The organism is Nocardiopsis sp. FR4 (genome assembly GCF_009830945.1).
Taxonomy (GTDB): domain Bacteria; phylum Actinomycetota; class Actinomycetes; order Streptosporangiales; family Streptosporangiaceae; genus Nocardiopsis.
Map to the genome: position 1 here is coordinate 1 of NZ_ML776456.1, position 54,246 is coordinate 54,246.

The 54,246-nt window shown below is 72.9% G+C and carries 61 protein-coding genes; 27 read left to right on the top strand and 34 right to left on the bottom strand.

Annotation, left to right across the window (positions count from 1 at the left end):
- The 9 genes from FYW95_RS03630 to FYW95_RS03670 all read left to right on the top strand — a co-directional run.
- The coding region (locus tag FYW95_RS03630) for a biotin/lipoyl-containing protein (RefSeq protein ID WP_159943636.1) at positions 1-144 on the top strand (144 nt) is incomplete at its 5' end.
- An 818-nt stretch (positions 145-962) separates the two neighbouring features.
- Positions 963-2,210 (top strand): beta-ketoacyl-[acyl-carrier-protein] synthase family protein, encoded by a 1,248-nt coding sequence (locus FYW95_RS03635; RefSeq protein ID WP_160049992.1) that lies wholly within the window; start codon positions 963-965, stop codon positions 2,208-2,210.
- A 9-nt stretch (positions 2,211-2,219) separates the two neighbouring features.
- The gene (locus tag FYW95_RS03640) at positions 2,220-3,431 is read left to right on the top strand and encodes a beta-ketoacyl synthase N-terminal-like domain-containing protein (RefSeq protein ID WP_159943633.1); all 1,212 of its coding nucleotides are present in this window, start codon (positions 2,220-2,222) and stop codon (positions 3,429-3,431) included.
- A gap of 123 nt (positions 3,432-3,554) precedes the next feature.
- On the top strand, positions 3,555-3,812 hold the full coding sequence (locus FYW95_RS03645) for an acyl carrier protein (RefSeq protein ID WP_159943631.1): 258 nt from the start codon (positions 3,555-3,557) through the stop codon (positions 3,810-3,812).
- A 5-nt stretch (positions 3,813-3,817) separates the two neighbouring features.
- Positions 3,818-4,285, top strand: a complete 468-nt coding sequence (locus FYW95_RS03650; RefSeq protein WP_159943630.1) for an SRPBCC family protein — start codon at positions 3,818-3,820, stop codon at positions 4,283-4,285.
- Positions 4,286-4,575: 290 nt separating this feature from the next.
- Positions 4,576-5,052: a hypothetical protein gene (locus FYW95_RS03655; RefSeq protein WP_236572053.1), complete on the top strand. Its 477-nt coding sequence runs from the start codon at positions 4,576-4,578 to the stop codon at positions 5,050-5,052.
- Positions 5,053-5,172: 120 nt separating this feature from the next.
- A complete protein-coding gene (locus FYW95_RS03660) occupies positions 5,173-5,820 on the top strand; it encodes a DUF305 domain-containing protein (RefSeq protein ID WP_159943628.1) in 648 nt (215 codons plus the stop codon).
- Positions 5,810-6,751, top strand: a complete 942-nt coding sequence (locus FYW95_RS03665) for a F510_1955 family glycosylhydrolase (RefSeq protein ID WP_236567892.1) — start codon at positions 5,810-5,812, stop codon at positions 6,749-6,751. The genes FYW95_RS03660 and FYW95_RS03665 overlap by 11 nt, the downstream gene beginning before the upstream one ends.
- A gap of 151 nt (positions 6,752-6,902) precedes the next feature.
- Positions 6,903-7,307: a four-helix bundle copper-binding protein gene (locus tag FYW95_RS03670; protein WP_159943626.1), complete on the top strand. Its 405-nt coding sequence runs from the start codon at positions 6,903-6,905 to the stop codon at positions 7,305-7,307.
- Between the two features lie 49 nt (positions 7,308-7,356).
- Here the strand turns inward: FYW95_RS03670 and FYW95_RS03675 are convergent, their stop codons facing one another.
- Positions 7,357-8,349: a hypothetical protein gene (locus FYW95_RS03675; RefSeq protein WP_159943625.1), complete on the bottom strand. Its 993-nt coding sequence runs from the start codon at positions 8,347-8,349 to the stop codon at positions 7,357-7,359.
- 421 nt (positions 8,350-8,770) lie between these two features.
- Between FYW95_RS03675 and FYW95_RS03680 the strand changes: the two genes are divergently transcribed.
- The gene (locus FYW95_RS03680) at positions 8,771-9,319 is read left to right on the top strand and encodes a GNAT family N-acetyltransferase (RefSeq protein ID WP_159943624.1); all 549 of its coding nucleotides are present in this window, start codon (positions 8,771-8,773) and stop codon (positions 9,317-9,319) included.
- A gap of 78 nt (positions 9,320-9,397) precedes the next feature.
- Positions 9,398-9,889 carry an FBP domain-containing protein gene (locus tag FYW95_RS03685; protein WP_159943623.1) on the top strand — a complete coding sequence of 164 codons (492 nt, stop codon included), beginning with the start codon at positions 9,398-9,400 and terminating at the stop codon, positions 9,887-9,889.
- An 80-nt stretch (positions 9,890-9,969) separates the two neighbouring features.
- Here FYW95_RS03685 and FYW95_RS03690 read toward each other — a convergent pair whose 3' ends face one another.
- The 16 genes from FYW95_RS03690 to FYW95_RS03765 form a co-directional block, all read right to left on the bottom strand.
- Positions 9,970-10,164, bottom strand: coding sequence for a DUF1918 domain-containing protein (locus tag FYW95_RS03690; RefSeq protein ID WP_159943622.1), 195 nt, complete (start codon positions 10,162-10,164; stop codon positions 9,970-9,972).
- A gap of 106 nt (positions 10,165-10,270) precedes the next feature.
- The gene (accC, locus tag FYW95_RS03695) at positions 10,271-11,617 is read right to left on the bottom strand and encodes an acetyl-CoA carboxylase biotin carboxylase subunit (RefSeq protein ID WP_159943621.1); all 1,347 of its coding nucleotides are present in this window, start codon (positions 11,615-11,617) and stop codon (positions 10,271-10,273) included.
- A gap of 2 nt (positions 11,618-11,619) precedes the next feature.
- Positions 11,620-12,192 carry an acetyl-CoA carboxylase biotin carboxyl carrier protein gene (locus tag FYW95_RS27975; protein WP_201294662.1) on the bottom strand — a complete coding sequence of 191 codons (573 nt, stop codon included), beginning with the start codon at positions 12,190-12,192 and terminating at the stop codon, positions 11,620-11,622.
- Entirely contained in the window at positions 12,189-13,874 is a 1,686-nt protein-coding gene (locus FYW95_RS03705; RefSeq protein WP_159943620.1) for an acetyl-CoA carboxylase carboxyltransferase subunit alpha, read from the bottom strand. Before FYW95_RS03705 ends, FYW95_RS27975 begins: the two co-directional genes overlap by 4 nt.
- A gap of 132 nt (positions 13,875-14,006) precedes the next feature.
- Positions 14,007-14,729, bottom strand: a complete 723-nt coding sequence (locus FYW95_RS03710; protein ID WP_159943619.1) for a 2-hydroxychromene-2-carboxylate isomerase — start codon at positions 14,727-14,729, stop codon at positions 14,007-14,009.
- Positions 14,726-15,874 (bottom strand): beta-ketoacyl synthase N-terminal-like domain-containing protein, encoded by a 1,149-nt coding sequence (locus FYW95_RS03715; RefSeq protein WP_159943618.1) that lies wholly within the window; start codon positions 15,872-15,874, stop codon positions 14,726-14,728. The genes FYW95_RS03710 and FYW95_RS03715 overlap by 4 nt, the downstream gene beginning before the upstream one ends.
- Positions 15,871-17,076 (bottom strand): beta-ketoacyl-[acyl-carrier-protein] synthase family protein, encoded by a 1,206-nt coding sequence (locus FYW95_RS03720; RefSeq protein ID WP_159943617.1) that lies wholly within the window; start codon positions 17,074-17,076, stop codon positions 15,871-15,873. Before FYW95_RS03720 ends, FYW95_RS03715 begins: the two co-directional genes overlap by 4 nt.
- Positions 17,076-17,333 (bottom strand): acyl carrier protein, encoded by a 258-nt coding sequence (locus FYW95_RS03725; RefSeq protein WP_159943616.1) that lies wholly within the window; start codon positions 17,331-17,333, stop codon positions 17,076-17,078. The genes FYW95_RS03720 and FYW95_RS03725 overlap by 1 nt, the downstream gene beginning before the upstream one ends.
- Before the next feature lie 74 nt (positions 17,334-17,407).
- Positions 17,408-18,148 (bottom strand): 3-oxoacyl-[acyl-carrier-protein] reductase, encoded by a 741-nt coding sequence (gene fabG / locus FYW95_RS03730; RefSeq protein ID WP_159943615.1) that lies wholly within the window; start codon positions 18,146-18,148, stop codon positions 17,408-17,410.
- 109 nt (positions 18,149-18,257) lie between these two features.
- The gene (locus FYW95_RS03735; protein WP_160049994.1) at positions 18,258-19,724 is read right to left on the bottom strand and encodes an MFS transporter; all 1,467 of its coding nucleotides are present in this window, start codon (positions 19,722-19,724) and stop codon (positions 18,258-18,260) included.
- On the bottom strand, positions 19,721-20,533 hold the full coding sequence (locus tag FYW95_RS03740; RefSeq protein WP_159943613.1) for a thioesterase II family protein: 813 nt from the start codon (positions 20,531-20,533) through the stop codon (positions 19,721-19,723). The genes FYW95_RS03735 and FYW95_RS03740 overlap by 4 nt, the downstream gene beginning before the upstream one ends.
- Positions 20,530-20,970 (bottom strand): MaoC/PaaZ C-terminal domain-containing protein, encoded by a 441-nt coding sequence (locus FYW95_RS03745; protein ID WP_159943612.1) that lies wholly within the window; start codon positions 20,968-20,970, stop codon positions 20,530-20,532. The genes FYW95_RS03740 and FYW95_RS03745 overlap by 4 nt, the downstream gene beginning before the upstream one ends.
- Positions 20,967-21,371, bottom strand: a complete 405-nt coding sequence (locus FYW95_RS03750) for an FAS1-like dehydratase domain-containing protein (protein WP_159943611.1) — start codon at positions 21,369-21,371, stop codon at positions 20,967-20,969. The genes FYW95_RS03745 and FYW95_RS03750 overlap by 4 nt, the downstream gene beginning before the upstream one ends.
- Entirely contained in the window at positions 21,368-22,510 is a 1,143-nt protein-coding gene (locus tag FYW95_RS27545; protein WP_201294664.1) for a beta-ketoacyl synthase N-terminal-like domain-containing protein, read from the bottom strand. The genes FYW95_RS03750 and FYW95_RS27545 overlap by 4 nt, the downstream gene beginning before the upstream one ends.
- Positions 22,507-23,724 (bottom strand): beta-ketoacyl-[acyl-carrier-protein] synthase family protein, encoded by a 1,218-nt coding sequence (locus FYW95_RS03760; RefSeq protein WP_159943610.1) that lies wholly within the window; start codon positions 23,722-23,724, stop codon positions 22,507-22,509. Before FYW95_RS03760 ends, FYW95_RS27545 begins: the two co-directional genes overlap by 4 nt.
- Entirely contained in the window at positions 23,717-23,992 is a 276-nt protein-coding gene (locus FYW95_RS03765; protein ID WP_201294666.1) for an acyl carrier protein, read from the bottom strand. Before FYW95_RS03765 ends, FYW95_RS03760 begins: the two co-directional genes overlap by 8 nt.
- Before the next feature lie 232 nt (positions 23,993-24,224).
- On the opposite strand from FYW95_RS03765, the gene FYW95_RS03770 reads away from it, so the two are divergent.
- The 8 genes from FYW95_RS03770 (at position 24,225) to FYW95_RS03805 (ending at position 32,471) form a co-directional block, all read left to right on the top strand.
- Complete coding sequence (locus FYW95_RS03770) at positions 24,225-25,217, top strand: AfsA-related hotdog domain-containing protein (RefSeq protein ID WP_159943609.1); 993 nt, start codon at positions 24,225-24,227, stop codon at positions 25,215-25,217.
- Complete coding sequence (locus tag FYW95_RS03775; protein ID WP_159943608.1) at positions 25,214-25,876, top strand: HAD family hydrolase; 663 nt, start codon at positions 25,214-25,216, stop codon at positions 25,874-25,876. Before FYW95_RS03770 ends, FYW95_RS03775 begins: the two co-directional genes overlap by 4 nt.
- On the top strand, positions 25,873-26,574 hold the full coding sequence (fabG, locus tag FYW95_RS03780) for a 3-oxoacyl-ACP reductase FabG (protein ID WP_159943606.1): 702 nt from the start codon (positions 25,873-25,875) through the stop codon (positions 26,572-26,574). The genes FYW95_RS03775 and fabG (FYW95_RS03780) overlap by 4 nt, the downstream gene beginning before the upstream one ends.
- A gap of 58 nt (positions 26,575-26,632) precedes the next feature.
- Positions 26,633-27,091 (top strand): ester cyclase, encoded by a 459-nt coding sequence (locus FYW95_RS03785; RefSeq protein ID WP_236567891.1) that lies wholly within the window; start codon positions 26,633-26,635, stop codon positions 27,089-27,091.
- A 70-nt stretch (positions 27,092-27,161) separates the two neighbouring features.
- Positions 27,162-28,151: an ACP S-malonyltransferase gene (locus tag FYW95_RS03790; RefSeq protein ID WP_201294668.1), complete on the top strand. Its 990-nt coding sequence runs from the start codon at positions 27,162-27,164 to the stop codon at positions 28,149-28,151.
- A 59-nt stretch (positions 28,152-28,210) separates the two neighbouring features.
- Positions 28,211-30,400, top strand: a complete 2,190-nt coding sequence (locus FYW95_RS03795; protein ID WP_160049995.1) for an MMPL family transporter — start codon at positions 28,211-28,213, stop codon at positions 30,398-30,400.
- Positions 30,397-31,254: a hypothetical protein gene (locus tag FYW95_RS03800; protein ID WP_160049996.1), complete on the top strand. Its 858-nt coding sequence runs from the start codon at positions 30,397-30,399 to the stop codon at positions 31,252-31,254. The genes FYW95_RS03795 and FYW95_RS03800 overlap by 4 nt, the downstream gene beginning before the upstream one ends.
- A gap of 23 nt (positions 31,255-31,277) precedes the next feature.
- Positions 31,278-32,471 carry a lactonase family protein gene (locus FYW95_RS03805; protein WP_159943603.1) on the top strand — a complete coding sequence of 398 codons (1,194 nt, stop codon included), beginning with the start codon at positions 31,278-31,280 and terminating at the stop codon, positions 32,469-32,471.
- Here the strand turns inward: FYW95_RS03805 and FYW95_RS03810 are convergent.
- The 6 genes from FYW95_RS03810 to FYW95_RS03835 form a co-directional block, all read right to left on the bottom strand.
- Entirely contained in the window at positions 32,460-33,116 is a 657-nt protein-coding gene (locus FYW95_RS03810) for a MerR family transcriptional regulator (protein ID WP_159943602.1), read from the bottom strand. The genes FYW95_RS03805 and FYW95_RS03810 overlap by 12 nt on opposite strands.
- A 214-nt stretch (positions 33,117-33,330) precedes the next feature.
- Positions 33,331-34,083, bottom strand: coding sequence for an AfsR/SARP family transcriptional regulator (locus FYW95_RS03815; protein ID WP_159943601.1), 753 nt, complete (start codon positions 34,081-34,083; stop codon positions 33,331-33,333).
- A 162-nt stretch (positions 34,084-34,245) separates the two neighbouring features.
- Positions 34,246-34,890: a response regulator transcription factor gene (locus FYW95_RS03820; RefSeq protein WP_159943600.1), complete on the bottom strand. Its 645-nt coding sequence runs from the start codon at positions 34,888-34,890 to the stop codon at positions 34,246-34,248.
- A complete protein-coding gene (locus FYW95_RS03825) occupies positions 34,887-35,765 on the bottom strand; it encodes a sensor histidine kinase (protein ID WP_159943599.1) in 879 nt (292 codons plus the stop codon). The genes FYW95_RS03820 and FYW95_RS03825 overlap by 4 nt, the downstream gene beginning before the upstream one ends.
- Positions 35,766-36,584: 819 nt before the next feature.
- Complete coding sequence (locus FYW95_RS03830) at positions 36,585-38,198, bottom strand: nucleotidyl transferase AbiEii/AbiGii toxin family protein (RefSeq protein ID WP_160049997.1); 1,614 nt, start codon at positions 38,196-38,198, stop codon at positions 36,585-36,587.
- Positions 38,199-38,261: 63 nt separating this feature from the next.
- Complete coding sequence (locus FYW95_RS03835) at positions 38,262-38,846, bottom strand: TetR/AcrR family transcriptional regulator (RefSeq protein ID WP_159943596.1); 585 nt, start codon at positions 38,844-38,846, stop codon at positions 38,262-38,264.
- A 43-nt stretch (positions 38,847-38,889) separates the two neighbouring features.
- Between FYW95_RS03835 and FYW95_RS03840 the strand changes: the two genes are divergently transcribed.
- Positions 38,890-39,819, top strand: a complete 930-nt coding sequence (locus FYW95_RS03840; RefSeq protein WP_236572046.1) for an oxidoreductase — start codon at positions 38,890-38,892, stop codon at positions 39,817-39,819.
- Positions 39,820-39,851: 32 nt separating this feature from the next.
- Here FYW95_RS03840 and FYW95_RS03845 read toward each other — a convergent pair whose 3' ends face one another.
- The 5 genes from FYW95_RS03845 to FYW95_RS03865 form a co-directional block, all read right to left on the bottom strand.
- Entirely contained in the window at positions 39,852-42,395 is a 2,544-nt protein-coding gene (locus tag FYW95_RS03845) for a penicillin acylase family protein (RefSeq protein ID WP_236572048.1), read from the bottom strand.
- Positions 42,396-42,560: 165 nt separating this feature from the next.
- The gene (locus FYW95_RS03850) at positions 42,561-43,055 is read right to left on the bottom strand and encodes an ATP-binding protein (protein ID WP_159943594.1); all 495 of its coding nucleotides are present in this window, start codon (positions 43,053-43,055) and stop codon (positions 42,561-42,563) included.
- A 5-nt stretch (positions 43,056-43,060) separates the two neighbouring features.
- On the bottom strand, positions 43,061-43,462 hold the full coding sequence (locus tag FYW95_RS03855; protein ID WP_236567888.1) for a hypothetical protein: 402 nt from the start codon (positions 43,460-43,462) through the stop codon (positions 43,061-43,063).
- A gap of 95 nt (positions 43,463-43,557) precedes the next feature.
- Complete coding sequence (locus FYW95_RS03860; RefSeq protein WP_159943593.1) at positions 43,558-43,809, bottom strand: hypothetical protein; 252 nt, start codon at positions 43,807-43,809, stop codon at positions 43,558-43,560.
- Positions 43,810-43,819: 10 nt separating this feature from the next.
- Complete coding sequence (locus tag FYW95_RS03865) at positions 43,820-44,341, bottom strand: ATP-binding protein (protein ID WP_370463236.1); 522 nt, start codon at positions 44,339-44,341, stop codon at positions 43,820-43,822.
- A gap of 230 nt (positions 44,342-44,571) precedes the next feature.
- Here FYW95_RS03865 and FYW95_RS03870 point away from each other — a divergent pair, with 230 nt between their 5' ends.
- The 4 genes from FYW95_RS03870 to FYW95_RS27980 are packed head-to-tail and all read left to right on the top strand — an operon-like array spanning position 44,572 to position 46,086.
- Positions 44,572-45,390 carry a helix-turn-helix domain-containing protein gene (locus FYW95_RS03870; protein ID WP_159943591.1) on the top strand — a complete coding sequence of 273 codons (819 nt, stop codon included), beginning with the start codon at positions 44,572-44,574 and terminating at the stop codon, positions 45,388-45,390.
- Positions 45,387-45,596: a DUF397 domain-containing protein gene (locus tag FYW95_RS03875; RefSeq protein ID WP_159943590.1), complete on the top strand. Its 210-nt coding sequence runs from the start codon at positions 45,387-45,389 to the stop codon at positions 45,594-45,596. The genes FYW95_RS03870 and FYW95_RS03875 overlap by 4 nt, the downstream gene beginning before the upstream one ends.
- A 56-nt stretch (positions 45,597-45,652) precedes the next feature.
- A complete protein-coding gene (locus FYW95_RS03880) occupies positions 45,653-45,982 on the top strand; it encodes a DUF397 domain-containing protein (protein ID WP_159943589.1) in 330 nt (109 codons plus the stop codon).
- On the top strand, positions 45,967-46,086 hold the full coding sequence (locus tag FYW95_RS27980) for a hypothetical protein (RefSeq protein WP_370463237.1): 120 nt from the start codon (positions 45,967-45,969) through the stop codon (positions 46,084-46,086). Before FYW95_RS03880 ends, FYW95_RS27980 begins: the two co-directional genes overlap by 16 nt.
- A 106-nt stretch (positions 46,087-46,192) precedes the next feature.
- Here the strand turns inward: FYW95_RS27980 and FYW95_RS03890 are convergent, their stop codons facing one another.
- The gene (locus tag FYW95_RS03890; protein ID WP_159943587.1) at positions 46,193-47,227 is read right to left on the bottom strand and encodes an SRA domain-containing endonuclease; all 1,035 of its coding nucleotides are present in this window, start codon (positions 47,225-47,227) and stop codon (positions 46,193-46,195) included.
- Between the two features lie 310 nt (positions 47,228-47,537).
- Between FYW95_RS03890 and FYW95_RS03895 the strand changes: the two genes are divergently transcribed.
- Positions 47,538-47,816, top strand: coding sequence for a DUF1540 domain-containing protein (locus FYW95_RS03895; protein ID WP_236567887.1), 279 nt, complete (start codon positions 47,538-47,540; stop codon positions 47,814-47,816).
- 73 nt (positions 47,817-47,889) lie between these two features.
- Here the strand turns inward: FYW95_RS03895 and FYW95_RS03900 are convergent, their stop codons facing one another.
- Entirely contained in the window at positions 47,890-48,423 is a 534-nt protein-coding gene (locus tag FYW95_RS03900) for a hypothetical protein (protein ID WP_159943585.1), read from the bottom strand.
- Positions 48,424-48,719: 296 nt separating this feature from the next.
- On the opposite strand from FYW95_RS03900, the gene FYW95_RS03905 reads away from it, so the two are divergent.
- On the top strand, positions 48,720-49,292 hold the full coding sequence (locus FYW95_RS03905) for a hypothetical protein (RefSeq protein WP_236567886.1): 573 nt from the start codon (positions 48,720-48,722) through the stop codon (positions 49,290-49,292).
- A 58-nt stretch (positions 49,293-49,350) separates the two neighbouring features.
- Here FYW95_RS03905 and FYW95_RS03910 read toward each other — a convergent pair whose 3' ends face one another.
- The 3 genes from FYW95_RS03910 to FYW95_RS03920 all read right to left on the bottom strand — a co-directional run bounded on the left by FYW95_RS03910 (position 49,351) and on the right by FYW95_RS03920 (position 52,857).
- Entirely contained in the window at positions 49,351-50,385 is a 1,035-nt protein-coding gene (locus tag FYW95_RS03910) for a nitronate monooxygenase (protein WP_160049999.1), read from the bottom strand.
- Positions 50,386-50,553: 168 nt separating this feature from the next.
- Positions 50,554-51,771 (bottom strand): MFS transporter, encoded by a 1,218-nt coding sequence (locus tag FYW95_RS03915; protein WP_160050000.1) that lies wholly within the window; start codon positions 51,769-51,771, stop codon positions 50,554-50,556.
- Positions 51,772-51,969: 198 nt separating this feature from the next.
- Positions 51,970-52,857, bottom strand: a complete 888-nt coding sequence (locus FYW95_RS03920; RefSeq protein WP_236572050.1) for a LysR family transcriptional regulator — start codon at positions 52,855-52,857, stop codon at positions 51,970-51,972.
- Between the two features lie 213 nt (positions 52,858-53,070).
- Between FYW95_RS03920 and FYW95_RS03925 the strand changes: the two genes are divergently transcribed.
- Positions 53,071-53,829, top strand: a complete 759-nt coding sequence (locus FYW95_RS03925) for an SDR family NAD(P)-dependent oxidoreductase (RefSeq protein WP_159943581.1) — start codon at positions 53,071-53,073, stop codon at positions 53,827-53,829.
- Between the two features lie 78 nt (positions 53,830-53,907).
- Here FYW95_RS03925 and FYW95_RS27550 read toward each other — a convergent pair whose 3' ends face one another.
- Positions 53,908-54,081, bottom strand: a complete 174-nt coding sequence (locus FYW95_RS27550; protein WP_201294670.1) for a hypothetical protein — start codon at positions 54,079-54,081, stop codon at positions 53,908-53,910.
- Between the last annotated feature and the right edge of the window lie 165 nt (positions 54,082-54,246).

The following is a 54,246-nucleotide window of genomic DNA, read 5'->3' on the forward strand; positions in this document are numbered from 1 at the left end:
GTCGTGATCGAGGCGATGAAGATGGAGCAGCCGCTGAACGCGCACAAGGCCGGGACGGTGACCGGGCTGAAGATCGCCGCGGGCGAGACCGTGGGCAACGGCGCGGTGGTCTGCGAGATCAAGGACGTGCCAGCACCGGGGTGACCCGTTCCGGCACCTGGCCCGTGGTGGAAGGCACGGGTCGGGTGCCGGCCGGGGACGGGGTCCGATGCGCCGACGGAGCAAGCCCCGGCCCGCGTGGTGCGAGCCCAGGAGTCCGCGCCTCTCGCAGTACCTCAGGGACCGGCGGTCGGCGCCAACTGAGGGGTGCGCCCGCCGGCCCCGCGGCTCCCACGACGAACAGCGGCGCGGACGTAGAGGTAGCGGTGGAACACCAGCCCGCCGTCCGCGGCGGGAGGGCGCCGGGGACACAGCGCGGGACCCCGGGGGCCAAGTCCGGGAGTCCGACGGCCGCGACCGTACCCGCTCCGGCGATGAGGGGGAAGGTGGCGCGCCACCCCGTCGCTCCACCCGGCCGGGCACCGGTCGGTACCCCGGTGACCAACGCGGCCGTCATGCCCGCCGTGGCGGTGCACCGGGGAAATCTCTCCAGGGCCACGGTCCGAGGCCGGGGTGGCCGTGGCGAACAGGGCCGCGAAGAGGAGGAGAAGCCAGGGCGGCGTCGTGCGGTTCACGTGATTTCCTCGGGGGAACGGCGGTTCCGGGTCGGTGTGACGGTAGGTGGTGACACCGGTGTCAGGTGCACGTTCCGCGGGCGCGGGGCGCGGAAGCTGGGGGCCAAGTGCACCGCGGCGGGCGATTCCATCGTGGGGTTGTTAGCTTTACGTGATACACACGCTACCGAGCGTGAGGCCGCGTCGCGTTCAACTCATCCCTTGGAGCACACCTAGGAAGAACCCCATGACCCTGCCCTGCCCTACCGTCGCGACTACCGCCACAGCAGCAGTGGCCGGGGAGGCATCGTGAGACGTGAGGCCGTCGTCACCGGTGTCGGAGTGGTGGCCCCCGGAGCGGTCGGAGCGGCCGCGTTCTGGGAGATGCTCACCGCCGGACGCACCGCCACCCGCCACATCACCCTTTTCGACGCCACCGGATTCCGCTCCCGAATCGCCGCCGAGATCGACTTCGACCCCGCCGCGCACGGGTTGGACGACGAGCGCATGGACAGGTACGTGCAGTTCGCCGCCGTCGCCGCGACCGAGGCGCTGGCCGACGCCGAACCTCCCCTGGAGGAGATCTCCCCCTGGCGCTTGGGCGTCAGCATGGGGACGGCCGTGGGGGGCACCACGCGCCTGGAGAAGGACTACGTGGCGATGAGCCGGGGCGGAGCCGACTGGGTGGTCGACCGCTCGGCCGCCTCGCCGCACCTGTACCGGGCTCTGACGCCCAGCGTCCTGTCCGGGGAGATCGCCGAACTGGTCGGCGCGCGCGGTCCGGTGCGGACGGTCTCCACCGGGTGCACCTCGGGACTGGACGCGGTCGGTTACGCCGCCCAGGCCATTGAGGACGACCTCGCGGACGTGGTCGTCGCGGGCGCCGCCGAGTCCCCGATCTCGCCCATCGCCATGGCCTGCTTCGACGCCATCAAGGCCACCACGGACCGCAACGACGATCCCGCGCACGCGTCCCGGCCCTTCGACCGCGACCGCAACGGCTTCGTCATGGGGGAGGGGGCGGCGGTCCTGGTGCTGGAGGAGGCGGGCGCCGCCCGCCGCCGGGGCGCGCGGATCCGCTGCCGGGTCGCGGGCTTCGCCAACCACGGCAACGCCTACCACATGACCGGCCTGCGCCGCGAGGGCACCGAGATGGCCCGGGCCATCACGACCGCGCTGGACCAGGCGCGGCGCCCGGCCTCGGCGGTGGACTACGTCAACGCCCACGGGTCGGGCACCGTGCAGAACGACCGGCACGAGACCGACGCCGTCAAGCGCGCCCTGGGCGACCACGCGCGGCGGGTGCCCATGTCCTCGATCAAGTCGTCCGTGGGGCACTCCCTGGGGGCCATCGGCTCGATCGAGCTGGCCGCCTGCGTGATGGCCATGGACACCGGGGTCGTACCGCCGACCGCGAACCTGAGCACACCCGACCCCGAGTGCGACCTGGACTACGTGCCGGTGACCGCGCGCGAGCATCGCACGGACGTGGTGCTCTCCGTGGGCAGCGGCTTCGGCGGGTTCCAGTCGGCTGTCGTCCTGGACCGGGGAGAGTGAGGAACGGCCATGGCCATGGTGATCACGGGACTCGGCACGGTCTCACCCGCGGGGGTGGGCACCGAGGACTACTGGACCGCGCTGTGTGAGGGACGCACCCTCATCGCGCCGATCCCCGACTTCGACACGAGCGGCTTCCACGTGCGCCTGGGCGGCAAGGTCCCCGGGTTCGACCCGAACGCGCACCTGGAGGGCCGCTACGTCGTCCAGACCGACGCGTTCACCTGGTTCGCGATGACCGCCGCCGACGAGGCCCTGCGGGACTCGGGCGCGGCCGCCGACGGCGACCCCTACGCGACCGGCGTCCTCATCTGCAGCTGCGCGGGGGGCGTCGAGTTCGGGCAGCGCGAGATCGCGGCCCTGTGGGCCAGCGGTCCGGGTTATGTGGGCCCGTACCAGTCCATCGCCTGGTTCTACGCCGCGAGCACCGGCCAGGTGTCGATCCGCAACGGCCTCAAGGGCATGTGCGGGGTGCTGGTCACCGACGAGCCGGGGATGCTCGACGCCCTCGGACAGAGCGAGCGGGCCCTGCGGCGCGGAACCTCCGCGATGCTGGTCGGCGGGAGCGAGGCACCGATCGGGTCGCCGTTCTCCCTGGCCTGCCAGGAGGGGGCCGGCCTGCTCAGCGGGGACGACGACCCCCGTTCGGCCTACGTGCCCTTCACCGAGCGGGCCCACGGCTACGTCCCCGCCGAGGGGGCGGCCGTCGCGGTCGTGGAGGAGGAGGCCGCCGCGCGGGCGCGGGGGGCCCGGGTCCGGGCCGTCGTCGCGGGCCAGGCCAGCACTTTCGGAGGGGTCGGCGCGTTCGACCCGGGCGGTGCCGGACTCCTGCACGCGGCACGGCAGGCCATGGAGCGCGCGGGTGTCGGACCGGAGGACGTGGACGTGGTCTTCGCCGACGCCGTGGGCGTGCCCAAGGCCGACGCCGACGAGGCCGCGGTGCTGCGGCAGCTGTTCCCCCGGGGGGTCGCGGTCACCGCGCCCAAGACCGGGTTCGGCCGCGCCTACGCCGGGGCCGGGGCGCTGGACGTGGCCGCCGCCGTGCTGAGCCTGGAACACCAGCTCGTGCCGCCCACACCCCACGTCGACGACGCGCTCCTCGGCCTGGACCTGGTCGTCCGTGTCCCGCGGGCCGCCCGCCTGCGCACCGCGCTCGTCCTGTCGCGCGGCCTGGGCGGGACCAACTCCGCCGTCGTCCTCACCCTGCCTGAGCACTCCTGACCGTCCCCGCTCCGGCCGCCGCCCCCGGGGCGGTGGTTCCACAGCCGCGGGCGCACGAGCGCGCGCCCGGCACCAGAGCCCTGTTCCGAGCACGTACGAGAGCACGACCATTCGAGGAGATCCATGCCCGACAGCCATATCGCGATCGAGGAGTTGGTGGAACTCATGTCCACCCGCGCCGGGATCAGAACCGACGCCGCCACGGCGGCCGCGAGCACCTTCGAGGACCTGGGGGTCGACTCCCTCGGTGTCATGGGCATCGTGGCGGAGCTGGAGCGCCGCGTCGGCCGCAAGCTCGGCGCGGAGGCCGAGGCGGCGCCCTCCCCGAGCGCACTGGTGACCGTCGTCAACGAGGGCGGCCCCGCCGCCGAAAGGGTGTGAACCGCATGGGACACATGGAGCACAGCGTCGTCATCGACGCCCCCTACGAGCTGGTCTGGGAGCGGACCAACGACGTGGCCTCCTGGCCGGAGCTGTTCAGCCGGCACTCCTCGGTGGAGATCCTGCACCAGGAGGGGAACACCACGCGCTTCCGGGTGGTCAAGCAGGACGACCAGGGCCGTGTGTGGAGCTGGGTGTCCGAGCGCACCGTGGACCCGGCGGAGGGCAAGGCGTGGTCCCACCGGGGCCAGCTGGAGGGCTTCGAGTACGTGAAGATCCACTGGGACTTCGAGGCGGTGCCGGAGGGCACCCGCCTGACCTGGAGCCACCACTTCGTCCTCAAGCCGGACGCGCCCTTCACCGAGGAGCAGGTGGTCGCCAAGTACCAGCGCGACCTGCCGATCGAGATGGAGGAGATCAAGAACAAGATCGAGGAGATCGCCCGGGAGCAGATGGAGGAGGCCATCGGCTGAGCGCGCCGGGGTCGACCCGTCGTGGTCGGCCCCGACCCGGGGGCGGGACGGTCAGGGACGCCCGGCCTCCCCTCCCCCGGGGCAGTGGCCCGAGAGGGTGACGCGCAGGCGCAGGCACAGGCCCCACACGCGGCGGAGGGCATGGTGCCTTTATACCCCCTGGGAGTAGTGTTGAGGGGCCCGTCGGCCCGCCTTCTCCGGCCGGTGAACGCCGGGGGCGATCCTCGGCGTCCTACGGGAGGCCCCTGGTCATCCCGTGCGACCCGGGGTCTAGGCTGGTGACCGTGAGCATGGTGACACGTGAGCGCGCGGTGCGCCCCGGCCCGGCCTGGGTGCGCTTGTTGCTGCTGGTGTCGCTGCTGTTCGGTGTGGCCGCCATGCACACGTTGGGCCATCCCGCCACGGGCGCGCACGAGAGCGCGCCCGCCGATCCGGTGTCCTCCTTCGTCCTCTCCGTGGCCGCCTCCGCCCAGACCGACCCGAGAACGCACCACGGGTCGCTCTCCCCGGTGCACGCCGTCCCGCTGGCCGCCGTGGACGCGGGTCCGGCCGCCTCCATCGACCCCCACGGTCCGGCCACGGACGCCACCTCGGTGTGCCTGGCGATCGTCGGTATGGCCACCGCCCTGCTCGGGCTCACCGCGGCGGTCCTCCTTCCCTGGCCCGGCCTCCGGCCCCGGCCGCCCGCGTTCCCGCGGCGGTCGGTGACGCGGGTCGCGACGCCCTCGCCCCCCTCCCTGGCGCAACTGCAGGTGCTGAGGGTGTAGAGGCCCTCCCGGGCACACGCGTGGCCGCGGTGCGTCCCGCGGTGTCCGGACCCGCTCCCCGTTCACCACGCCGTGGCGCCACGCGCCATGCGCGGACAACGCCATGAGGAAGTACCGAGGATGACCGTTTACACCCGTACGCGCGCGTTCCCACTGGTCCCGGCCGCCCTGGCCGCGGCCCTTCTGCTCAGCTCCTGCGGGACGGAGGGGGAGGAGACCCCCGCCGCCGCGCCCACGGAGCAGCAGACCGCCGAGGGGCAGGAGGCCGCCGAGTTCAACGACGCCGACATCATGTTCGCCCAGATGATGATCCCTCACCACGAGCAGGCCGTGGAGATGTCCAGGCTCGCTCCGGAGCGGGCGGGCGGCGAGGTCGGGGACCTCGCCGCCGGGATCGAGGCCGCGCAGGCACCCGAGATCGAACAGCTCAGGCAGATGCTGGCCGCCTGGGGTGAGGAGCCCGAGGTCGGGATGGGCCACGAGGACACGGCCGGGATGATGTCCGAGGAGCGGATGGCCCAACTCGAACAGGCCGAGGGCGGGGAGTTCGACACGCCGTTCCTGGAGATGATGATCGACCACCACGAGGGCGCCGTCGCGATGGCCCGGGACGAGCTGGACAACGGTGTCAGCCCCGAGGCCGTCGAGCTCGCCCGGAACGTCGTCGACACCCAGGAGGCCGAGATCGAGCGGATGCGCGAACTGCTCGGCGAGGACGCCGGGGACGACGACGGGACGGACGGAAAGCGGGACCACGATGACCACTGAGCACCTCTCCCCGCGGCCGCGTCCCGCGCCGACGCCTCGGGGCGGCGGGCGCCCCGGTCGCGCCCGCACGGGAGCCGTCCTGCTCTGCGCGGCGGCGGCCCTGGCCCTGGTCACCGGTTGCGGGGCCGGCGGCGCGGACGGCTCCCACGGTTCCCGAACCCCGGCGGCGGACGGCGTCGTCCTGCCCGCGGAGGCCGCCCACGTCCACGGCGTGGCGGCCGACCCCGGGACCGGCGAGGTCCTCGTGGCCACCCACGACGGCCTGTTCCGCCTCCCCGCCCCCGAGGAGGGGACGGGAGAGGGCGCCGAACCGGAGAAGGTGGGCCCGACGATCGACCTGATGGGCTTCTCCGTCACCGACACCGGCCGCCTGCTGGCCAGCGGCCACCCCGGCCCCGGCACCGACCTGCCCAACCCGGTCGGACTGATCGAGTCCCTCGACGGCGGGGCGAGCTGGAGCCCGCTCTCCCGGGAGGGCGAGTCGGACTTCCACTCCCTGGCGGTCGGAGGGGAACGGGTGGTCGGCTTCGACGGCCGCCTGCTCGCCACCGAGAACGGCACGGACTGGGAGGAACTGGACCCGTCCGTCGAGCCGCTCTCCCTGGCGGTCTCCGACGACGGAGCCACCGTGGTCGCCACGACCGGGCAGGGGCTGCGGCGCTCGACCGACGGCGGAGCCAGCTTCGCCCCCGTGGCGGACGCCCCGCCGCTGGTGCTGGTGGCCTGGGCGGCCGGGACCGACTCCCTCTACGGCCTGACCTCGGGCGGGGAGGTGCACCGCAGTGAGGACGCGGGGGTGGCCTGGGCGCGGACCGGTGCGGTCGGGGGCGAGCCGCAGGCCCTGCACGCCGACGCCGACCAGCTGGTCGTGGTCGCCGACCACCGCGTCAGCCGCTCCACCGACGCGGGCGCCACCTTCCGCGGGTGGTGAGGCGGTCCTTCCACGCGGGGTCGCACCCGGCGGGTGCGACCCCGTCCCCCCGTGTGTTTGGTTCCGTCCCCGGTGGTTAGGGGGAGTGCGCGGCGGTGGCCGCCACCGGTCGCCCCCGCGTCCGTACGTCGACGACGAAGGGGAGAGAACCATGAGTGTGGCGGGGCAGATGCTGGAGACCTATCCCATGGACCTGGGCGGTGTGGACCGCGACAAGATGCGGGCCTGCATCGAGGCGTGCTTCGAGTGCGCGCAGGCCTGTACCGCGTGCGCGGACGCCTGTCTGAGCGAGGACATGGTCGCGGAGCTGGTCAAGTGCGTGCGCACCAACCTCGACTGCGCCGACCAGTGCGAGGCGACCGGGCGGGTGCTCTCGCGGCACACGGGCTACGACGCCAACATGACCCGGGCCGTGCTGGAGGCCTGCGCGCAGACCTGCAAGACCTGCGCCGACGAGTGCGGCGCGCACGCCTCCCAGCACGAGCACTGCCGGGTGTGCGCCGAGGCGTGCCGGCGCTGTGAGCAGGCCTGCCGGGAGCTGATCGACTCGCTGTGACGCCGCCCCCGGAGGAGACGCGCGCGCCCCCTCCGGGGCCCGCCACCGTTCAGTGGGAGTGGTCGGCCTCCCCCTCGGCCCCGCCGCCGTCCCCGTCCCCGTCCCCGGACCCGGCCTCGTTCCCGCGCTCGGCTCCGGCGTCCGCGCCGACGCTCACGGTGAACTCCGCGGTGCGCACCCTCCCCTCGTGCCGGAAGTCCAGGAAGAGCCGGTAGTCGCCCGGGGAGGGCGCCTCGGCCTGGAACACGATCCGCGGCCCGGGCTCGGCCGCGCCGTCGCCCGGCCGCTCCCCGGGGTGGACGTGCAGGTAGGCCAGGTCGCCCTCGCGCAGGGCCACGAGGTGGCCGTAGGCGTCGAGGTGGGGCTCCAGGTCGGTGACCGGTTCCCCGTCCCTGCTGACGGTGAACGCCAGTTCACCCGTGCTTCCGGGCACCAGCTCGCCGTCGAGTTCGACGGTGTACCCGCCGGTCTCCGTGCCGGGCGCGGGCGTGGGCAGCGGGCTCGGCGCGTACTCCCCGGCCACGGCGAGGTCGGTGCCGAGGGTGAGCCCCCGGCCGAGGTCCTCGGGCACGAAGTCGGCGAAGACGCGGTAGGCGCCGGGGCCGTCCAGTTCCACCGGGAGGCTCCAGGTGCCGCCGTCGTCCGTCTCCGGGTGCAGGTGCTGGTAGCCGGTCATGTCGCGGCCGACGAGGATCAGGTGCATCCGCTCGCCGTGGGACTCCGCGAACGCGGTGACGGGGTCGCCATCGGCACCGAGCACGCGGAAGGACAGCTCCGCCTCCGTGCCCGGTTCGGCGGGGGCTCCGAGCAGGTCGAGGGTGTAGCCGTCCTGGGAGACCTGCAACCCGCCGGGGATCCCCCCTCCGGTGGAGGGGGCCTCCGCGCCGGGGGACCCGTCCGCCTCCGCCGAGGGGTCGGCGGCGGTGACGGCGGTGACGGCCGTGGGCAGCAGGGGGCCGACCAGGGTGCCCGCCCCCAGCGCGCCGCCGAAGGCCACCGCGAGCCCCAGTCCGTAGAGCCCGAGCTTGCCGGGAACGTTCATCGTCAGCCCTTCGTCTCGTGTCCGGCCCGGAGCGGTCGCGGGGAGGGCCGGTGGATGGTCCGCGGACGCGGTCGGCGGGGACCCGTGCCGTCCGGCGTCCTGAGAATACCCTACCCCAGGAGGGTATAAGGGAGGCGTCGGTCACCGGGGCCGGAGGCCCGCATGCCCGCGAGGGGAGGCCGCGGCCGCGGGCCGCCCGGCGAGAACCCGGTCCGCGCCGGCACCTCCGCCTGACCGCCGTCCGCCTTCCCGCGCGCGTCCGTTCCGGGGACCGGCCCCCGGTCGGGGTACCGTACCCGCGGGACCCCTCCGCGCGAGGAACACCGCCCCGGGGGTCCGTGCCCCGTTCCGGGCGCCGGACCGGACCCGGAACCGTCCCGGCCGCCGCCCCGAGCCCCCGACCGTCCGGAGCCCCCGTGACATGATCCGTTTCCCCCGTCCTCCCGACCCTCCCGGCACGCGTGTCACGGAGAGGCTGATCCTGAGGCCGATCGGCCCCGAGTACGCCGACGTCCTGTGGCGCCTGCACCGCGACCCCGGCATCGCGCGGTGGTACGGCGGCAGGTGGACCCGGGGGGAGGCGTGGCAGAGCGCCGTGCACATGCGGCGCGCCTGGACCGAGGAGGGCGTGCACAAGTGGCTCGCCCACGACCGGCGGTCCGGTGAGCTGGTGGGGCGCGGCGGGCTGTCCTACGCGGAGGTGGACGGCGCCCGGCGCCTGGAGGTCGGCTGGGCGGTCCGGGAGCGCTTCTGGGGGCTCGGCTACGCCAGCGAGATCGGACGCGCCGGGCTGGACCTGGCCTTCGACGGGCTCGGCGCCGAGGAGGTGGCCTCCTTCACCGAGACCCACAACCTCCGCTCGCGCGCGGTCATGGAACGGCTCGGCTTCCGCTACGCGCGCCGGATCCGCCATCGGGGGGAGCCCTTCGCGCTCTACCTGCTGGCCCGGGCCGACCGGCCGACGGTATGAGTCCGACAGCGCACCGCCGAGCGGTCCGCGCACGTTAATGCGTTGCCCTCCTGGTCAACCGCCGCTAGCGTCCCCTCCATGAGAGCTGTGACCGAAAAGGAGATCCGCGCGTCGTTCGTCAACTGCTCGCGGGGGGAGGCCAAGCGGCTCTCCCTGCCGCGGGACCTGGACCAGCGCCCGTGGGAGGACCTGGACTTCCTCGGCTGGCGCGACCACACCGCGCAGGAGCGCGCCTACCTCGTCGTCGAACGCGGGGACGGACTCGTGGGCGTCGCGCTGCGCCTGACCACCGCCCGCGTCGGGCTGCGCCGGAACATGTGCTCGGTGTGCCTGACCACCCACCCCGGGCGGGGCGTGGCCCTGATGGCCGCGCCCAAGGCGCGCGGGAAGGGGCGCGACGAGGGCACGGTGGGGCTGTACCTGTGCGCGGACTTCGCGTGCTCGCTGTACATCCGGGGGAAGAAGGAGCCCGAACCCGGCGGCCGGTTCGCGGAGGCGCTGACCATGGAGGAACAGATCAGCCGCGCCTCGGCCAACCTGGGCGGGTTCCTGGACCGGGTGTCGGCCTGACGCGCGGCCGCCCGGAGCCTTTCCCGGGCCGCCCACCCCCGGGGAGGCGCCGATCCGCGACGCCTCCGCCGGCCACGCCGTCAGTCCACCGGGTGCCTGGGCTCCACCACCGTGTTCGGCCCCGGGTAGATGAGCCGCTCCCGCCCGTCCGGGAACCGCACCACGTACGGCGGGCCGCCGTCGGGTCCCCGCACCTCCACGATCTCCGCGGTGTGGCTGCCCTGGTCGCTGGTGACCCCGTGCGTGTGCACGTAGTCGCCGATGGACGCTCGCATGTTCTCCCCCGATCCGGCCGGCCGTGCGCGCCGGCCACGAACGTGGTCTACCCGTGCCGCCGACCAGGTGAAACGGGTGTGCCCCGGCGGTTCCTGGGCGCGGGCCTCACACGGTGTGGCGGGTGAGGAAGTCCGTGGTGGCGGCTCCCGCCCGGAACTCCCCGTGGTCGACCAGCCTCCGGTGGAACCCCAGCGTGGTCCGTGTCCCCGGCCCCTCGATCCGGAACTCCTCCAGGGCCCGCCGCAGCCGGTTCAGGGCCGCGTCGCGGTCCTCGCCCCACACGATGACCTTGGCGATCATCGAGTCGTAGTAGGGCGGCACCGTGCTGCCCGGTACGCAGTGCGTGTCCACCCGTACCCAGGGTCCCCCCGGCGGCTCGAACCGGTCCAGCCTGCCTGGGGCGGGCGCGAAGTCGCGCTCGGGGTCCTCGGCGTTGATCCGGCACTCGATCGCGTGCCCGCGCAACCGCACCTGCTCGCCGGAGAACGACAGGGGGGCGCCCGCCGCCACCCGGATCTGCTCGGCCACCAGGTCGATCTGCGTCACCATCTCGGTCACCGGGTGCTCCACCTGGATGCGCGTGTTCATCTCCATGAACCAGTGGCGGCCCTCGGGGTCCAGCAGGAACTCCATCGTTCCCACGCCCCGGTACCCCACCGCCTCGCAGGCGCGCACGGCGTCCTTGCCGATGCGCTCGCGCAGGTCGGCGCCGACCACCGGGGAGGGCGACTCCTCCACCAGCTTCTGGTTGCGCCGCTGCACCGAGCAGTCGCGCTCGCCGAGGTGGACGGTGTTGCCGTGGTCGTCGGCCACCACCTGGACCTCGATGTGCCGTGCTCCCTCCAGGTACCGTTCCAGGTACACCGACGGGTCGCGGAAGAGCGCCTGCGCGTTGGCGCGGGTGGTGCGCAGCGCCCGGGGCAGGTCGGCGGGGTCCCGGACGACGGTGATGCCGCGGCCGCCGCCGCCCGCGACCGCCTTGAGGACGACCGGGTAGCCGATCCGGTCGGCGACCTCGGCGGCCTCCTCGGCGGAGACGACGGGTTCGACCGTGCCGGGCAGCAGCGGCAGTCCCACCTCGGCCATGATCCGCCGGGCGCTGGACTTGTCGCCGAGCGCCGCCATCACGTCGGGCGGCGGGCCGATGAAGGCCAGGCCCTCCTCCGCGCAGATCCGCGCGAAGTCGGGGTCCTCCGACAGGAACCCGTAGCCGGGGTGGACGGCGTCGGCACCGGTCATGAGGGCCGCGCCGATGATGTTGGGGATGTTGAGGTAGCTCCGGCCGGGGGCCTCGGGCCCGATGCACACCGCCTCGTCGGCGGCGCGTACGGCGGCGGAGTCGGCGTCGGCCCGGGAGTACACCGCGACCGAGCGCACCCCCAGCTCACGGCAGGCGCGCACCACGCGCAGGGCGATCTCGCCCCGGTTGGCGACCAGGATCTTCTCGAACACGGTCACTCCTCACCCAGCTCGAAGAGCACGGCGTCGAACTCGACCATCGCGGCGTCCTCGGCCACGACGCGGGTCACCACGCCGTCCCGGTCGGCCACGATCGGGTTCATGAGCTTCATCGCCTCGACGATGGCGAGCTGCTGTCCCTCCGACACCCGGTCGCCCACGGCGACGAACGGCGCCGCGCCGGGCTCGGGGGCCAGGTAGACGGTGCCCACCAGCGGTGCACGCACGGTGTGCGCGGGGGCGGCGCCCGCGGTGTCCCCGTCGGGAGCGGCGGGAACGGCGGGAACAGCCGGTGCCCCCGGCGCCGCGGCCGCGACGGTGCCCACCGTCGGCGCGGGCACCGCCGGGGCCTCCTCGGGCGAGCTCCAGTCGACCTCCACCACGTTGGCCCCGGCGCGCAGGCTCACCCTGCGCACGGGGCGTCCCATGCCCGCGATCAGGCGCTCGGCCTCCTCCCGCAGCTCGCCGAGGGACAACTGCGGGTGCGGGAGCGCCGGGTCGGGCGGCAGCATCGAAGTGAACGTGTGGCCGTTGCTGGCGGTGCTGTTGTGGTCGGTGGCCGATGTCATCGCGTTTCCTCCGTGGGGCTTCCGAAACGTGCGAAACGTGCGTGTCGCTGGGCGAGGAGCTCCTCGGGCCCGCTGCGTCCGAGGTCGCTGAGAGCGGCGCGCAGGGCGGAGCCCACGGCGTCGGCGGCGGCCACCCGGTCGGTGTGGGCGCCTCCGGCCGGTTCGGGGACGACGCCGTCCACGATGCCGAGCCGCAGCAGTTCGGGGGCGCTGATCCGCAGCTGCTCGGCGGCGCGCGCGGACTCGGCGGCGGAGCCGAACAGGATGGTGGAGCAGCCCTCGGGGCTGATCACCGAGTAGAAGGCGTTCTCCAGGGCCAGGACCCGGTTGCCGACCCCGAGGGCGAGGGCGCCCCCGCTGCCGCCCTCGCCGGTCACGACGGTCACCGTGGGCACCGTCAGCCTCGACATCCGCAGGATGCACTCGGCGATGGCCGCGCCCTGGCCCCGCTCCTCCGCCTCGACGCCGGGGTAGGCGCCGGGGGTGTCCACGAAGGCCACCACGGGCATCCGGTGCCGCTCGGCGTGCTCCATCAGCCGGCGGGCCTTGTGGTAGCCGGAGGGCTGGGGCATACCGAAGTTGCGCCGGACGAGTTCGGCGGTGTCGTGTCCCTTCTGGTGGCCGAGGACCACGACCGGGCGGCCGTCCAGGGAGGCCACCCCCGCGACGACGGCCGGGTCGTCGCCGCTGACCCGGTCGCCGTGCAGCTCCACGAAGTCCTCGAACACCAGGCCGCAGTAGTCCAGGGTGGTGGGCCGCCCGATGTCGCGGGCCAGCGCCACGATCTCCGCCGGGGAGCGCTCCGCCTCCCCGGTGCTCAGAGGCGCCCCGGCGCCCCCGTCGGCGCCCGGCGCGGCACCGTTTCCCGCCGAGCGGTCGGTGTGCAGTGCCAGGATCCGGGTCAGTGTCGGGCGCAGCTCGTGGCGGGGGACCACCAGGTCCAGCAGACCGTTGTCCCGCAGGAACTCGGCGGTCTGGAACCCCGGGGGGAGCTCCTGGCGGATGGTCTGCCGGATCACCTGGGGGCCCGCGAAGCCCACCCGGGCCCCGGGCTCGGCGATCACCACGTCACCCAGCACGGAGAAGGAGGCCGTGGCACCGCCGTAGGTGGGGTCGGTGTTGACGTTGACGCTCAGGACGCCGTGCTCGCGCAGCCGCCCCAGCTCCTGCGCGGTCTTGGCCAGCTGCATCAGGGACAGGGTGCCCTCCTGCATCCGGGCGCCGCCGGAGGCGGACACCAGAACCAGCGGGGTGCGGGTGTCGACCGCGTGGCGGGCGGCGCGGGCGATCAGCTCACCGGTGGTGCCGCCCACGCTGCCGCCCATGAAGGCGAAGTCCAGGCAGGCCGTCACCACGGGGAACCCGCCGATCGTCCCGGTGCCCCACACGGCGGCCTCCCCGCGGCCGGTGGCCGCCCGCGCGGAGGCGAGTCGTTCCGGGTAGGGCTTGCGGTCGGTGAAGCCCAGCGGGTCGCCCGCCGTCAGCCCGGTGTCGCGCGGCTCGAAGCCGCCCTCGTCCAGCAGGGACGCCAGCCGCTCGGTGACGCCCAGCCGCAGGTGGTGCGAGCACTCCGGGCACACACCCAGGTCGCGGTGCAGTCTGGGCAGGTACAGGTAGCAGCCGCACCCGGGGCACAGGGCCCAGCGGGTCTCCTCGTCGGGTGCCGTCTGTGTGGTGGTCAAGGCCGGTCCTTTCCGTCTCGGTTCCGCCGCGGGTGGGCGTCTGGTGTGATGGGAGGGGACCCGCTCCCGGTGGTCCCGCCCCTGGTGGCGCCGTCGGCGGTCGGGGGCGCCGCTGGGAGCAGGACCACCGCGCTAGCCGCAGCCGCCCGCCGTGTCCGTGTCCAGCCCGGGCAGGGGGGAGGCAGGGGAACCGTCCGCCCCCACGGGCACCCGGGCCAGCGAGGGCCGGGCCTCCTCCTCGGCCCGCTCCAGCCCGAGCGCGTCGGTGAACGCCTCCAGCCGGTCCAGCCCCCAGAAGCGGTGGCGGCCCACCCGGAAGTACGGCACCCCGAACACGTCGTCCTGGTACAGGTCGTGCAGCGCCCGCAGCCCCTCCTCGCGCAGGTCGGGGTCGCTGGCCGCCGCCGCTGCCGTCGCGCCGTCCAGCCCCACCGAGGCGGCCAGGTCCCGGACCACCGCGGGGTCGCAGACGTTCTCGCCGCGCTCCCAGCGCGCCTCGGTGACCGCCCGGTAGAACTCCCGGGCCCGGCCCTCGCGGCGCGCGTGGAGCCACGCCAGGTGCGGGACCTCCCACCACGGGTCCACGTCCACGGGCCAGGACATCGTGTACCCGAACGAGGCCGCCAGGCGCTTGGTGTCGTAGAGGATGTACAGGTGCTTGGCCTTGCTCATCGGCGTGTAGAGGAACTCGCCGCCCCCGGCCCGCAGCCGCCCGAGCAGGTCCTCGTCCGGCTCCCAGAAGGGGCGGTACTCGACCTGGTCCACCGCCTCGGGGTACAGCTCCTCCAGCCTGCGCAGCGCCATCCACGAGAAGGGGCTGCGGAACGCGAAGTACAGTCTCGGCGGCTTCCTCACGGCGAACCCTCCCCCGCCGGCGCGGTCGTCGCGGTCGGTCCGGGCATGTGGCGGCCCCGCACGACCGCCGCTCCGGCGGCGCCGTCCGCGGAGACCGAGGTCAGCACGGACACCCGTCCGTGCAGGCCGGGGTCGGAGCGGTAGCGGGCGAGCAGGGCGGCCAGCTGGAAGGGGCCGGAGGCGCTGTTGCACTCGCCGACCAGCGGCTTGACCCGCACCCGGACGGGACCCCCGCCCAGTGCGGCGCGCACGCCCTCGTCCTCGGCGGTGTCGATCCCGGCGATCCCGTGCTCGCCGGTGGCGACACCCCACACCCCGTCGGCGTCCACACCCGCCAGGCGCAGGGCCCGGGTGACGGCCGACTCCAGGGTGCGCGCGGTGTCCTCGGGCGCGCCGGAGCCGAACGCCGAGGCGAGTACCTCCGCCTCCGGCAGGCGCCCCTGGGCGCGCACCCGCTCGGCGTCCTCCACCACGAACACCGCCGAACCCTCTCCCAGCGGCACGTCGTACCCGTGGGTCAGCGCCCGGTGGCCCCACGCCATGTGGGGACTGAACTCCTCGACCGCGCCCGCCAGCAGCACGTCCGAGTGGCCCCCGGCGATGAGGTGCGCCCCGTAGCGCAGTACGTTGAGCCCGGACATCTGGCCGCCCGCGACGGTGGCGTTCACCCCGCGCAGCCCGTGCCAGATGGCGCTGCGCCCGGCGGGGCAGTTGATCGTCGCGCTGGGGAACATGACCGGGTTGACCAGGTAGGGCCGCTCCTGCACGAGCGTGTCCCGGCTGAACTCGCTGGTGGTGCGGACGCTGCCCGCCGTCGTGCCCAGCACGACGCCCACCCGGCCGTCGGCCGCCACGTCGGCGTCGGTGGCCTCCAGGGCCAGCTTGGTCGCCACCAGCGCCAGAGCGGTGCTGCGGTCCAGGTGGCGGGTCCCCTTGCGTCCCAGGTGGTCGCTGGCCCGGAAACCGGGGATGGCGTGCGCCCGGTCGGAGGGCAGCGGGGCGTCGAACATCCCGCTGACGTCCGCGCCGCCGCCGCGCCCCTCGCGCACCGCCTCGGTGAACCCGTCCGCTCCCGTCCCGATCGGCGAGACCGCCGACCAGCCGGTGATCGCCAGGGTCGGGACCCCGGCCCGTGTGCCGTTCATGAGACCTTCCCGAAGACGGTGATGGCGTTGTTGCCGCCGAACGCGAACCCGTTGTTCTGCACGATCCGCACCCGGGCCGGCCGGGCCTCGTTGGGCACCGGGTCGATCCCGCCCAGGGCCGGGTCGTGGTTGGCGAAGTTGGTGGTGGGCGGCAGGAACCCGTCGCGCATGCCGATCAGCGACGCGATGGCGCCGAAGGCGCTGGAGGCGCCCATGGTGTGTCCGAGCATCGACTTGACCGAGCTGATCGGCGGCGGGTTCCCGCCGAACACGTCCAGGACCGCGGTGGCCTCCGCCAGGTCGTTGGCGGGGGTCCCCGTGCCGTGGGCGCAGATGTAGTCCACGTCGTCCGGCGTGATCCCGGCGTTGGCGTGCGCGCGGCGCATGCACTCGGCGATCCCCTCCGGGTGGGGGGAGACCATGTGGTCGGCGTCGCAGTTGAGTCCGTAACCCAGGACCTCGGCGTAGACGCGCGCTCCGCGGGCCCGCGCCCCCTCCAGGGTCTCCAGTACGAGCGCCGCACCGCCCTCGGCGGTGATGATGCCCGAGCGGTCGCGGTCGAAGGGCGAGCTGACGTGCTTGGCGACCGCGCCCAGCCGGTAGAACCCGGCGTGCGCCCAGCGCAGCACCGAGTCGGCGCCGCCCGCCACCATGTAGTCGGCGGCTCCCGAACGCACCAGGTCGTAGGCGTACCCGATGGCGTAGTTGCCCGCCGAGCAGGCCGTGGCCAGGGTCATGGCCTCGCCGGTCAGCCCCAGCTCCCGGTTGACCGCGTAGGCCAGCCGGGAGGCCGGGACCTGGCGGGGCAGGTGGGGGCTGAGGCTCTCCCAGCCCCCGGCCACCTCCTCCTCGGTGAGCCGCTCGATGATCTGCGACTCGCCGCTGGTGGTGCCCATGACCGACCCGGCCTCGGCGCGCGCCAGCTCGGCCGGGTCCAGCCCGGCGTCGGCGACCGCGAGCCGTGCGGCGGCCGCCGCGAACAGGCTGGAGCGTCCCCACTCGGCGGGATCGAGCCGCTCCACCAGCTCCTTCGGCGCGAAGTCGCGCACCTCGCCCGCGTTGGCGTGCGGGAAGCCGGAGGCGTCGAAGGAGGTGATGGGGGAGACGCCGGACCGACCGGCGCGCACGGAGGCGCCGAAGTCGGCGACCCCCGTTCCCACGTTGGACACGGGCCCCAGGCCCGTCACGACGACCCGGCGCATCAGGCGCTCGCCCCCTTGTACTGGGAGACGACGCGGTGGACGCCCTCCAGGCTGCCCATGTTGGGCAGCTCCGACTGCGGGACGGCCACGCGCAGGTTCTTCTCGATACGGGCCAGGACCTCGATGGCCTGGAGGGAGTCGGCCTCGTGCTCCTCGGCGAACAGGCCGGTCTCGGTGATCTCCTCGGGCTCGACCTCCAGGACGTCGGCGACGATCTCACGCAGTTCGTCGATCAGGGCGGTGTCTGTCTGGGACATGGGGTTCTCCTCGTGGTGTGTCCGCGGGTGCGGTGTCGGTGGAAGGGAGGGAAGGGGGCCCGGTGCGGGGCGGGTCAGATGACCACGCCGCCGTCCACCTGGACGATCTGTCCGGTGATGTAGGAGGCCCGGTCCGAGGCCAGGAACGACACCAGGTCGGCGACGTTCTCGGCGCTGCCCAGGCGGCGCAGGGGGACCTTGGCCAGGGCGCTCTCGCGCACCTTCTCGGGCAGGTCCCGCGTCATGTCGGTCTCGATGAATCCGGGGGCTACCACGTTCACGCGGATGCCGTACCGGGCGACCTCCTTGGCCATGGCCTTGGTCAGCCCGTTGATCCCGGCCTTGGCGGCGGAGTAGTTGCTCTGCCCGGCGTTGCCGTACACACCCATGACGGAGGAGATGTTGACGACGCAGCCCCGCCGGTTCTTGATGAAGTCGAAGACGGTGCTGCGGCAGAGGTTGAACGTCCCGGTCAGGTTGGTGTCGATCACCGCGCTCCAGTCGGCGCCGTCCATGGTCGCCACGGGCGAGTCGCGCAGGATGCCCGCCGAGTTGACCAGCAGCTCGGGATCGCCCAGCTCCGCCTTGGCCGCCGCCACGAACTCCTGCACGGCGTCCAGGTCGGAGACGTCGCAGGGGGCGCTGTAGCAGGAGGCGCCGGTCGCGCGGACCTTCCCCGCGGTACTGGCGGCGGCGTCTCCCGCTCGCTGGTAGCAGAAGGCGATGTCGTAGCCGTCCTGGGCCAGGCGCAGCGCGACGGCGCGTCCGATGCCCCGGGAGCCTCCGGTCACGATCGCCAGGGGTCTGTCCGTCATGTCTGGTCCTTCCGGTTCGGTGCTGCGGGGGAGGGGTGTGCCAGGGGGGAGGCCCCGTGGCGCCGGGCGCCCGGCCAAGAGGCGCCCGGCGGCCGCCGGGGCGGTTGGTTCACAGGGGACGTGAGGGATCGGCCTCGCGTGAGGGGGCCGTCGCGGGCGCGGGGGCACGCGGTGCCTCGTCGCTCCGGGCCCCGGGGGAGGGACGGCGGATGAACAGGGCGGCGGCGGCTCCGACCGCGGTGACCAGCGCACCCGCCAGGACGGCGGGCCGCATCGCCTCGACGAAGGCCGCGTCGGTCGGCGCCCCACCGGGGTGGAAGAGCACGAACACGGTGCTGATCGCGGCGATGCCCAGGGCCCCGCCGAACTCGCGGACGGTGTTGTTGACCCCGGAGGCGGTGCCGTGCCGGTCCTCGTCCACCGAGGCGATCACCACCGCCGGATTGGCGGCGAACACCACGCCCATGCCCACGCCCGCGACGACCAGCGCCGGGAGCATCGCCGTGTAGGGCAGGTCCGCGGTGGCGTACAGGGCCAGCCACCCCAGGGCGCCCGCCTGCATCGCGCAGCCCAGCGCCTGGAGCCGCCCCCCGCCCCACCGGTCGATGAGCAGGCCCACCACCGGGACGACCACCATGGGGGCCGCCGTCCAGGGCAGCGTCCGCAGGCCCGCCTCGAAGGGCGCGTATCCCAGGGGCCCCTGCATGTACTGGGCGAGCAGGAACACCGAGCCGAACACCCCGAAGTACATGGCCAGCGACACCACCAGGCTCAGGCCGAACGGTCCGTTCCGGAACATGTCGAGCGGAACCAGCGGTGCGGGCGTACGGCGCTGCCAGAGCAGGAAGGCGCACACCAGCACCGCCGCGCCCGCCAGCGCGCCCAGGGTGGCCGGGGACGACCACCCGGTCTCGGCCGCGTTCACCACCCCCCAGACCGCCGCCACCAGGCCGCCGGTGATCAGGACCGCCCCCGGGAGGTCGAACACGCCCGAGCCTCCCCGGCTCTCGCCGGCCAGCCACAGGACGGCGGGCAGGGCCGCCAGGCCCACCGGGACGTTGATCCAGAACACCCAGTTCCAGCCCAGCGTCTCGGTGACCACACCGCCCACCAGCGGGCCCATGGCGATGCCCAGTCCGTTGACGCCGCCCCACGCGCCCACGGCGGCGTTGCGGTGCTCGGGGCGGACGGCGGCCGCGGTCAGGGTCAGCGACAGCGGGAGGAGCGCGGCGGCGCCCGCGCCCTGGAGGACGCGCGCGGCCATCAGCTCCCCGAGGGAGGAGGACGTCGCGCACCAGGCCGAGGCCAGGGTGAACACCGCGACCGCGACGGCGAACACCCGGCGCCGACCGAAGCGGTCGCCCAGCGCGGAGGCGGCCATGAGCAGCCCGGCGAAGGCGAGCACGTAGGCGTTGACCACCCACTGCAGCTGCGACTGCCCGCCGCCGAACTCCGCGCGGATCTGGGGCAGGGCGTGGGTGACGATGAGGTTGTCGAGCGCGACCATGAACATCGGCACCGCGATGGCGACGACGGCCGCGACTCCTCCGCCCGCGCGTGCGCTGTCTCGTGTCATCGGAAGGTCCTCGGGGTCGTGGGGGCGGGGGACGGGGGCGCGGACCCGGTGACGGCCCGGGCGACCTCCTCGGTGATCGCCCTGATCACCGCGTCCCGCTCGGCCCTCAGGTAGAAGTGGCCGCCGGTGAAGGTGCGCACCCCCTGGAAACGCGGGGCCAGGGCGGACCAGCCCCGCACCCGCGCGGGGCCCGCGACCGGGTCGGAACCGCCGCAGAACACGGTCAGCGGCACCGGCTGCGGCGCGGGCGGACCCCCGGCCCGCCAGGCCCGCACCAGGGCCAGGTCCGCGCGCAGGCGCGGCTCGAACAGGGCCCACAGCTCCGCGTCGGCCAGGACCTCGTCGGGCACCCCGCTCAGCCCGCCCACGCGGGCGCGCAGCTCCGCGGAGGACAGCCGGTGGACGTCCTCGTCCACGGGCGCGCCGGGCTCCGGGTGGCCCGACACCCCCAGCCACGCCGGCCGGGCCGTGCCCGACTCCGCCAGCGTCCGCGCCAGCTCGTACCCGACCGCGGCGCCCATGCTGTGCCCGAACACCCCGAGGGGGACGTCGGCCAGCGGCGCCACCGCCCCGGCCAGACGGTCGACCCAGGGGGCCATCGCGGTCGCGAACGGCTCCCCCAGGAGCCTGCCCCGGCCGGGGGCCTCGACGGAGTACACGTCCCAGCCCTCGGGGAAACGGCGGCCCCAGCCCCGGAAGGCGGTGTGCGCGCCGCCCGCGTGGTGCAGTAGGAGCAGCCGGAACTCCGGGTCCTCGACCCGCCGGGTCCGGACCAGCGGGGTGGCGTGCGCGGTGCCCAGTGTGCTCATCGGTCCGTGACCACCACGGCTCGGGCGCGGGCCAGGACGCGCTCGCCGCCGCACACGGCGGTCAGCGCGACGCGGATCCGGGAGTCCTCCAGGACCGCGTCCACGCGTCCGGAGACCACCAGCTCCACGCCCTCGCCGGGCGGTACGACGACGGGGCGCGCGAACCGGGTCTCGTACTCGGCCACGTGCGCCGAGGGGCCGAACCACCCGTTGAGGGCGGTCGCCGCCAGCCCCATGGTGAGCATGCCGTGGGCGATGACCCCGGGCAGGCCGAGCGCCTCGGCGGCGCGCTCGTCGTAGTGGATGGGGTTGAAGTCGCCCGAGGCGCCCGCGTAGCGCACCAGGTCCGCGCGGGTCAGGGTGAAGCGCCGCTCGGGCAGCTCGTGGCCGGGCGCGGCCGCGCCCGGGGGGAGGGGGGAGACGGTGGAGGTGCTCATGGGGTTTCCGCCCAGGTGATCAGGGTGGTGGTCGCGGTGCACACGGCCTCGCCCGCGGTCGTTCGGATGTCGCTGCGCAGCGCCACGAGGTCGTTGGCCCCGAGCGTCTCCACCCGGGTGAGGCGGACCTCGGCGGTCAGCACGTCGCCGGGCCGCGCGGGCCGCACGTGGCGGAAGGACTGGTCGCGGTGGATGACCCGGGAGAAGTCGAACCCCAGCTCCGGATCGAGTACCGCCGCCTCCTGCGCCCGCATGGCGAGGACGATGGGGAAGGTCGGCGGGGCCTCGTCGCCCTCGGGGGCTCCCACGGCCTCGCGGAACTCGCGGATCTTCTCCCGGCCGACCTCGTAGGTGTCGCCGGACCGGTAGACCCGGCCGACGAGCGCGTCGTTGAGGCTCACGCGTCACCACCGCCCTCGCGCAGCACCAGCGCGCCCACGTTGCCGTCGTGGCCCACGGCGGTGACCAGGGCCAGGCGCCGCCGCCCGGACGGTTGGCCCCGCCACGCCGCCAGCAGGCCCGCGACCTGCATCGCGCCCGCCGCGCTGTAGCACTGGCCCACCGCGCGCGTCACGTCGCGCACCTCCGGGACACGGCCGAGCGCCATCGCGATCCCGCGCCGCTCGGCGCGCTCCAGCCCCACCAGGCCGGTGGAGCCGGGGGAGACCTCGGTGACCTCGTCGGCGGACACGCCGCTGCGGGCCAGCGCGCGCTCCACGTGCCTGGCGACGGCGCCCGCCCGGTTCCCGCGTGAGGCCGGGTGGAAGCCCACCTCCACGCCCAGGACCTCGGCGGCGATCCCGGCTCCCCCGGCGCGGGCGGCCTCGGATGTGGAGACCACGAACGCCGCGCCCCCCTCGCCGATGGCGGTGCCCCCGGCCAGGGTCCCGGAGGCGTGCCAGCCCCAGGCCAGCGGGGCGCTCAGCTCCTCCACGCCCCCGACCACCAGCCGGTCGGCCCTGCCCAGCCCCAGCACCATCCGCGCGTGCCGGAAGGAGTTCAGCCCCGAGCACTGGCCGGCGGCGAGGGTGACGTTGGCGCCGCGCAGACCGTTCCAGATGGCGATCTGGCCCGCGCAGCAGTTGAGGACGGTGTTGGGGAACCGGGAGGGGTTGACCAGGTAGGGGCGCTCCTGGAGCAGGGTGTCGCCCGCCAGGTCCACCAGGCTCTGGGTGCTGCCGGTGCTGGTGGTGACCACCACCCCGGTGCGGTCGGGGTCGCCCCCCTGCGGCGCCGCCTCCAGGGCGAACTTGGCCGACACCAGGCCGAACCCGGTGAGCCGGTCCAGGTTGCGGGTGCCCTTGCGGCCCACGTGGTCGCGCAGCCGGAAACCCTCCACCGAGCGCACGCCGACCTGCGGGTACTGGTCTGCGTCCTCGCCCACCGGTACCGCGTGTCCCCGCCCGCCCGAGGCGAGCGCCTCGCCCAGCGCGTCCAGTCCGAGTCCGGCCGCGGACACCACGCCCACGGAGGTGATCGCGAGCGGAACGGCGGCTGGGAGCCGCGTGGTCGCGTCCGGCTCCGTCGTCACGGCGGTCATTCGGGCCTCCCCAGGATGGTGATGACGTTGTTGCCGCCGAAGGCGAAACCGTGGTTCTGCACGATCCGCGGGCTGGCGTCGCGGCCGCGCCCGGGGACCACGTCCAAACCCGGACCCAGCTCGGGGTCCACCTCGGTGAGGTTGGCGGTGGGCGGCAGGAACCCGTCGTGCAGGGCCTTGCAGCACACCACCGCGCCGAACCCGCTGGCCGCGCCCATGGTGTGCCCGATCATCGACTTGATGGAGCTGATCGGCGGCACGCGCTCGCCGAACACCTCGCGCACCGCCTGTACCTCGGTGGCGTCGTTGGTGGGCGTGCCGGTGCCGTGCGCGCACACGTAGTCGACCTGTTCGGGGGTGATCCCGGCCGAGGCGTGGGCGTCGCGGATGCACGCGGCGATGCTCTCCGGGTCCGGGTGGACCATGTGCCTGGCGTCGCAGTTGACCCCGTAGCCCAGGACCTCGGCGTAGACGCGGGCGCCCCGCGCCACCGCCGCCTCCAGCGGCTCCAGGAGCAGGGACACCCCGCCCTCGCCCGTGATGATGCCCGCCCTGTCGCGGTCGAAGGGCCGGCACACGTCGGGGGCGAGCGCTCCCAGCGCGTGGAACCCGGCGTGCGTGAAGCGGTTCACCGCGTCCGCGCCGCCCGCGAACATCAGGTCCGCCTCACCAGTGCGCACCAGGTCGTAGGCGTGGCCCAGGGCGTAGTTGCTGGCCGAGCACGCGGTCGGGATGGTCTGGGTGTCCCCGCCCAGGGCCAGCTCGGTGCTGACCGCGGCCGAGATCTGGCTGGCCGGGGCCTGGGCGACCACGCGGGGCGAGAACTCCTTCATCCGGCCCGAGACCCACTGCTCCCCGAGGACCGAGGAGACCGTGGCCTCACCGCTGGTCGTGCCCATGATCACTCCGGACCGCCCGCGCGAGACCTCCTCGGGGTCCAGCCCCGAGTCCTCCAGGGCGAGCCGTGAGGCGGCGGCCGCCAACTGGCCGCTGCGCCCCCACCGGTCGGGGTCGGCTCGGCGCAGGATGTCGCGGGGCGCGAAGTCCCTCACCTCGCCCGCCATCCGGAAGGGGAAGCCGGAGGCGTCGAAGGAGGTGATCTCCGAGGTCCCGTTGCGGCCCTCCCGGATCGCCGAGGCGAACGCGTCGGCGCCGATGCCGACGCTGCTCACCGCGCCGAGCCCGGTGATGGCGACGCGTCTGGTCTCAGGCACGGGCCACCTCGCCGTGCTGGCGGACCGCCGCGGTGAGCCTCTCCAGGTCGAGCAGTTCGGGGAGCTCGGACTTGGGAATGACCACTCCCATTTCCTTCTCGATGCGCGCGACCACGGTGATCAGGGAGAGGGAGTCACCTTCGTAATCCTCCACGAAGTGGCCGTTCGGAGTCAGTTCGCCATCTTCGAGTTCGAGTTCCTGGCTGACGATCTCGCGAATCTTGCCGATATTCACCTCGGCGTCCGCGGCAGGCATCCCCTCGTTCACGGATCCCCCTTCCGGGTAGTCGGGCCCTCCGGTCGGGCCGCTGTTCCACCAGCTTGGGAGCGGGAGTGCGGGGTGCGCAACAGGATTGCTCCTTTGTACCTCCCCTCTTCATCGAAAGTGGTACCAGGCCAACTTTGATCGGGGGTTGACCAGACTTCTATCCGCTGATGCGAAGCTGGCGGAAAAGGTCAATGAGATTGTGAAAGGCGGTGCAATGACTTCCGTTTCGGAAATGGATGGGCGAATACCCGCCGACCTCGGCTTCAAGGCGACCCTCGACCGGACGCTGGTGCACCGGAGCGCTGTCTCGGAGGTCTTCGTCACCGACCTGCGCCCGGTGTCGGACACCGACGTCGTGGCCGCGGCCCAGCTCCCCCTGAACCACGGCTACTTCAGCGACCACACCCAGACCCCCGCGGTCTTCGACGTGCTGCTGGTCCTGGAGGCGGGGCGCCAGGCCGCGATCGCCGGGACGCACGCCCACATGGGCGCACGCGAGGGCACCCAGATGATCGTGGACCGGTTCGCCATCGACACCGACCCCGCCGCCCTGCTGTGCGGCGACCGTCCCGGCGAGCTGGTGATCGACAACCGCTTCACCGTGGTGCGCCGCAGACGCGACCGGGTGCGGGCGGGGCGCGTGGACCAGGTCTTCCACGTGGACGGGGTCCGTGCCGGGACGCACAGCATGGACGTCCTGTTCCTCACCCCCGGCGAGTACGAGGCGGTCCGCCGCGCCCAGCTCGGCGGACCCGTGCCCCGGACCAGTGACATGACCGCCGCGCCCACCGACGTGTCCCCCGCGAGCGTGTGCCGGACCAACCCCCTCAACGTGGTCCTGGCGGACACCGTCACGCGCGACGGCGTCCTCTCCGCCGAGGTGCGGCCCCGCTGGGACAACCCGTCCCTGTTCGACCACTCCTACGACCACCTGCCCGCCGCCGTGCTCGCCGAGGCGGCCCGCCAGCTCGTCCTGGCCGCGCCGCTCCCCGACCGCACCGGCGGGGGCCCCGCGGCACCCGGCACCCGGCACGTGACCGGGCTGCGGGCCGCCTTCACCGGCTTCGCGGAACTGACCTCCCCCGTCCGGGCCCGGACGCCGGCCGACGCACCCGCGACCGGGGAGCGCGAGGTGCGCCTCGAGCAGGACGGCGCGACCGTCGCCGAGCTGTCCCTGGCCCTCACCGACACGTCCCACCTCAGCACGGAGGCGACCCCACGATGAACGCACCCCGAGTCACCGCGGTGTGGACCGACTTCGGCGGGGTCCTGACCCCGCCCATCGCCGAGACCATGCAGAAGTTCTGCGCCCGTATGGACATCGACGCCCACGCCCTGCTCACGGTGATCGGCGAGGTGACCGAGAGTTTCGGCACCAGCGACTACATGGAGCCCATCGACACGCCCATGGTCACCGAGGCCGAGTGGCTCGCCCGGATCGGCGCCCTGCTGCGCGAGCGCTACGGCGTCGACCGCCGCATCACCACCCTGGCCGACGACTGGTTCGAGGACCGCGAGACCAACCTGGCCTGGGTCGAGCAGCTCACGGCCCTGCGGGCACGGGGCGTGTTCGTCGGCATGCTCTCCAACATGGTCCCCACCTGGGACGGGCACTGGCGCCGCATGGTCGACCCCGACGCGCTCTTCGACGACGTCGTGATGTCCTTCGAGGTCGGCGCGCGCAAGCCCCAGGCCCGGATGTTCGAGCTGGCCGCGCGCCGGGCGGGCGTCCCCGCCGAGCGGTGCGTGCTCGTGGACGACAACGAGGGCAACTGCGAGGGGGCGCGCGCCGCCGGCTGGCACGCGATCCACTTCCGCGACACGGCCGGGGCCGCCGCCGAACTGGCCCGCCTCGTCGGCTCTCCCACGGAAGCCGTCCGATGAGCCGCCGCGTCCTCGTCACCGGGGGCAACCGCGGCATCGGCCTGGCCGTGGCGCGCGCGTTCGCCGACCAGGGCGACAAGGTCGTCGTCACCCACCGCGGGGAGGAACCACCCGCCGGACTCGACGGAGTGCGCTGCGACGTCAGCGACCCCGACTCCGTGGAGGAGGCGGTCGAGCGCGTCCGCCGCGACCACGGGCCCGTGGAGGTCCTCGTCTCCAACGCGGGGATCACCCGCGACGGACTCCTCCTGGGCATGAGCGACGAGGAGTTCACCGAGGTCCTGGACACCAACCTGGTCGGTGCCCTGCGTGTGACCCGCGCCGTCCTCACCGACATGGTGCGGGCCCGCTGGGGGAGGCTGATCTACGTCTCCTCGCTCACCGGCACCGTGGGGGCCCCGGGCCAGGCCAACTACGCCGCCTCCAAGGCCGGGCTGATCGGCCTCGCCCGCTCGGTGGCCCGCGAGGTCGGCAAGCGCGGCATCACCGCCAACGTCGTCTCCCCCGGCCTCATCGACACCGACATGACCGCGGACCTGGCCGGACCGCGCCGCGAGGACCTGATCGGGCGCACCGCGCTGGGCCGCGCCGGAACGGCCGAGGAGGTCGCCGCCGCCGTGCGCTTCCTCGCCGACGAAGCCGCGGGCTACGTCACCGCGGCCAACATCCCCGTCAACGGCGGAGCCGAGATCGGCTGACCCCCGCAGCCCCCGCAGCCCCCACAGTCCGACAGACGCACGACAGAAGGAGCAACCCGTGTCCCAGTCCCAGACCACCCTGGACATCGCCCACAAGATGGGTGACATCTTCAACGAGCTCGACGCCGAGGTCGCCCACACGTACGTGGCCGACGAGTTCGTCGACCACGAGGCCCCTCCCGGCACCCCCGGCGGCCCCGACGGCTACCTGGGCACCGCCAAGTGGATGAACAGCGTCTTCGCCGACGCCCGGTGGGACCGCATCGACAGCTTCGCCGACGGCGACAAGGCCGTCATCCACCTGCGCTTCACCGGCCGCCACGTCCGCGACTTCCTCGGCATCAAGGCCACCGGCGCCGACGTCGCCTTCGAGCACATGCACATCTACCGGGTCGAGAACGGCAAGGTCGTCGAGCACTGGGGCTGCCGCCAGGACCTGTTCCTCATGCTCCAGATCGGCGCCGTCGAGCTGGACCTGCGCCCCTTCACCCCCGACGAGGAGCCCGTCTCCTCCTGACCGACCGACACGGGGCCCGGGACGACCGTCCCGGGCCCCGCCCCCACGTGCCGTGAAGGAGGCCACCACCGTGTCCCAGATCGCCTACGTCTTCCCCGGACAGGGATCCCAGGCACCGGGCATGGGCGCCCCGTGGGAGCGCACACCCGCCTGGCGCCTGGTGGAGCGGGCGTCGCTGGTGAGCGGCCGGGACGTCGCCGGCCTGCTGCTCCACGCCGACGCCGACACGCTCCGCCGCACCGACAACGCCCAGCTGGCCACGTTCGTCCTGTCCAGCGTCGTGCACGCCGAGGTCCGCGAGGCGCTGCCCGTTCCCGCGCCCGTCGCCGTCGCCGGGCACAGCCTGGGCGAGTACAGCGCCCTGGTCGCCTCGGGCGCCCTGTCCTTCGACGACGGGGTGCGCCTGGTGGTCGCGCGCGGTGAGGCCATGCGCGAGGCGTGCGCCGCCGCCCCCGGCACCATGGGCGTCGTCCTCGGGCTGGACGCGCGCACCGTCCTGGACCTGACCGCGTCGCTGCGCCGTGACGGTGCCCGTGTGTGGGTCGCCAACCTCAACTCCGCCCTCCAGAGCGTGGTCTCGGGCACCCCCGAGGGCGTCGCCCGCTGTGCCCGGGCCGCCCTGGACGAGGGGGCCACCCGCGTCGTGGACATCCCCGTCGGCGGCGCCTTCCACAGCCCGCTCATGGCCTCCGCCGAGGAGCGCCTGCGCCGCGCCCTGGACGGGGTCGCGCTGCGCCCGGCCGCCGTTCCGGTGGTCGCCAACGTCGACGCCGAACCCCACACCGACCCGGGCCGGTGGCCCGGCCTCGTGCTCGACCAGCTCACCAGCCCCGTGCGCTGGCTCGACGGCGTCCGCACCCTCACCGGCCGCCTGGGCGCGGACCTGCTCGTCGAGCTCGGACCCGGCAGGGTCCTGACCGGCTTCACCCGGCGGATCAGCCCCGGTACGGGCCGCGCCTCCGTCGCCGTGCCCGACGACGTCCCCGCCCTGGCCTCGGCCGTGGGAGCCGCGCGCGAGGACGGCGCCACGGTCGGGGCCGCCGCTCCCGGAGCGGCCTGACCCACCCGCCGCCGACGGGGCCCCGGCCGGTCCCCGCGGCATCACCAAGGAGAAAGCACGTGTTCACAGCAGTTGGCAGGGTCGCGGTCCGCCACCGGTGGTGGGTCGTGTCCCTCGCCGTCCTCCTCGCCGTGTTCGGCGGGGTGTGGGGGACCGGCGCCCTCAGCGCCCTGACCGGGGGCGCGGGCTTCGACGACCCGGACAGCGAGTCGGTGCGGGCCGACGGGATCCTCGCCGGAGAGCTGGGCCGCAACGCGGTCGACGTCGTCGTCCTGTACGAGAGCGACGACCTCACCGTGGACGACCCCGGGTTCGGGGACCGGGTGGAGGCCGCCCTGGAGGGCGTGCCCCGGGAGGGGATCGAACGGCTCGACTCCTACTTCTCCACGGGCTCCGAGGAGTACGTCTCCGAGGACCGCGGGGCCACCTACGCCACCATCCAGTTCGACACCTCCGACGACCAGGAGCGGGTGGCGCTGCTGGAGGCGGTGGCCGACGACGTCGAGGTGGAGGGCCTCAGCGTCAGCCTGGGCGGCGTCACCGCCATGACCGAGCAGGTCAACGCGCTCACCGGCGCCGACATCGCCCGTGCCGAGATGCTGTCACTGCCGATCCTCGTGGTGGTGATGGTGCTGATCTTCCGCAGCCCCGTGGCCGCCGCACTCCCCCTGGCGGTCGGCGCCGTCACCGCGCTCGGCTCCTTCGTCGTGCTGCGCGTGCTCACCTACTCCGTGGACATCGCCGGTTCGGTGATCAACGTGATCACCATCCTGGGCCTGGGCCTGGCCATCGACTACGCCCTGTTCATGGTCAGCCGCTTCCGGGAGGAACTGGCGGCGGGAGCCGACGTGGCCGACGCCGTCCACCGCACCACCGCCACCGCCGGACGCACCGTCGCCTTCTCCGGGCTGGCCCTGGCCATCTGCTTCACCGGACTCATCCTCTTCCCCGCCCGCTTCCTCAGCTCCATGGGGTACGCGGGCGTGGCCGTCGTCGTCTTCGCGGTGCTCAGCTCGGTCACCCTCCTGCCCGCGCTGCTCTTCCTGGCCGGACACAACGTCAACAGGTGGCGCATCCCCTGGCCGCGGGAGAAGGCACCCGGTACCCAGGACCGCTGGTACCGCGTCGCGCACGCCGTCATGCGGCGGCCCGTCGCCGTCACCGTCCTCCTCGTGGCGCTGCTGCTCGGGCTGGGGGCGCCCTTCCTCACCGCGAACTGGGCGCGCCCCGGCGAGTGGGTCCTGCCCGCCCACTCCGAGGCCCGGGTGGTCTCCACCGCGCTGGAGGAGCGGTTCGACACCGATCCCACCAAGGTCATGACGGCGGCCGTGACCCTGCCCGGACCCGCCCGGGAGGCCGCGGACGAGCTGGACGCGTACGCGGAGCGCCTCGCCGGCGTGGACGGGGTGGCCTCGGCCGAGGTCACCGGCGTGACCGGTGACCAGGCCCGCGTGACCCTGGCCTACACCATGGACCCCATGTCGCCCGAGGCGCGCGCCATGGTGGAGGAGCTGCGCGCGGTCGGGCCGCCCGCGGACGCGGAGTCGCTGATCACCGGTATGCCCGCCTCCCGGGTGGACATCGTGGACATGATCGGCGAGCGGGCCCCGTGGATGCTCCTGTTCGTCGCCGCCGTGTCCTACCTGGTGCTGTTCGCGGCCTTCGGGTCGGTCCTGCTGCCGCTGAAGTCGATCGTGATGAACCTGCTGTCGCTGTCGGCGGCCTTCGGCGCGATCACGCTCATCTTCCAGCACGGCTTCCTGGCCGGGCTGTTCGGCTTCGACGCGGTGGGGGTGGTGGACGCCAACTTCCCCGTGCTGATCGTGGCCATCGCCTTCGGACTGGCCATGGACTACGAGGTGTTCCTCCTGTCCCGGGTGCGTGAACAGTGGGAGCGGGGGGTCGGTGAGACCGAGGCCGTCGCGGTCGGCCTCCAGCGCACCGGCCGGATCATCACCGGCGTGGCACTCCTGATGATCATCGTGGTGTCCGGTTTCGTCACCTCCTCGATCGTCTTCATGAAGATGATCGGCATCGGGCTGGCCATCGCGATCGCGGTGGACGCCACGATCGTGCGCGGACTGCTCGTGCCCGCCACGATGAGGCTCCTGGGCCGCTGGGCCTGGTGGTCTCCCGAACCCCTGGCCCGCCTGTGGAACCGGTACGGGTTCCGCGAGGACGCGGAGCCCGGGCCCCCCGGGGCCGTCGGAGCCGCCGACACCGCCAAGCCGATGGACCCGGTCGGATGAGGAACGCGTCCGCGGCCGCCCGCGCGTTCCCCTGGACGGCCGCCGCCGGGGCGGTGGCGGTCGCCCTCACGGCCGGGCTGTTCTCCGACTGGGACACCCGCACCGGTCCGCTCACCGCGACGGCGGCCGACTGGGGGTTCCCCCTGCCCGGCCGGATCACGACCCCCTGGCCGGACCTGGCGGCGCTGGTCGCCGTGGCGGTCGCCGCCCTGCACCCGCTGCTGCGCCCGGGGGCGCGGACGGGCTCCCCCGTCGGCGCCTGGTCGGTCCCGGTGACGGCCTTCGCCGCCGCCGCGCTGACCGGGGCGGCGGCGGGCCTGCTCACGGGCGGCTCGGCGGGCGGTGCGGCGCAGACCCTGTGGCACCTGCTCGCCCAGACCGGTCAGGGCGGGCTGTTCGGGCTCCTGTTCGGAGCACCCACGGCCGCCGCCGTCCTCCTCGCCGAACGCCTGGCCCCCGGGTCCCCGGCCTCCGGGGGCCCGGTGCCGCGGGGAGCGCCGGGGGAGGGGGCGCGCCCGCGCCGCCGGTCGCCCTACGCGGCGCTCACGGTGCTCCTCCTCCTCGCGCCGACGGCGGCCCTGGCGGCGGGCGCCCTCCTGGCCAGCGCGGAGGCGTCCCCCGACTGCTCCCCCCTGGCCTGCGCCTCCGCCCGGGACGAGGTCCTGCTCAACGGCGAGGTCGCGCTGCGCCTGGCCGTGCCCGGGTGGGCCGCGGCCACGGCCACCGCGGCCGTACTGCGGATTTTTCCCGCCACCCGCGGGTGGCCGCTGTGGGCCCACCTGCTCCTGGCGGTCGGCGGCACCGGACTGGCCGTCGTCCTCCTCTCCGGACTGGTCGTCGGCTCGTCCGTGTGACCCCCAACCGACAAGGACAGACGTTGAACGACACCGGCCGCCCCGGCATCGACAGGCGCACCCTCCTCGGAACCGCCGCGGCGGCCGGGGCCGGCGCGCTGGCCTGGTTCGCCACCCGGTCCGCCGCGGTCGGTCCGCCGCGGCCCGCGGCCCGCCGCGCCTACGTCGGCGGGTTCACCGCGGGCGAGTACGGACTGCCCGGACTCCCCGGTATCGGACTGGCCGACGTCGGCGCCGACGGGTCACTGCGCGTGCACGGCTACCAGCAGGGCATCGAGAACCCCTCCTACCTCACCCTGGGCCCCGGCGGCGACGTCCTGTACGCGGTCAGCCAGACCGACGACGGCCACGTCCACGCCTTCCGCGTCCGCGGGGACGGGGGGCTCGACCCGCTCAACGCCGTGCCCACCGAGGGGGCCACCCCCGTCCACCTCGCGGCCCATCCCGACGGCCGGTTCCTCATGACCGCCAACTACGACTCGGCGAGCGTCGCGGTCCACGCCCTGGAGGAGGACGGTTCGATCGGCGCGCTCCTGGACCTGGTCGAGCACACCGGCTCGGGCCCCGACCGGGTGGAGCAGGCGGCGCCGCACCCGCACATGTGCCTGTTCCTCCCCGGCACCCACGACGTGGTCGTCCCCGACAAGGGGAACGACCACGTGTACGTGTACGCGCTCGACCCCCGCGACGGGCGGCTCACCGAGCGGTCCCGGACGCTGGTCGCCGAGGGGGCCGGGCCCCGGCACGCCGCACCGCACCCCCTGGGCCGCCACCTGTACGTGTCCAACGAGCTCAGCTCCACCCTCACGGTCTGCGAGTACGACGCGGACGAGGGGGCCCTGGCCCTCGGCGGTTCCGTCCCGGTCGCCTCGCCCGGAGCCGACCCGCGCAACGCCCCCTCCGGCGTGCTCGTCAGCCCGGACGCGCGCTTCGTCTACACCGCCGACCGGGGGCTGGACACCGTGGTCTCCTACGCGGTGACCGACGAGGGCGCCGGCCTGCGCCTGATCGAGTCCCAGCCCGTCACCACCAAGGGGCCCGGGACGCGCTGGCCGCGGGCCATCGCCCTGGACCCCTCCGGCGCCTACCTCTACGCGGCCAACCAGGCGGGGCAGTCCGTCACCGCCTACCGGGTGTCGGAGGGGGGGAGGCTGGCCCCGGTGGGCGCCCCCACGCCGGTGGCCAGTCCCTCGTGCGTCGTGCTCTCAGAGCGCTGATCCGGGCTCGTCCGGAAGCGGTTCGCGGTCGAACACCCGCCGGGAGCGGTCCTGGCGCGCGATCCGGCGCAGGGACGCGAGCAGGGGGTCCCCGAACACCGTCCACAGCACCAGCCGCTCCACGAGCGCGTCCTGGTCCGCGTACATGCCCAGGACGCTGATCTCGGCCCGGGTCAGCCGCTCCGCGGCCGCCGCGTACGCCTCGACCACGATCTCGGTGTCGGCCTCGTCCAGCCAGTGGAGCGTACGCAGGAGTTTGAGCAGGGTGTTCCAGGACGCGGACTCGGGGTCGACCGTCCACCCGTGCCGCCTCGCGATCCTCCTGGCCAGGAAGCAGGCCTCGTCGTCCACGGGCTCCACGCCGGGGTCCCGGCCGGTGGGGGGGTGCTCCAGGGCGCGCAGCACCAGGCCGAAGGTCTCGTGCGGCGTCCGCCCCTCCGCCCCCATGGCCTCCAGCAGTTCGCGAACCTGGCCGGGGTTCAGCCCGCCGACCTCCACCAGGACGCGGACCAGCCGCAGACGGCGCACGTCCTCGGGGCGGTACCCGTACCTCCCGGTCGGCGGAGCGATCAGCCGTTCCCTCTGGTAGTACTCAACCGTGCTGACGGGCACCGATGCCCTCTCGCTCAGATCCGAGATGCGCACGTGTGGCTCGCTTTCCGCTTCGGGTTTTCGGCTCTGACGCCGAGGAGGTCCGAGGCCGAACCGGTCGACCCCTCTTCGTCATGGGGTGAACGCCGTGAGTGACGGCGTCAGGGCAGGCGGTGCGGTCTCCGCCCTCCCCGGTGAGCAGTCAACCAGCTTCACGGGGGTTCCGACATACCTCGAAAGAGGCATCGCCCTCCCGTGGGGAGGAAACCTAGGACCCGGCGAGGATGGCGTGCTGGAGGCGGCGCAGCTCCTCGGAGGGCTCCAGGCCGAGCTGCTCGTGCAGGGTGTCGCGTGCGGCGCGGAAGGCGCTCAGGGCCTCCCCGCGCCTCCCCGAGCGGCGCAGCGCGTCGATGAGCTGGGCGTGGAACCCCTCGTGCAGGGGGTAGACGTTCACCAGGTCGCGCAGTTCGGGAAGCACCTCGCGGTGCCTGCCCAGGCGCAGCGAGGCGTCCACCCGCAGCTCCCGGAGCCGGGTGTGGGTCTCGGTCAGCCGGGCCACGTGCCCGGCCAGGACCCGGCCCGGACGCACGTCGGACAGCACCGGTCCCCGCCACAGGGAGAGCGCCTGTTCGGCGCGGTCCACCACCTCGGCGTGGCGCTTCTCGGCGGACAGGACCTGTGCCTGTCCGACGAGCTGCTGGAAGGCGAACAGGTCCAGCTCGTCCGGGGACAGTTCCATCCGGTACCCCGCCCCCTGGGTCCGCAGGACCCTGCGCGCGTCCCGGGTACCGCAGGAGCGCTCCAGCGCGCCGCGCAGGTGGTACACGTGGGTGCGGACCGTCCGGACCGCGGTGGCGGGCGGCTCGCCCTCCCACAGTTCGTCCACGAGGGTGTCCACGCTCACGGTCTGGTTGGCGCGCACGAGCAGGAGGGCCAGCAGGCGTGTGACCTTGGGCCCGCGCCGCAGGGTCTCGCCGCCCGCCTCCAACTCCAGGGGGCCGAGGATCGTGAAGCGGAGCATCGTGTCTCTCCTAGCTCGTGGGAAACCGTGGTCCGACCAGCGGTCACACGGGGAATCTAGGTCCGGCCGGGTGCCCCCACAAGCGGATTGCCCGCAAGGGGACACCCTTCCTACCTCCAAGGAGGTACGGGGGCGCCCCGGGGGACCGGGGCCGGGCGGCCGTCAGAAGCGGGCCTTGGCCGTCTTCTGACGGGAGGACAGGGCGCCCGCCTCGACGGCCTTGTTCACCGCGTCGATGCGCGAGACCGCGTCGAGTTTCTCGAAGATGTTGCGCATGTGCCGCTTCACGGTGCCCTCGGTGATGTCCAGGCTCCGGGCGATCTCACGGTTGCTCATCGCCTCGGACACCCGTTCCAGGACCTCGATCTCCCGCTTGGTGAGCACCGTGTCGGCGCTCTCGCCCCGCCGCCAGTTGGCGGAGGAGACCACCACCGTGGTGCGGTCGGGATCGCGCAGCCCCCGGATCGCGGCGATCAGGGTCACCATGTCCACGGTCTTGTGCAGGTAGCCGCGCACCCCCAGCGAGAGCAGGTCGTTCACCAGGGCGGAGTCGTCGTGCATGCTCAGGATGACCACGTGGGTGTCGGGGGCGCGGCGGAGCAGCTCCCGCACCGACTCGCGGGGGTTGTGCCCGGGCATCTCCAGGTCGAGCAGGACGACGTCGGGACGGGCCGCGATCACGTTCGGGACCAGCGCGCGGGTCGAGCCGACGCTGGCGACCACCTCCAGGTCGGACTGGGCGCGTAACAGGTCGCACAGGGCCTCACGCAGCAGGTGGTGGTCGTCTACCACGGCGATGCGGATCATCGTGCGGCCTCCGCTCCGGTCGGGGATGGGGTGATGGGGACGAGGATCAGCGTGCGCGTACCCTCCCCGGACGTGCTGAGGAACCGCACGCGTCCGCCCAGGGCGGTGACGCGCTCGGAGAGCGAGGTCAGGCCGGTCGAGGCCTGGCCGCCGCGCGTGAGCTGGGCCTCGACGTCGAAGCCGACACCGTCGTCGTGGGCGATCGCACGGACCTCGGTGCTGTCGAAGCGCACGGCGATCTGGACGTGCTCCGCCCTGGCGTGGCGTACCGAGTTGCGCAGGCACTCGCGCAGTACGAGGAACAGTTCGTCCAGGAAGTGCGGGGGCACCCAGGACTCCTCTCCGCTGAAGTCGAAGCGGACCTCGGGCACGGTGAGGTCGAGCGAGTCGGCGTAGGAGCGCAGAGCGGTCTCCAGCGAGCCCGCGCGCTCGCTGCGCCGCTGGTCGGATATGAGCGCGCGCAGCTGCTGGTTGAGTTCGGACAGGGCGGCCTTGAGGGCGCGCAGGCGCCCGTGGGCGTTCTCGTCCGAGGGCCGGGTGGCCAGGAGCTCGTACAGCTCCAGTTGCCGGCTGACGAGATTGACGGAGCTACCGAGGCGGTCGTGCAGTTCGCGGGCGAGAAAGCGCCGGAACTCCTGGTTGGCGGCCTGTTCCTCGGCCAGGAAACGGGCGTTGGCGCGGATCTGCGCGGCCTCCACGCGCAGGGTGGTGTTCCTCTGGGCGGTGACCAGGGCGGGGCGCACGCTCGCGAACGGCGTCTCCTGCGGCAGGGCGGCGGCGATCTCCTCGAAGAGGAATCGGGCCGCCTGGCTGGTGTGCCGGGGGTGCGCGGCCCACGGCTCCTGCTCCACCTCCGCCCAGTACGTCTCGGTCATCCGGTTGACGCGGAGGCAGGGGCGTCCGTGGTGGAGGCTCCAGGCGCAGTCGTCGATCACGGAGGCGGCCCAGGCGGTGAGGCGGGGGCGGATTCCGGGATCGGTCCGGAGGGGGTTCTCCTCGGCCTCCAGGCGCGCCGAGAGGGCTCCGACGATCCGCGGACTCCTTCTCAGAAAGGAATCGGCGGGGGAGTTCTCCGGATAGGGGGAGAGAACATCCTTCCGGGATTCCGGAAAGGCCGAGTCCTTACCATGCATGTGACGGTCGTGTCCATTCTTTAAACGTACGGTGATCTGGTCTGCCGTGCGAGAAGAGGTGAACGCCGTTCGGCTCGTCGGTGAAGGAGCGACGCCGTCCCCGCCGTAAGGCACGGCGGAAATCCTGCTGTTCTGGCTGTTCGTACTTCCCCCTGGTGGTGCGGGTCCCCGGGGAGTCCGTAACGGACGCGTGCGACGCGGACCCCGATCACCGTTCGGCGAGGAGGGTTGCGGTCGGCCCGGGTCAGAGGGCTGGTGGCGGCGGTGCGTCGACCCACGCCTCCGAGTGAGTGTTCTGTAGCGTATGCGATGCACACACGTGCGGAAAAGGTCTCCAAAGGCCGGTTTCGGTCAGTTTCCCGGCTCGGCGAACAGGCAGTTCAGAGCACTTTTCGTGGTGTGTGTCGTATTTCACTTCGGTGATCCGGACGGCTTCTCCGGATTGTCGGTGCGTCGCCTCTGGCTGGTACCGAGAACCAGAAAAGGACCGGGCGGAACGAACGCCCGGGACTGTTACCGCGGGTTCGCGGGGGCGCTCCGCCACGGCCCCGGGGCCCGGCGTCACCCCCGCCGGAAGGCGGGCGCCAGCGCGGCCTCGAACCGGTCGAGCCACGCGTCCGGTCCGCCCGCCACCCACGGGCAGTCCCGGACGAAGTGCTCCCACGCGTCGGACGCGAAGGCGTCCCCGTCCCGGAGGTGGCGCTCGTCCACGGCCTCGGCCCGCTCGCCCAGCTCCCGGCGCAGCACGGTGACCAGCAGCTCACGCGAAGGGGTCGCGTTCTCCGCGAGCAGGACGGCGTCGTAGAGGTCCTTGCCCTGCGGGTAGGTGTCCGTGTACAGCCACAGCACCTTCCACGCCAGGGACAGCTCGGCGCTGGCCGCCAGCACCTCCGTCCCGGCCACCGCGACCGTCACCGGGGGCTCGGGCAGGGACTCGTGGAACACCGCGTCGACCTGCACGGTGCCCGGCGGCAGGCCCCCGGCCCGCCACGGGACCACCAGGCGGCGCCCGGGCACCCGGTCGTAGGTCCAGATGCCCTCCAGGGCCACGCCGTCCGCGTCGAAGGCGATCCCGTCCCCGGCCGCGCCCGTGACCGCCTCCACCAGGTCGGCGAACATCCGGTCGGCCGGGTCCCCGAACGGGGCGGTCCCGGCGGGGACCACCACGAAGTCCAGGTCGCGCGGGCGCCGGGCGGCCCCGCCCGCCCACACGGGCATGAGCATGCTGCCGCGCAGCACCAGGTGCTCGCGCCACGGCGTGCCCGCGATCGCGCGCAGGGCCAGCTCCATCGCCCTCCGGTGGGCCTCCCACCAGCGGGACTCCGTCCCGGGGTCGGCGAACACCGGCTCCCCCGCCCCGAAGGCGAAGTCCAGGTGCTTGAGCGCGGGGTCGAACACCTTCTCCTGGCGGACCTCCGGGCCCCGGGTGTTGGGTACGAAGGTGTCCGGGTGGCGTTGCCGCTCGCTCCCCGGGGAGTAGACGTCCGACGGGACCTCGGACTCCCCGCGGACCGGTGCGGCGCCCATCCACCCGGCGTCCACCGACAGGGCGCTGTCGTGGACGACGAACTCGGACTCGACCGACAGCACCCGGGGCCGCGGTCCCTCCCCCCGGTCGAAGGACACCCCCGCCGCCTGGAGGGCCCGGAAGAGGGCGTCCGCGAACCGCCGGGCCTCCCGGCGGCCCACACGCGAGCACCGCTGCGTGACGAACCGCTCCTGGAGGCCGTCCTCACGCACCCGGCGCGCGTTGCGCGACAGGCGGGCGCGGAGGGGTTCCACGATCGCCGACAGCGCCGCCAGATCGGCCCCCTCGGGGAGCAGGAGCTTGGCGTGCGTCTCGAAGTAGCACGACTCCGGCAGCCGCTCCGCCGCCTCCCGGGACCGCGGGACCCCGTCGTTATCGCTGTCCACCTCGACCTTGGTGCGGACGACGGGGAAGCCCGCCCGGGCCAGGTCGTCCGACCACCTCTCCGCCACGGCCAGTTCACGCTCCAGGGTGCTCCGGTCAGCGTGGTAGGTGACCATCGGCTGGGACGGGGACTCGCCGCGGTCCAGCTCGATGTGGGTGAACTTGAGCCCGTGCCGCCGCGCCCACTCCGCCGCCTCCGCGACCCGCCCGGGGGCGGGCGCGGCCAGGGTCAGGTGGATCTCGAAGCTCCCGGAGAACTCCATGGCGGACCTTCTTCCGTCGCGGGGGATGGGGTGGGACACGGGGGAGCCCGCTCCGGTCGCCGGTCAGCGCGGGGCCAGGCCCTCGAAGAGGACGCGGACCACGTCGGCCAGCCGCGCGTCGATCTCCTCGGGGGGCGCGGCGGACTTGAGCGCGCTGAAACCGTGCAGGGTCGCGGACACGGTCATCGCCACGGCCTCGGGGTCGTCGCCGACGATCTCGCCCGAGGACTGGCCGTCGAGGATGGGCCGCACCACGATGTCCACCAGCCGCGCCACGGCCGCGGCCACCTGCTCGGAGGCCTCGGGGTCGTGCTTGCGCGCGTACATGAGGTCGAGCAGGGCCTCGTGCTCGACCGCGAACCCCACATACGCCCTGGCCAGGGCGTAGACCCGGGTGCGCGCGTCCTTCCCGGAGGCGTCCGCCGCCGCCAGCCGCCCGGTCAGGCGCTCGAAGCCGGTCAGCGCCAGGGCGTCCAGCAGGGCCTGCTTGTCCCGGAAGTGGCGGCCCGGCGCGGCGTGGCTGACCCCCGCCTCACGGGCGAGCTCCCGCAGCGACAGCGCGGCGGGACCGCGCTCCGCCAGAGCCCGCTCGGCGCTGGCGAGCAGGGCGGCGCGCAGGTCTCCGTGGTGGTAGGGACGGTCGGCCATGTGTCCAGCATAAGCCGGTGTTGGCAACGGCAGCATTGTTGACATGGACAACCTGACGGAGCTCGCCTACCTTGTCCGAATGGACACCACAGCGGTCAGAATCCCCCATCTGCGAGGCCGCACGGCGGTCGTCACCGGAGCCAACAGCGGCCTGGGCATCGAGACCACGCGGGTGCTGGCCAGGGCGGGCGCGAGCGTCGTGATGGCCGTCCGCGACGAGGCCAAGGGGCGCACGGCGGCCAAGGAGGTCGACGGCGACACCGAGGTGCGCCGCCTGGACCTGGCCGACCTGTCGTCCGTGCGCGCCTTCGCCGACGCGTGGGAGGGCGACCTCCACCTCCTCGTCAACAACGCGGGGATCATGGCGGTGCCCCGGGGGCGCACCGAGGACGGTTTCGAGCTCCAGTTCGGCACCAACCACCTCGGCCACTTCGCCCTGACCAACCTCCTGCTGGAGCACGTCACCGGCCGGGTGGTCACCGTCTCCTCCAACCTGCACCGCATGGCCCGGGGCATCGACTTCGACGACGTCAACCTCGAACGCGGCTACACCCCCTACAGGGCCTACGCCCAGTCCAAGCTGGCCAACCTGCTCTTCACGCTGGAGCTGCAGCGCCGCCTGGAGGAGGCCGGCTCCCCGGTGCTGGCCACCGCAGCGCACCCCGGTTACGCGGCCACCAACCTCCAGAGCCACGGCGCCAACGCCCTCTACCGCGGGATCGCCCGGCTGGGCAACCGGGTCTTCGCGCAGAGCGCCGCCAACGGCGCACTGCCCACGATCTTCGCCGCCACCCAGGACGTGCCCGGCGCGGCCTACGCGGGCCCCAAGGCCATGGGCGGCTCGCGCGGCGCGCCCGGCCTGGCCAGCCGCAGCGAGGCCGCGTGGGACGGACGCGCGGCCAAGCGGCTGTGGACCCTGTCGGAGGAGCTCACCGGGGTCACCTTCCCCCTCGCACCCGCCGACCGGGACTGACGGGGCCCCGCCTCGCGGCGGGGCCCCGGTTCCTACGGCCGCAGGACCAGCTCGTCGGTCGCGGCCGCCCGGACGGCCTCCTCGCCGACCGCGAACGGCAGGGTCCCGCCGTCGCTCCACGGCTCCAGCTGGTCGTCGTAGTTGGGGTGGAAGGCGTGCCCGGAGTTGCCGGTCAGGTGCACCCACGTGGACGCGTCCCGGTCGGACAGGTCCACCACCATCCGCATCGACGGCACCGCGGTGATCTCGTAGCCCTGCTCCGGGTCCCAGCCGGTGGCGTTGACGATGCTGGACCCGCCGGAGCTCTCCACCGGGCCCCGGTTGAACAGCCACTCCACCGGACCGATGCCGGAGGTGCCGAACGAATGGTGGGTCGCGGTCAGGGTGTGCAGGTCGCCCCACCGCCAGTCCGCGGGGTCCTCGCCCAGCAGCCCGCTCAGCTCCTCGGCGGCGGCGTCCATGGCCGCGGCCAGCACCTCCTCGCGCCCGCTGGCCTCCTCGCCCTCCCACCAGGCCGAGTCCGGGTCCTCCAGCAGCTGACCGACCACGTACATCCCGCGCGAGCTGCCGCTCATCCCCACCGGTTCCAGCTCGTCGAACAGCAGCGGCAGCAGGTGGCGCCAGGTGGCCTGGTAGAAGGCGGCCCCGGCGGAGTCCTCCTCGGTGAACAGGTCCCAGTCGCGCAGCTGCTCCCGGGCCAGGGCGGTGGTCCCCTCCACGTCCGCCTCCAGCAGGTACGGGACCAGGGCGACCGCACCGCCGTGGAAGGAGTCCATGTGGATGCGCGACATGTCCTCACCCGTGACCGGCCCCGCGGCGATCGCCTCGGAGAGCAGGTCGTTGATCCGCTGCGACCGGTAGCCGTAGTCCCAGTCGTCGGTCAGCGGGTACGCGTAGTCGGCGTCCACGACCGACTGGTTGGCGGTGACGATGACCCCCGACTCGGGGTTGTACACGCTGGGCAGCTCCTCGAAGGGGACGAACCCCTTCCAGTCGTAGTCCGGGTCCCAGCCGGGCACCGGGTAGCGGCCGTCGCCCTTCTCCCGCACCGGGACCGCTCCGGGGGACTGGTAGCCGATGTTGCCCTCGTTGTCCGCGTAGACGAGGTTCTGTGCCGGGACGTCGAACTGACTGGCCGCCTCGCGGAAGTCCTCCCAGTCGCGGGCCCGGTTCAGGGCGAAGATGGAGTCCGCCGTGGTGCCCGGGGTGAGCGCGGTCCACCGCAGGGCCACGGCGTACTCGCCGCCGTCGGCGCCCTCCAGCTCCGGTTCCTCGGCGATCCGGGCCAGGTCGGCCCCCGCGGCGGCGTCGGACAGCAGAGGTCCGTGGTGGGTGGAGCGCACGACGAGGTCGACGTCCTCGCCGCCCGCGACCCGGATCGTCTCCTCGCGGGTCTCCAGCGGCCGGGTCTCGCCGTCGACCACGTAGCCCCCTCCGTCGATCTCCTCCACGACCAGGTCCATGACGTCGGGGTTGAGGTTGGTGAAGCCCCAGGCGATCGACTCGTTCTGGCCGATGATCACGCCGGGCAAGCCGGAGAAGCTGAACCCGCTGACGTCGAAGGGGCACTCCTCGGTCAGCTCGGTGCAGTGCAGGCCGATCTGGTACCAGGTGGAGGGCATCGAGGCGCCCAGGTGGGGGTCGTTGGCCAGCAGGGGCAGGCCGCTCTCGGTGTGCTCGCCGCCGACCACCCAGGAGTTGGAGCCCAGGTCGGGGCTGGTGCTGGGACCGAGCAGCTCCGGCAGCGCCGCCGCGGCCGCGGACACCCCCTCCAGGGCGGGGGCCGCCGCCTCGGGCAGCTCGGGGGAGCGCCGTTCGTCGGCCTCACGCGAGGTGTCGGCCTCCGGCCCGGCGGGCGGGGCGCCGCCGTGCTCGTCGGTGTCGGTGATGGGCAGGTGCTCCTCGAAGGGGTAGGCCGGGTAGAGCTCCTCGACCTGCTCCTCCGTCAGCCCGGCGTCGAGCAGCAGGGCGCGGTCGGTCTCCTGCTCCATGTTGCCGCCCAGGTCCCAGGCCATGGCCTTGAGCCAGGCCAGGCTGTCGACGGGGGTCCACTCCTCGATCTCGTGGCCGCCGTTGAGCGCGGAGAGCAGGGCGTACTCCAGGCTGGCCTCGGCGCCGTCGTGCTCGGCGAGCCAGGCGTTCACCCCGGCCGCGTAGGCGTCCAGGTAGGCCCGGGTCTCCGGGGCCAGGAGGTCGTACTCCTGCTCGGCGACGTGCCGCCAGCCCATCGTGCGCAGGTAGGCGTCGGTGTCCACCTGGTCGGCGCCGAAGAGCTCGGCCGTGCGCCCGGCCGTGACGTGGCGGCGGAAGTCCATCTCCCAGAAGCGGTCCTGGGCGTGCGTGAAGCCCTGGGCCAGGAAGAGGTCGTGGGTGTTGTCGGCGTAGACGTGGGCGACGCCGTACTCGTCGCGCAGCACGGTGACGGAGGATTCCAGGCCCCGAACGGTGAGCTCGCCGGAGGTCTGCGGGAAGGACCGGCGGACCGTCCAGACGCCCAGCAGCGCGACGACCAGGGCTACCGCCACGATCGCGGCGATCAGCCCCAGAAGTACACGAAAGAGGACACGCTTACGCATTACACCCATGGTGGAACCCTAGGGTGCTCCCGATCACACTCGCCAGAGAGCGGAAGGCACCTGGGCCCAATTGTTACCAATGGGTAGAGCTTGCAGGGGGTGAATCTCGGGGTTCACACGCGGGTGGTATCCGGAGCGGACACCACCCGCCGGTCGACCAGTGGGTCAGCGGGTCAGGACGAGGCGGCCGAGGCCGGTCGGGACCCGGGCCGGGTCCGGGGCGAAGACGGCCCACACGCCGAGCCCCAGGCGAGTGTTCCCCGGGCCGAGTGAGTAGTAACCCCATTCCCGGGCCAGGGCGCTGACCAGGAGCAGGCCGCGTTGGCCCTCGGCCGTCGCCCATGCGTCCTCGGACCGCTGTGCCGGGATGCGGGGGAGGCCGGTGCCGCCTCCCTGGTCAGTGATGGCGAGCCAGAGGGTGTGGTCGTCGACCAGGGCCAGGGCGCGCAGGAACTCGTTGCCGTCGGGGGCGTACCTGACGGCGTTGGCGGCGAGTTCGGCGGCGCAGAGCAGGACGGTGTCCGTCAGGTCGGGGTCGAAGCCCGCGAGGTCGGTGCGCAGGTCGGCGCGCACCCGGCTGACCTGGGACAGGTGGGAGGGGTAGGTGCGGTGGTCCCACCAGGTGGCCGCCCGCCGGGGCGGGGACAGGGTCACGGTCATCGCGCTCACCCGACCCGGTGCAGGTAGCGGCGGACGGCGTCGGCCAGGTCGCTGAGGTCCTCGGCCGCTGCCGGGGCGGTCGGTGCGGGCGCGGGTATGGCCAGCAGGTCGCCTTGGGGGAGACGGGGGAAGGGGAGCATGTAGGGGCGGACCAGGGCGCCCGCGATTTCGTCGGGATCGCCCGCGTCCCCGTGCCTGACGGGCGGGTGGTGCTGTGCGGGCGCGGGCGGCGGTTCGCGTCGTCGGGGAGGCGGGGTGATGGCGGTCCGCTCCCGCTCCCGTGCGGGGGTCGGGGGGACGAACACGTAGGCCAGCGCGACGGCCAGTGCGGTGGCGGTCAGGGCCCACAGGCGCCCGGCCAGGCTGCGGCAGGGTTTGCGGTGTCGGCCGTTAGGGTGGTGTTCCACGGTCTCCTCCTGGTGCTTGCAGGTGGTGGTCGAGCCCCGTTCCGGTGGGTCCAAGCACTGGTGCGGGGCGCTTTCTTTTGTGGTGCGGGCGGGTGTCACCGGCCCCGGAAGGGCCGCGCCTCCCGCCTCGGGCGGTCGTGGCCGAGTTCGCGCTCGGCGGCGCGGATCAGCTCGTGCAGTCGTTGAGGGGTGGTCGCTCTCAGCGGGGTGACGTGGTGCGGGCCGAGGTAGAAGGCGAAGAACCGGCGCGACCCCGGTCCCCAGAGCACCCACCACCGGGTGTGGAACTCATCGAGTAGGCGGGCGGCCTCGTACTGGGCGCTGTCGTGGCTGCGGTTCCACCCCACCCCGCACCCCTTACGCTTCGGCGGTCTCGGGCACGGGGGCGTAGGGGTCGATGTGCGCCCACACGGTGAGCGGCCTGCCCGGTTCGCCCTCCCATCCCCAGGTGGTGGACAAGCGCTCCACCAGCCGCAGGCCGCGCCCGCACACGGTCAAAGCGTCGCCCTCGGACGGCAGGGTCGGGAAGCGGATGGGCTGGCCGGGGCGAGGTCCGTCATCGGTGACCGCGATGCGGATGAGCCGGACGGCCAGCGCCTCCATCTCCACGCAGATGTGCCCGCCCGCCAGTCCGGATGCTGAGTGGGTCAGCGCGTTCGTGGCCAGCTCGCTGACCACGATCACCAAAGCGAAGGTGCGGTTCGCGGGCACCCGTGCTCCGTGCTGGCACCAGCTGCGGATCTGGGCCACCTGGCTGGGTTCGGAACCGAAGTAGGCCCGGCGCACCCCGGTCCTGGCGCTGGTCCTATCCCGGCGCGGCAGCCCGCTCCCGCCCGTCTCTCCCGCCCGCCTCGGTCGCGGTACGCCGTAGCTGTTCACAGCAAAACCCCCTCTGGTCAAGAGACCCAAAGTTAGGATCTCCCTCAAGCAATGAGTATGTAGTCAGTGACTCTCTGGCGCAATAGGTCCTAGGGAAATTTGCGCGAGAGGAGATTGCTGGAGGTTGGTCCTCTGGGTAGAGATGCGCCAAACTGGACGCATCCGGCTCCTGGAGGTCATCGGTGGGGCAGAGCCCAGCAGGCGTCACCCGGCGCACCATCGCCCGTGTCATGAAGCGCGCTCGCATCCGGGCGGGCATCAAGAGTGGAACCGCAGCTCGTCACGCCGACATCAGTCCAGGGACGCTCACCAAGTATGAGAAGGCGGAGAACCCCTGGCCGGTACCCGTCGTGTACGTACTCAGCGAGTTCTACGGGCTGTCTCAGGAGGACAGAGACAAGCTCGTCCACCTGGCCAGACAGAAAGAACTCGGCTGGTGGCACAGACACCGGGACATCCCTGAGTGGTTCGAGTCCTACGTCGGGTTGGAGTCCGAGGCGCACACCGTGCTGAACTACGAGGACGGCACGGTCCCCGGCCTGTTGCAGACCGCCGACTACGCCCGCGCGGTGATCTCTGCTGACGTCGACGCAGGCTCGGAAGAACAGGTAGAAGCGCACGTCACGGTACGCCTGCAACGCCAGAAACGCTTGACCGAGGACTCACCTCTCCAGCTCAAAGCAGTTGTGAACGAGAGCGCCCTCTACCGAAGCGTCGGTGGGACACAGGTCATGCGCGAGCAGTTGTCCACTCTGCTGGAACGTGCTGAACTGCCCAACGTAGACCTGCGTGTCCTGCCCTTTGACTCGGGTGCCCATCCAGCCAGCGAGGGCAGTTTCGTCATCATGCAGTTCCCCGACCTATTGGCCAACGTGAGCTTCGATGACGTCGTGCTCGTCGAGTACCGAGCAGGAGCCGTCTACATGGAGAAAGAGCACGAGATTGAGCTCTTCTCACGTATCTTCCAGCAGCTCCAGAAGCAGGCTCTGGACCCTGAAGAGTCCGTCAAGAGCATCCAGCGCGTCCGTAGCGAACGATACGAAGGATGAGGCACGAAGTGACTTCCGAGAAGGCCGAACGCATGCCCTGGCACAAGTCCAGCTACTCCGGTGGCGGTGGCGGAAACTGCGTGGAGGTCGCCGAAGGGCGGAACGTGCTGGTGCGCGACACCCAGCATCGCGGCCTCGGGCACCTCGCTTTCGCCAGTGCTGAGTGGACGGGTCTCCTGAATACCCTCAAGGCGCGTCAGGCGTAGCTGTACTGGGTACCTCGGAACCGCCGAGGTACCCACGTCGCCTGAGGGAGCAGCACATGAGGTGGCGCAAGTCGAGCTACAGCAGCACGGGAGCAACTTGTGTCCAGGTGCGCTCGCCGCGCGAGGGCCTGATCGAGGTCGGTGACACCAAGAACCCCGGCGGGCCCACGCTCACCGTTCCCCATGCCGAGTGGGAGTACTTCCTCGACCAGGTCGTCAACGACACCACCTCTTATAGACGCCTGCGCGCCCGCTTCCTCTCCGACGGCGGTTTCACCCTCACCGACACCATCACCCCCAACTCCCCGAGCCTTGCCTACACCCAGGCTGAGTGGGACGCCTTCCACGCGAGTGTCCTGGCCGTTCTCCCGTGCGGGTCGCGGTAATCGGGAGCACGGTCGGGCTTCCGTTGTTTGGGGCGCTAGAATTTCTGGATCGGGAGCGCATTCTGGAGCGTCTAAGTGCGGCGTTGGAGCGACTCGACACCTGATGGGTCGTACCCAGTTGTAAGGTCACCAGTTTCGGACATCCTAGGCTCTGACCTGATCAAGCGCCTACGGCCAAGTGCCTCAGTGAGGTAATTTGACCTTGGCTTATTAACTTTGTGTATGGGTGTCTACTGGCCAACCGATAAAGGTATCTTTGTGCTTGTAGACAAGGTTGATGTTGACTGATGCCAAGAGGTCTCGCAGATCTGCATGGGGCTCTTCTGGGAGCAGTACAGCCAGGGTGGGGTCCGGGGTGATGTGCCTCCGGTAGTCCATCAGTTGTCCAATGGCCATGCGTATAGCTTCGCGTGAACTTGTTCCTTTGGCTTCATAGAGCACTTGGGAGTTGATGTCATAGAGGTCAGTGAGCAGGCTGGAGGAGAGGTCGGCGACTCTGATCTGGAACCTTTTCACTTCGTGCTCGTGCTCTTCGAGCATTTTTTGGAAATCTTCGCAGAGCGAGGCTTCTCGGCGGCTCGCCTTGGTGCGCGGGACAGCTGACCTAGAGATGGGCTTTCCGTTATAAGATTCTGGCTCTACCAGCCTGCTGGTTGTGGTGTCAGCAGGAACCGAGAGGATCTCGGTTTCTGGCAAAGAGGTGATGACGTCTTCGGGGAGTGGGCTGATTTCTTCGCTCGGCCGTAGGCGGAAAACGATGACGCGACGGAGAGCGCCCGACTTGTTGGGGGCTTGCCGGATAACGTAAGGCTGCTCTTTGTCTAGTTCAAACTTTCCTACATAGCGCTGAATCCTGGTCTTTCTGCCGGGAACAGTGCCCACGGCTTTGAAGACTCGTAGTGCGCGCTTTTCGTCTACGTGCAACAGAATGGCCCGGTTTCTTGGCCCATAGGTGCCAAGAAAGACTTGATCTCCTTCGCCGTCGCCTGTGTACTCAAAAACAGGGCCGTTGTCGTCTTCGGTGGGCAGCCAGCCATCGTAGTAACCGCTCTTCTCGCCTGAGGCGGGGTCGGTGTAGAGCAGCACGTTGGGTGAGGTTGCACAAGGATGGATGCCCTGGCCTTGCCCGCCTCCCCAGTGGGCCTTCACCTCTTTGCGAGTGGTCAGTTCGCCAGGTTTGATCCATTCATCGCCCATGTGATCAATGTACAGCTTGGGCGTTTTGTCTTCCCGGGTGCTTGCCACTGCCGTAAGAGAAGGCTGTGACCTGGGCATCTTTTGTGCGAGGACTGTTCATCGCGAGGTCCCGCCGGGCTCAGGGAGCCAAACCTTGCAGTGGGGCAGGGGCCAAACTGGGTTCGTTGGGGTCTTCAAGGCTGCCCGAAGAGCTGTCCTTCGTCACCTCGGACCGTGAGCGTGAGGGCAATGCCCGGACCAAGCGGGGGCAAAGAGCGCGCCAGGCTTGTGGTGACACGTAGTGATCTTCTGGAGGCGAAGGGTTTCTGCTGGGAGGCTCTGAGGCGCCGTCAACGTTCTTGGGGGATCGCTTATGGACATGCCAGTGGTGAACTCGTGCACGGTGGACACGTGTGCATACAACGACCAGCACTCGTGCCACGCCCTGGCCATCACCGTGGGCAACACCAGTCACGCCCAGTGCGACACCTTCTTCAGCGGGGAGGAAGAGGGCGGCGACCCCATGGCCACGGCCCAGGTGGGCGCCTGCAAGATGTCCGACTGCCAGCACAACACCCAGCTCGAATGCCAGGCCCCGGGGATCTCCGTCGGCTACGAGAAGAACCAGGTGGACTGCCTCACCTACGCGCCCGCGTAACCGGGCCCGCCCGCCGCGGGGCGGTCGCGGTCGGATTCGCCACCCGCCCCGGCGGCCCCGCCGACAGGCGGGCTCAGGCGGCGGCTGACCAGGCGGCGGGGTAGGGCGGGGCGGGGCGACGTAGCTCCAGGACCGCGCTCAGCCACCACGGAGCCGCGCAGAGCAGCGCGGCGACCGCGGTCCAGGCCGGGCTCCACGGGACGAACACGCCCAGGATGAGCACCACGGGGAACAGCAGCGAGAACAGCCACCGGCACCACACGTGGCGGCGCTGTCCGAGGAACGGGGCGACGGTCACGGCGGTCTTGCGCTTCCACATGCCCCCCAGGACCACGGGGGTCAGGACGAAGGGCAGGACGGTGAGGGGGAAGTTCCCGTTCTGCTGCCACTCCAGGCCCAGCAGTGCCACCACGACGCCCGCCGCGCCAGCGGAGAAGAGGCCGAACAGGGCGCAGAACCCCGCGTAGGAACGGCGCAGGTGCAGTACGACGGCCCAGTGCTCCTTCCAGGCGCGCTCGCCGAGCGGCGTCCCGAGGAGGCTGTCCATACGGAACCAGGTCGCCACGGCCGCGTTGAGGGCGGGTACTTGCTGCTGCGGTGCGGTCACGCCGTCTCCCTCGGGTCTCCCGGGCGGTCGTGCCCAGCCCGGCTCGCGGATCACCCTATACACGGGGTTTTCGGGGTCTCCTGAGGTGCGGTTCGCTACCATGGGCAGTCCGTCCTCGACCGTGTTGGGACCCCGATGCCCCCCACCCCCCGGGACCGAGCCGACCTCTACAACGAGACCCTGTACTCCGAACAGGACACCGACGGCGCGGACGGTGCGGTGAACCGGGCCCGGCGCCTCCTGGAGGAGCGCAGCGACGACCCCTGGGCGCACTACCTCAGGCCACGGCCCTGGGTATGCGCTACTACGACACCCAGCAGGCCGACGACCTGGCCGGGTGCCGTGAGCACCTGGCGGAGGCGATCCGGCTGGGTGGCCGGAAGGACCCCGACGCCGCGATGTACCGTCAGCAGTTCGCGGCCTTCGAGGGCACGCACTGGAGCACCGAGCGCGCGAAGGCGGCCCCGGTCATCACGGCGGTCCCGGCCGAGGTCCGCAAGGCCCTGCGCATGGCCCGCGAGGCGTTGGAGATGACGGAGGAGGGCAGCCCGCACCTGCCGGTCCGGCTGGTGCTGGTGGCCGAGTTCCTCGGCCAGGGCGTGGACGGCCCGGGCGGGCTGTCCGAGGCGGTGAAGCTGGCCGAGCGCGCGGTCGCCGTCGCCCACCCGGACGACCCCCGCCGCTCCCGCTACCACAACGCCCACGCCCAGGCGCTGCTGCGGCTCGCCGAACACAGGGGCGACCGGAGCATGGCCGTGAAAGCGCAGACCTCGGCCGTTCGGGCGGGGCAGCTCGCCCACCCCTACGACCCGCTGCAGGTCGGTATCGTGCAGACGCTCCACCGCGCCCGCGCCCTCGCCTCCGGCTGAGTCGGGGGGAGCGCGGCACGGAACCGGACCGGGGAGGCGGGACGGCCCCCGGGCGCGGTCAGACCCGCGCGCCCGCCCCGGCGGCCTCGCGGCGCAGCCGCGCCACCACCTCGGCCGCGGGGGCGTCGGTCGCCCTCCGAAAACCCGTGCCCGCCCACAGCGCCATCCCGTGGGGGTCCCCGGCCGAGGCGGCGGCAGCGCGCAGCGGCCGGGTCATGTGGTGGACCTCCGGGTAGGCGTGGGGTGCCTCCGGGTGCTCGGCGACGAACCGGTTGACCAGCCCCCGCGCCGGTCGTCCGGTGAACGCCCGGGTCAGGGTGGTCTCGGTGAAGGCCGGATCGGCCAGCGCGGCCTTGTGCGCGGGATGGGCCCCGCTCTCGGGGCAGCGCAGGAAGGCCGTGCCCAGCTGCGCGGCGGCGGCCCCCGAGGACAGCACCCGGGCCACGTCGGCGCCGTCCATGATCCCGCCCGTCGCGATCACCGGAACGTCCACGGCCGCGACCACGTCCGGCAGGAGTTCCCGCAGCGGCCGGTCCGCGCTCAGGGCCGGATCGAACGCGGCCCGGTGGCCCCCGGCCTCCACACCCTGCGCGCACACCCCGTCGGCCCCGCGCGCCACGGCTTCGCCGGCCTCCGCCACGGTGGTCACGGTGACCACCGTGGCGCTTCCCGCCGCGCGCAGCCGGTCCAGCACGTCATCGTCGGGGCAGCCGAAGGTGAAGCTGACCACCGGCACGGCTGCCTCGGTGAGCAGGTCGATCTTGGCCGCCCACGCGTCGTCGTCGTGCACGGGCGCGCCCGGGGGCGTTCCGTACCGCTCGGCCTCGCCCTGGAGGAGCGGCCGGTAGGACGCCGCCGCGTCGGGGCTGGTGGTGGGCTGGGGGACGAACACGTTCACCCCGAACGCGGTGACCCCGGCCTCCCGCACCGCCCGGACCCGCTCGGCCAGGGCGGCCGGCGACAGGTACCCGGCGGCCAGGAAGCCTAGTCCGCCCGCCCCGGACACGGCCGCCACGAGCTCGGGAGTGCTTGCCCCGCCCGCCATCGGCGCCTGCACGATCGGACGCGCGCGCAGCAGTTCCACCAGTGTCATCGTTCCCCGCCTCTCCGTTCGCGGAAAGCGCCCTCGTGGCCAATGGGGTGATGCTAACGATCCGGCTTTCCCGGGCCGCGGGTGGCCCGGGTATAGGAAATGCCGGGATTCCATCCGGGTTTATAAGGTGACCCGCGCCACACGTTTCGCGTGGCCGGGCGCCTTCGGTCAGAGTTTCCGTTCGCTGGCCCCGGTGAACCGCGTGGACTCGGGCAGGAGCCGGGTCAGCACCCCGGTGGCGACCGCGGCGACGACGCTCACCGCGACCAGGACCGTCGCCGCCCACGCCAGCCCGACCAGGTCCCACAGCCCGCCGAAGGGCACCAGGATCACGGTCCGCACCATCCCCGCGACCATCGCCAGCATCGAGAACATCGTGTTGCGGTTGGCGTCCGTGAACATCAGCTGCTGCCACACGTTCGACAGCACACCGCCCAGGCCGAGGAGGAACTCCGCCGCGATCAGCCCCGGAACCAGCGGCACGAGGCCGTGCGCGACCAGCACCAGGGGGACCCCCGAGAGCGCCGCCACCAGCGGAGCCCACACGTGCGGGCGCTGTCCCCGGTCCACGAACCGCGCGCACGCGGCCCCCGCCGCCAGCGCGGAGGTCAGCGCCAGCAGTACCAGGCCGTTGAGCCGCACGTCCCCGCCGTGGGCCTCCCGCAGGAGGGGCTGCCAGGCCGCCACCAGCAGGACCGTGCTGGAGACCAGCGACACCGTCAGCGCCACCAGGGGCAGGAAGCGCCGGGTCGCCAGCAGCGCGGCCGACTCGGCGACGATCCGGCCGACCCGCCGGTCCGGCTGGCGCGGGGAGCGCGGGAAACACAGAGGGGCCAGAACCGCCAGGCACACGAGCGCTCCGCCACCCGCCGCCACGAGGGTTCCGGCGGACGCCCAGGTTCCGAACACCATCACCGAGACCGCGCCCGTCACGCCGCCGCCGTGCCCGGCGACCTGGCCGATCCGCACCACCCGGGAGATGCGCGCGGCGCGCGCGTCCGTCCCGATCCGGTTGACGACCAGGGCGGTGAGCGTCCCCGAGTGCAGGCTGAGGCCCGTCGCCCACAGGTACATGCCCGCGAGCACCAGCGCGAGCCGGTCCGCGGTGCCGAACAGCACGAATCCCGCGCCCCACAGGGCCAGCCCCAGGGTCAGGAGCCTGCGGTGCCCGTACCGGTCGCCCAGCGCCCCGCTCGGCGCCTCGACCAGCAGGGTCACCAGGTTCGCCGAGCCGAACATCAGGCCGAGCAGCCAGGGCTCGGCCCCACGGTCGAGCATGATCATGACGAAAACGGCGCCGAAAGTGAAGTCGGCCGCCGTGGAAAGAAGCGTGAAGAACGTGTAGGGGACGATCAGGGAGGTGTTGCCGGATCTCACCACGGTCATGGGCGTGCTTTTCGCTCGTGGGGAAAGCGCGTTCTGCGCGAAATTCCGCCCACGCTAACAGGCGGGGTTTTCCTCCGCCACGGTTTTTCTCCTGTGCGGCGCCTTTCGCCGTGATCTTGTGCCTATTAGCGGGGTTCGCGGCCGAGATGCGCTGTAAGTGCAAGATCACCGCGGGGGAGAACCCTTGCGGCCGGCCCGTCAGGCCAGGGCCTCGGCGAGGGCGGCGGCCAGCACCGGCACCCCCGGATTGCGGTCCCCGCGCGGCCACACCAGGCCGAGCGAGGACTCCGGGAGCCCGATGACCGGTACCAGCACGACGCCCGCCAGGTCGCCGTGCTCGGCGACGTCCCCGCACAGCAGCATGGCCCCCCGGCCGGCGGCCACCTGCGACAGCCCCTCCTCCAGGGTGTCCACCACCGGTTCGTGGTGGATGGTCCGGCCCAGCGGGGTGACGGTGGGGGAGTGCGCGCGCAGCCAGTTGTCGGAGGGCTGCCGGACCGGGATGAGCGACACCCGCGCCATGTCCTCCACGCCGAGGTCGGAGCGCTCGGCGAAGGGGTGGTCGGCGGGCACCGCGAGCCGCTGCGGCTGCCGGGAGAAGACCGGGCCCACCACCAGGTCGCGCTCGCGGACCGGCAGCATGACCACGGCGGCGTCCACCTCGCCCTCGCGCAGCGGGCCGAACGGGTCCGAGGGGTTGAGCTCCACGACCTCCACCCGCGCCCGGGGCTCGTGCTCCTCGAAGGCGCGGACCGCCTTGGCCACCGGCCCGTGCACCGCGCCCTGGAAGCCCAGCCGCACACGCAGCTCACCGTTGTGGGCGCGCTCGCGGGCGGCGTCCACCACCGCGGCCAGGTGCTGGTAGGCGGGGCGCAGGGCGTCGAGGAACTCCTCACCGAAGGGGGTCAGGCGCAGGCGTTGGCTGGCGGGGTCCAGCAGCGGGGCGCCGACCCGCTCCTCCAGCGAGCGCACCAGCCGCTCCACCTCGTCCGCGGGGATCCCCAGCCGCTCGCTCGCGTGGCCGGGGTGCAGCTCCTCGGTCAGGACGAGGAAGCACTCCAGCTCCCGGATCTCGATTCCGCGCAAGCGGCCCGCCTCTCCTCGGTGTCCAGCGCCGTCGGCCGCCGCGTGCGGCGGCCGATGATCACCCCTCATGGAAGCACGCGGGCACCCGGCCCGTCCGGCCCGCCTCCCCGCCTCGGGCGTGTCAGACCCGCCCGCGTGACCCCACCTGCCCCGGGAGCCGTCCTCGGCCACCGGATACGCTCGGCGCGACAGCGACTCCCGGGAGGAACCACCATGACAGCGACCGCGGTCGTCACCGGAGCCAGCAGCGGGATCGGGGCCGCCACCGCGCGCGGCCTCGCCGAACACGGCTACGACGTCGTCCTCGTCGCCCGCCGCGCCGACCGGATCGGGGCGCTGGCCGAGGAGCTCACCGGCAAGGGGCTCAGCGCCCGCGCCCACGTCCTCGACGTCACCGACCGCGCGGCCGTCGACGCCTTCGCCGCGTCCCTGGACTCCTGCGACGTGCTGGTCAACAACGCGGGCGGTGCCATCGGCACCGAGAGCGTCGCCACCGGCGACCCCGCCGACTGGCGCGCGATGTACGAGGTCAACGTGCTCGGCGTGCTCCACATGACCCAGGCCCTGCTGCCCAAGCTGATCGCCGGCGGGGACGGCACCGTGCTGGTGGTCTCCTCCGTGGCCGGGCACGTGGTCTACGAGGGCGGCGGCGGTTACGTGGCGGCCAAGCACGGCGCGCACACCCTGGCCGCCACGCTGCGCCTGGAGCTGTGCGGAGAGCCGGTGCGCGTGCTGGAGGTCGCCCCGGGGATGGTCAAGACCGAGGAGTTCTCGCTCAACCGCCTGCGCGGTGACGCCGACGCGGCCGAGGCCGTCTACGCCGGGGTGCCCGACCCGCTGACCGCCGAGGACGTCGCGGACACCATCGTGTGGGCGGTCACCCGGCCCCCGCACGTGAACATCGACCTGCTGGTGGTGCGCCCGCGGGCCCAGGCGGCCCAGCACAAGGTGCACCGGGTTCCGCGGAGGTAGGGGGGAGTTCCGGGGGCCGTGCCGGGCGCCCTCCGCGCGCGGGGCGGGGTTCCGTCCGCGGCGGCGTGTGCCCGGGATTCAGCCCTCCGACCGGCCGGAGCCGCACTCGGCGCAGTCGCAGTAGTTCGTGGTGGACATGGAGCGGCATCGCGCGCAGACCTGCTGCTTGGCCCCGGGCGGCTCGTGCTTCCAGTCGTGCTGCCCCCGTCGGCAGATCCCCGAGGGGCCGATGACGGTCTCGTCAGTGTCCATGGCAGCACGGTAGTCCAGGCGCGCGGGTGTGGCCAGAGACGGTGGTCTCTCCTCCCGCAGGGCCGAGCTCCCCTCCCGTAGGGCCGAGCTCCCCTCCCGCAGGGCCGGTCCTCCTCGGGGCCAGCCTCCCGGCCGGGGCCGGCGCGGGGACCGGGGCCGCCCGTC

Excerpts from the sequence above, each read along its gene's own strand:
- FYW95_RS03640 (WP_159943633.1), top strand. The coding sequence starts at position 2,220 with ATGGCCATGGTGATCACGGGACTCGGCACGGTCTCACCCGCGGGGGTG.
- FYW95_RS03645 (WP_159943631.1), top strand. The coding sequence starts at position 3,555 with ATGCCCGACAGCCATATCGCGATCGAGGAGTTGGTGGAACTCATGTCC.
- FYW95_RS03650 (WP_159943630.1), top strand. The coding sequence starts at position 3,818 with ATGGGACACATGGAGCACAGCGTCGTCATCGACGCCCCCTACGAGCTG.
- FYW95_RS03655 (WP_236572053.1), top strand. The coding sequence starts at position 4,576 with ATGGTGACACGTGAGCGCGCGGTGCGCCCCGGCCCGGCCTGGGTGCGC.
- FYW95_RS03660 (WP_159943628.1), top strand. The coding sequence starts at position 5,173 with ATGACCGTTTACACCCGTACGCGCGCGTTCCCACTGGTCCCGGCCGCC.
- FYW95_RS03665 (WP_236567892.1), top strand. The coding sequence starts at position 5,810 with ATGACCACTGAGCACCTCTCCCCGCGGCCGCGTCCCGCGCCGACGCCT.
- FYW95_RS03670 (WP_159943626.1), top strand. The coding sequence starts at position 6,903 with ATGAGTGTGGCGGGGCAGATGCTGGAGACCTATCCCATGGACCTGGGC.
- FYW95_RS03675 (WP_159943625.1), bottom strand. The coding sequence starts at position 8,349 with ATGAACGTTCCCGGCAAGCTCGGGCTCTACGGACTGGGGCTCGCGGTG.
- FYW95_RS03680 (WP_159943624.1), top strand. The coding sequence starts at position 8,771 with ATGATCCGTTTCCCCCGTCCTCCCGACCCTCCCGGCACGCGTGTCACG.
- FYW95_RS03685 (WP_159943623.1), top strand. The coding sequence starts at position 9,398 with ATGAGAGCTGTGACCGAAAAGGAGATCCGCGCGTCGTTCGTCAACTGC.
- FYW95_RS03690 (WP_159943622.1), bottom strand. The coding sequence starts at position 10,164 with ATGCGAGCGTCCATCGGCGACTACGTGCACACGCACGGGGTCACCAGC.
- FYW95_RS27975 (WP_201294662.1), bottom strand. The coding sequence starts at position 12,192 with ATGACATCGGCCACCGACCACAACAGCACCGCCAGCAACGGCCACACG.
- FYW95_RS03715 (WP_159943618.1), bottom strand. The coding sequence starts at position 15,874 with ATGAACGGCACACGGGCCGGGGTCCCGACCCTGGCGATCACCGGCTGG.
- FYW95_RS03720 (WP_159943617.1), bottom strand. The coding sequence starts at position 17,076 with ATGCGCCGGGTCGTCGTGACGGGCCTGGGGCCCGTGTCCAACGTGGGA.
- FYW95_RS03725 (WP_159943616.1), bottom strand. The coding sequence starts at position 17,333 with ATGTCCCAGACAGACACCGCCCTGATCGACGAACTGCGTGAGATCGTC.
- fabG (WP_159943615.1), bottom strand. The coding sequence starts at position 18,148 with ATGACGGACAGACCCCTGGCGATCGTGACCGGAGGCTCCCGGGGCATC.
- FYW95_RS03735 (WP_160049994.1), bottom strand. The coding sequence starts at position 19,724 with ATGACACGAGACAGCGCACGCGCGGGCGGAGGAGTCGCGGCCGTCGTC.
- FYW95_RS03740 (WP_159943613.1), bottom strand. The coding sequence starts at position 20,533 with ATGAGCACACTGGGCACCGCGCACGCCACCCCGCTGGTCCGGACCCGG.
- FYW95_RS03745 (WP_159943612.1), bottom strand. The coding sequence starts at position 20,970 with ATGAGCACCTCCACCGTCTCCCCCCTCCCCCCGGGCGCGGCCGCGCCC.
- FYW95_RS27545 (WP_201294664.1), bottom strand. The coding sequence starts at position 22,510 with ATGACCGCCGTGACGACGGAGCCGGACGCGACCACGCGGCTCCCAGCC.
- FYW95_RS03770 (WP_159943609.1), top strand. The coding sequence starts at position 24,225 with ATGGATGGGCGAATACCCGCCGACCTCGGCTTCAAGGCGACCCTCGAC.
- FYW95_RS03775 (WP_159943608.1), top strand. The coding sequence starts at position 25,214 with ATGAACGCACCCCGAGTCACCGCGGTGTGGACCGACTTCGGCGGGGTC.
- fabG (WP_159943606.1), top strand. The coding sequence starts at position 25,873 with ATGAGCCGCCGCGTCCTCGTCACCGGGGGCAACCGCGGCATCGGCCTG.
- FYW95_RS03800 (WP_160049996.1), top strand. The coding sequence starts at position 30,397 with ATGAGGAACGCGTCCGCGGCCGCCCGCGCGTTCCCCTGGACGGCCGCC.
- FYW95_RS03815 (WP_159943601.1), bottom strand. The coding sequence starts at position 34,083 with ATGCTCCGCTTCACGATCCTCGGCCCCCTGGAGTTGGAGGCGGGCGGC.
- FYW95_RS03820 (WP_159943600.1), bottom strand. The coding sequence starts at position 34,890 with ATGATCCGCATCGCCGTGGTAGACGACCACCACCTGCTGCGTGAGGCC.
- FYW95_RS03825 (WP_159943599.1), bottom strand. The coding sequence starts at position 35,765 with ATGACCGAGACGTACTGGGCGGAGGTGGAGCAGGAGCCGTGGGCCGCG.
- FYW95_RS03830 (WP_160049997.1), bottom strand. The coding sequence starts at position 38,198 with ATGGAGTTCTCCGGGAGCTTCGAGATCCACCTGACCCTGGCCGCGCCC.
- FYW95_RS03835 (WP_159943596.1), bottom strand. The coding sequence starts at position 38,846 with ATGGCCGACCGTCCCTACCACCACGGAGACCTGCGCGCCGCCCTGCTC.
- FYW95_RS03840 (WP_236572046.1), top strand. The coding sequence starts at position 38,890 with ATGGACAACCTGACGGAGCTCGCCTACCTTGTCCGAATGGACACCACA.
- FYW95_RS03845 (WP_236572048.1), bottom strand. The coding sequence starts at position 42,395 with ATGCGTAAGCGTGTCCTCTTTCGTGTACTTCTGGGGCTGATCGCCGCG.
- FYW95_RS03850 (WP_159943594.1), bottom strand. The coding sequence starts at position 43,055 with ATGACCGTGACCCTGTCCCCGCCCCGGCGGGCGGCCACCTGGTGGGAC.
- FYW95_RS03870 (WP_159943591.1), top strand. The coding sequence starts at position 44,572 with ATGAAGCGCGCTCGCATCCGGGCGGGCATCAAGAGTGGAACCGCAGCT.
- FYW95_RS03875 (WP_159943590.1), top strand. The coding sequence starts at position 45,387 with ATGAGGCACGAAGTGACTTCCGAGAAGGCCGAACGCATGCCCTGGCAC.
- FYW95_RS03880 (WP_159943589.1), top strand. The coding sequence starts at position 45,653 with ATGAGGTGGCGCAAGTCGAGCTACAGCAGCACGGGAGCAACTTGTGTC.
- FYW95_RS03895 (WP_236567887.1), top strand. The coding sequence starts at position 47,538 with ATGCCAGTGGTGAACTCGTGCACGGTGGACACGTGTGCATACAACGAC.
- FYW95_RS03905 (WP_236567886.1), top strand. The coding sequence starts at position 48,720 with ATGCGCTACTACGACACCCAGCAGGCCGACGACCTGGCCGGGTGCCGT.
- FYW95_RS03910 (WP_160049999.1), bottom strand. The coding sequence starts at position 50,385 with ATGACACTGGTGGAACTGCTGCGCGCGCGTCCGATCGTGCAGGCGCCG.
- FYW95_RS03915 (WP_160050000.1), bottom strand. The coding sequence starts at position 51,771 with ATGACCGTGGTGAGATCCGGCAACACCTCCCTGATCGTCCCCTACACG.
- FYW95_RS03925 (WP_159943581.1), top strand. The coding sequence starts at position 53,071 with ATGACAGCGACCGCGGTCGTCACCGGAGCCAGCAGCGGGATCGGGGCC.
- FYW95_RS27550 (WP_201294670.1), bottom strand. The coding sequence starts at position 54,081 with ATGGACACTGACGAGACCGTCATCGGCCCCTCGGGGATCTGCCGACGG.